A 56,695-nucleotide genomic window follows, 5' to 3' on the forward strand; every position below is an offset into this window, starting at 1 on the left:
CGAGCAGCTCGAAGCGGTGCCCGGGCGGCGCGACCGGGGTGTCGGGCGCCTGTTCGGGCGGGCCGAGCACGATCGTGTCGCCGCAGCGCAGCCCCTGCGCGCCGAGCGGGCGGGCCGGGTCGAGCCGCCGGCCGGTGCGCAGGTTCCACGCCCAGGTGGCCTGCTGGGGCCGGTCGGCGGGGTCGAGGCCGCCGAGGAGGGCGGCGATGAGGTCGGGGACGGTGCCGGTGTGGTCGGCCCGCAGGCGCACGGTGCGGTCCGCGGCGCCGGCCTCGGCCGTCCCGGCGGACGCCGTGGAGTCTCGTCGCGCCACTCGCACGTCGATCAGCAGGTCCATCGACCGGCCCCTTCCTTCCCGCGCAGTGCTGTGGTTCGGCTACCCGTCGGTGTTTCAGTAGGCCTGGTGGCGGGGCGGGCGCACTGCAGGGCTCCGCATCCGACAGTAGGCGCCGCAAGGCCAGGTGGATCGCATCGACGCGCACCAGGATTCCGGCACATACAGGAGTAAAACTGCCTGAATGCCACGTCGGTTACCCTCGTTGCCCATGACGGTACGAGTGGCGATGTGGTCCGGCCCCCGCAACATCTCCACCGCGATGATGCGCAGCTTCGGCGCGCGGGCCGACACGGTCGTCGTCGACGAGCCGCTGTACGCGCACTATCTGGCCGCGACGGGCCTGGAGCACCCGGGGCGGGAGGAGATCCTCGCCTCGCAGCCGGTGCGCTGGCAGGAGGCGACGGAGGCGCTGCTCGCGCCGGTGCCGGCGGCGGTGTTCTACCAGAAGCACATGACGCACCACCTGCTGCCGCAGGTCGGCCGGGAGTGGCTCGGCGCGGTGCGCAACGCGTTCCTGATCCGGGACCCGGCGTACGTGGTCGCCTCGTACGCGAAGGTCCGCGGCGAGCCGACCCTCGCCGACCTCGGCTACCCGCAGCAGGTGGAGATCTTCCGCGCGTACGGCGGGCCGGTCGTCGACGCCGCCGACGTCCTGCGTGACCCGGCGGGCACCCTGGAGCGGCTGTGCGGTGCGCTCGGCATCGGCTGGGACCCGGGGATGCTGGCCTGGCCCGCCGGGCGGCGCGACACCGACGGGGTGTGGGCGCCGCACTGGTACGCCGCCGTCGAGGCCTCGACGGGCTTCGCCGCGTACGACCCGCGCCCCGCCGACGTGCCACCGCGCCTGCGCTGGCTGGTCGAGGCGGCGACACCCCTCTACACGGAGCTGTCGGCCCACAGCCTCTGAGCGTGCTCGCGGGCGTGCCGCTGGTAGACCCGCGCGAGCCGGGCGGTGACCGGGCCGACGGTGCCGCCGCCGATCGGCCGGCCGTCGATCTCGACGACGCCGGCGATCTCGCCCATGGTGCCGGTGCAGAAGACCTCGTCGGCGGTGTACATCTCGACCTGCGACACGTCGCGGACCTCGACCGGCAGGCCCTCGACCGGCGCGAGCCGCAGCACCGTGTCGCGGGTGATGCCCTCCGGGCAGGCGACCGCGCGCGGCGTGACGAGGCCGCCGCCGGCGACGGCGAACAGGTGCGTCGCGTTGGTCTCGGCGACGAACCCGCGGCCGTCGAGCATCATCGCGTCGTCGGCCCCGGCGAGGTTCGCCTCCAGCTTCGCCAGGATCGAGTTGATCAGGTTGTTGTGGTGGATCTTCGGGTCGAGCACGTCCGGGCCGGGGCGGCGCACGCTGGAGGTGACCAGGCGCAGGCCGCTCGTGTCGTACACCGGCGGCTTGTGCTCGGCGAGCACGATCAGCGTGCAGCCGGCCTGGTTGAGCCGCGGGTCCATGCCGCTGGTGACCTTGACGCCGCGGGTCAGGGTGAGCCGGACGTGCACGCCGTCGCGCATGTCGTTGGCCTCCAGGGTGGCCCGGACCGCGGCGACGATGTCGGCGTCGGCCGGCACCCGCTCGAAGCCGAGGGCCCGCGCCGAGCGGCGCAGCCTGGCCAGGTGCTCGTCGAGGCCGTAGACGCCGCCGTCGTAGACCCGCAGCCCCTCCCACACCGCGTCGCCGCCCTGGACCACGGAGTCGAAGGGCGAGATGCCCGGCTCGTCCCGGTGCCGCAGCACCCCGTCGACCCAGTAGCGGATGTCGGCGTTGCGCGGGTCGTAGCGTTGCAGCACGGTCGGTTCAGACTCCCTCTTGGACGGCCTCGTCGCCGAGCTCGATCAGCAGCTGCCGCAGGTCGCCGATCGCGGCGCGCTGCAGGTCCTCCGGCACCGGCGCGAAGAGCCGCGCCTGCGCCCTCGTGACCGCCCGCACGACCCGCTCGGCGACCGTGACGCCGCGCGGCGTCAGCCTTACCCACGCCACCCGGGCGTCGGCGCTGTCGGCCTCCCGCTCGATGACGCCGTCCTGCTGCAGGCGCCGCAGCACGTTGCTGATCCCGCCGGAGGTCAGCAGCAGGCCGCTGGCCAGGTCGGACGGTTTCAGCGCGAACGGCGGCCCGGCCCGGCGCAGCGCCGACAGCACGTCGAACTCCGCGGGCGTCAACCCGACCGCGGCGGTCTCGGCGCGCACGACCTCCTGGAGCCGGCCGGCGAGGCGGTGGATCCGCTTGCCGAGCTCCATCGCGGGCCCGACCGTGTCGGGCAGCTGGGCCCGCCACTCGTCGACGACCTCGTCGACCCGGTCCCTGCGCACCGGGCGTCAGTCCGTGACGGTGGCGAAGACGGTGGCGTCGGGGGCGGCCAGGTGGATCGGGGCGGACGGCGACACGTCCCGGACCGCGGCCCGGCCGAGGGTGTCCAGCGACGACGCCTCCGTCACCACGGCGGCCGCCTCGAGCTTGCCGGCGCCCGACGCGACCGCGCTGGCGACCGCCAGCTGCAGCGCCGTCAGCGACAGCGACGGCAGGGCGATGGACGCGGCGTTGTAGGTGCGGCCGTCGCCGTCGCGGACCGCGGCGCCCTCCACGGCGCCGATGCGGGCCCGGGCGGCGCGGGCCAGGGTCACCAGCTTGGCGTCCTCCGCCGACAGGGGCGCGGGGACCTGGGACTCAGGCATCGGCGTGCTGCCTTTCGCTGTCGTGGCTGGCCTGCTCCTCGTCCTCGGGCTCGGCCCGCCGGACGAGGAGGGTGTCGATACGGTTGCGGCGGCCGGTGGTGCCCTCGGCGAGCAGGACCAGGCCGCCGACGACGGCCGTGGCGCCGGGGATCGGCACCCGGCCGAGCGCCTGCGCGAGCAGGCCGGCGACGGTCTCGACCTCGTCGGCGGGCAGCTCCACGTCGAACAGCTCGCCGAGGTCCTCCACGGGCAGCCGGCTGGTGACGCGGTACGCGCCGTCGGGCAGCTCCTCGATCGGGGGGCGCTCGGCGACGTCGTACTCGTCGGTGATCTCGCCGACGATCTCCTCGAGGATGTCCTCGATGGTGACGAGGCCGGCGGTGCCGCCGTACTCGTCGATGATGATGGCCATGTGGGTGCGGGCCGCCTGCATCTCGCGGAGCAGGTCGTCGACCGGTTTGGACTCCGGCACGAACGTGGCCTCCCGCATGACCTGGGCGACCGGCATGTCACCGGCGGCCGCGTCGCCGCCGGCGGTGCGCCGGACCAGGTCCTTGAGGTAGGCGACGCCGAGGACGTCGTCGACGTTCTCCCCGACGACGGGGATGCGGGAGAAGCCGCTGCGCATGGCGAGCATGAGGGCCTGGCGGACGGTCTTGTGCGTCTCGATCCAGACCATCTCGGTGCGCGGGACCATGACCTCGCGGGCGATCGTCGTGCCGAGCGCGAACACCGAGTGGATCATGTCGCGCTCGCCGTGCTCGACGACGCCGCGCTGCTCGGCGAGGTCGACCAGCTCGCGCAGCTCGATCGTCGTGGCGAAGGGGCCCTCGCGGTAGCCCTTGCCGGGGGTCACCGCGTTACCGATGAGGATCAGCAGGCGGGCCAGCGGGCCGAGCACCGTGCCGAGCCAGCGCACCGGCGGCGCGGCGACCCGGGCCACCGCGTAGGCGTGCTGGCGGCCGATGGTGCGCGGGCCGACGCCGACGACGACGAAGCTGACCACCGTCATCGAGCCGGCGGTGATCAGCGCCGCCAGCCAGTCCCGGTCGCCGCCGACGGCGGCCGCGCTGACCAGGGCGACCAGGGTCGTCGCGGTCAGCTCGCACAGCAGCCGCAGCAGCAGGAGCAGATTGATGTAGCGGGCCGGGTCGGCCGCGATGACCTGCAGGGCGTTGGCGCCCGGCTTGCCCTCACGGGCCAGCTCGTGGGCGCGGGCCGGCGACACCACGTTGAGCGCGGCGTCGGACATCGCGAACAACCCTGCCAGCACGACCAGCCCGGCGGCGGTCGTCAGCAAGGTCACGTCACTCACTTGCGCCAGCTCTCCAGCAGCCGCGCCTGCAGGCCGAACATCTCGGCCTCCTCCTCGGGCTCGGCGTGGTCGTAGCCCAGCAGATGCAGGGTGCCGTGCACGGTGAGCAGCGCCAGCTCGTCGATCGTGGCGTGCCCGGCGGTCGCGGCCTGCTTCGCCGCCACCTCCGGGCACAGCACGATGTCGCCGAGCAGCGCGGGCTCGCCGCCGCCCTCGCCCGGGCCGTGGTCGACGCTGCCCTCGTCCATCGGGAAGGCCAGCACGTCGGTCGGGCCGTCGCCGTCCATCCAGCGGTGGTTGAGCTCGGTCATGTACTCGACGTCGACGAGCAGGATCGACAGCTCGGCGAGCGGGTTGACCCCCATCTCGTCGAGGGCGTGCCGGGCCACCGCGAGAATGGTGTCGGAATTGACGTCGACGCCGGACTCGTTGGCGATCTCGATGGACAACAACTGCTCCTGGTTGAAGGGGGTTACCTGCGGCGTCCGCGGTCGGGGACGGCGCGCACCGGCGGCTTCTGGGCCTGCTGTGCTTCCTGTGCCTCGTCCCACTTCGCGTAGGCGTCGACGATCTCACTCACCAGCCGGTGACGCACGACGTCGGCGCTGCCGAGCTGGGCGAAGTGGACGTCTTCGACCCCGTCGAGGATCTCACGGACGACCCGGAGGCCGCTGCGGGTGCCCCCTGGGAGGTCGATCTGCGTCACGTCGCCGGTGACCACGATGCGCGAGCCGAAGCCGAGCCGGGTCAGGAACATCTTCATCTGCTCGGGCGTGGTGTTCTGCGCCTCGTCCAGGATGATGAAGGCGTCGTTGAGCGTCCGGCCGCGCATGTACGCCAGCGGCGCGACCTCGATCGTCCCGGCGGCCATCAGCTTGGGGATGGACTCCGGGTCGATCATGTCGTGCAGGGCGTCGTAGAGCGGGCGCAGGTACGGGTCGATCTTGTCGTAGAGCGTGCCGGGCAGGAAGCCCAGCCGCTCGCCGGCCTCGACCGCCGGCCGGGTCAGGATGATCCGGTTGACCTGCTTGGCCTGCAGCGCCTGGACCGCCTTCGCCATGGCGAGGTAGGTCTTGCCGGTGCCGGCCGGGCCGATGCCGAACACGATCGTGTGCTGGTCGATCGAGTCGACGTAACGCTTCTGGCCCAGGGTCTTCGGCCGGATGGTGCGGCCGCGGCGGGACAGGATGTTGAGGGTCAGCACCTCGGCGGGGCGCTCGGCGGAGTTCTGCTGGAGCATGCCGACGGTGCGCCGGACATTGTCCGGGGTGAGGGTCTCCCCCTTGCGCACCAGCTCGATGAGCTCGCTGAAGATGCGTTCGGCCAGGGCGTTGTCCGCGGCCGCGCCGGTGATGGTGATCTCGTTGCCCCGCACGTGCACGTCGCTGCTGACGGCCCGCTCGACGAGCTTGAGGATCTCGTCTCCCGCACCGAGCAGCCTGACCATCGTGTGCGGGTCAGGGACCGTGATCTTGGTGATGGCCCGCACGGGCGGCTCCGACGACACTGCCGGTGCGGGGGTTGGGGTCTCGGTCATACGTCGGCCACGTGGGGCCTCAAGCACCTGCTTCCGGGGCTCGCTCCTGCTGGCTTCATGTCTGGGATCGTCTCCAGGCTCTTCATGGTATCGGCTGACCGGCCCTCAGGCCGTTCCCATTTCTTGCCGATGCCCGATTTGTACCTTATGCAGGCAACATCGGCCTCGCCCGGATCAGGGTCGCCCGAACATGCCGTTCGCGCCGAAAGTCCGGACACGCCCGCTGCGGCGGTGGTACTGAGGCAGTGAGACGTCAGCACGACCCAACGGCAGGAGGCCCCCAGGGATGGTCGAGCGCAGCGGATATGTCGACGGCGAGCCGTGCTGGGCCGATCTCGTGGCTCCCGATCTGGCCGCCGCCCAGCGGTTCTACTCGGCGCTGTTCGGCTGGACGTTCCTGGACACCGGCGCCGACTTCGGGCACTACGTCATGTGCCTGAAGGACGGCCGGGTCGTGGCCGGGATGAGCCCGCCCATGCCGGGCGCCGAGCAGGCCCCGGCCGCCTGGAGCCTGTACCTGATGTCGCACGACCTGGAGGACACCGCCCGGCGGGTCGACGCCGGCGGCGGCAAGATCATCGTCGAGCCGATGGACATCCCGGGCAACGGCCGGATGCTGTTCGCCCTCGACCCGTCCGGCGCCGCGTTCGGCGCCTGGGAGCCCGGCCAGCACACCGGCGCGCAGCTGTACGACGAGGACGGCGCGCTGTGCTGGGCCGAGGTCAACACCCGCGACCCCGACGCCGTCGACGCCTTCTACCAGGGCCTGTTCGGATACCGGCAGACCAGGGTCGACGCCGACGAGCAGTTCGACTACACCGCGTGGAGCCTCGGCAACGCCGACCCCGTCGCCGGGCGGCTCACCATGACCGACGCGTGGGAGGGCATCCCGCCGCACTGGATGGTGTACTTCGCCACCGCGGACACCGACCGCGCCGCCGAACGGATCCGTTCGGCGGGCGGCCAGGTCCAGCACGGGCCGTTCGACTCCCCGCACGGCCGCATCGCGGTCGTCGTGGACCCCAACGGCGCCGTGTTCACGATCATCTCGCGCTAGCAGCGGCACCGGTCCCGCTAGAAGCGGTACCGGTCGAAGGTCTCCTGCCCCCTGGTGAAGCGGTACGTGGCCCAGTGCAGCCGCTCGACCGTGCCGTCCGCGTCGCGGGTCAGCCGCAGCAGTTCCCCGGTCTCCCGGCCGGACACGGTGCGGAACACGTCCGGCTGGCCGTCGACCGGGGCGAACACCGCCGGTGGCCGGTTCGCCGGCTGGTCGGCGGCGCGCGCCTGCAGCGTGCCGTTGTGCCAGCTGAAGACGTACTCGAAGCCCTCACCCCACCAGCGACCCAGCACTGAGCGGTACCGCTGCGGCGGGGGCGGCGCGGGCACCCACGGCGTGATGTCGGCCGGGTCGGCCTCCACCGCCGCGGCGAGCAGCTGGTGCGCCAGGTCGATGACCTCACCGGCGGTGCCGGACGAGCCGAGCGCCGCCGCGCCGAACGCGCCCGGCGTGCCGGCCCCGCCGACCCGCCCGTAGGCGCCGGCCAGGAACCCCGGCATCGCGCCGTCGTGCCCCACGTGCACGATCCGCTCGGCGCCCTGCTGCGGCTGCAGGATCAGCCCGAGCCCCAGCCCGCGCGCCCACAGCACGTCCTCGGTGACGGCCCGCGGCGCCCGCATCTCCTCGACCGTCGCCGCGGCCAGCACCGTCTCGGCGGGGTCGACGGCCTTCGGGTCGGCCAGGAACGCCGCCCACTTCGCCAGGTCGGCCGCGGTGCTCCACAGCTGCGCGGCCGGGCCGACCGCACCGAAGTCGTCCGGCGGCTCCGGGTGCGCGTAGTCCGACCACGCGTCCACCTGGTACCCCACGACCGGGCGGCTCGGCGTCACGACCGTGTCGTCCAGGCCCAGCGGGTCGAGGATCCGCTCCCGCAGCACCTCCTCCCAGGTGCCGCCGCGCAGCCCCCCGGCGAGGTGGCCGAGCAGCGCGATCGCCAGGTTCGAGTAGTGGAACCGCTGCCCCGGCGGCAGCACCCGCTCCGCCCGGTCGAGCTGGTCGAGCAGCGTGTCGACGTCCGGCGCCTGCATCGTGTCCCAGACGTCGCCGAACGGCTCGCGCTGCAGCCCCGACAGGTGCGACAGCATCCGCCCGACGGTCAGGTCGCCGTGCGCCTTCACCGGCAGGTGCCGCGAGATCGGGTCGTCGAGCTCCAGCAGCCCGTCGTCGCGGCACTGCATCACCAGCACCGCGGTGAAGGTCTTCGTGACCGAGCCGATCCGCAGCTGGCTGCGCTCGTCGACGTCGGTGCCGACGGTGAACGTCCACAGCGGCCGGTCGGCGCGGTGGATCGCCACGCTCAGCGCCGGCACCCGCGCGTCGGCCTGGACCTGCCGGGCGAGCCGCTCGTACCGCTCGTGCGCCGTCATACCGACAGCATCCGGCCGAGCGGCCGGCCGCCGAGCACGTGCCCGTGGACGTGGAAGACCTCCTGGCCGCCGTGCGCGCCGACGTTGAAGATGAGCCGGTACCCGTCCCCGGTCAGCCCCTCCTGCTCGGCGACCGCGGCGCAGGCGGCCAGCACCGTCCCGGCCAGCGCCGGATCGGCGACGGCGAGCGTCGCGACGTCGCGGTGGTGCGCCTTGGAAATCACCAGCACGTGCACCGGCGCCTTCGGGTCGATGTCACGGAAGGCCAGGGTGTCGTCGGTCTCGTGGACGACCGTCGCCGGGATCTCACCCGCGACGATGCGGCAGAACAGGCAGTCATCAGTCACAGTCGCATCGTAGGCGGCCGGTAGGGTGCTGCCATGGCTGGACGCAAGGTGTTGGTGACCGGGGCATCCCGCGGTATCGGCGAGGCGGTCGCGCGGGCGTTCGCCGCGGCGGGCGACACGGTGGCGGTGCACCACCGCGACTCGGCGGACCTCGCCGGCAAGGTCCGCGACGCGCTGCCCGGCGACGGGCACGTGATCGTCTCCGGCGACCTGACCGACCCGGCGGCGGTGCGGGCCTTCGTCGACGGCGCCGCGCTGTCCCTCGGCGGCCTCGACGTGGTGGTCAACAACGCCGCCGTCGCGGTCGAGCACCCGATCCTGGAGCAGGACTACGCGGCCTGGCAGGCGGCCTGGCGGGGGACCCTCGCGGCCAACCTCACCGGCCCCGCGAACGTCTGCTGGTGCGCGGCCCGGCACCTGGGCGAGGGCGGCAGGATCGTCAACGTCTCCTCGCGCGGCGCGTACCGCGGCGAACCCCGCTACCCGGCGTACGGCGCGGCGAAGGCCGGCCTCAACTCCCTGACCCAGTCCCTCGCCCTGGCCCTTGCCCCGCGCGGGATCGCGGTGACCGCGGTCGCACCCGGGTTCGTCGCCACGGACATGGGCAACGCCATCATGGACGCCGGCGACGGTGCCGCGATCCGCGCGCAGAGCCCGTTCAACCGGGTGGCGCGCCCCGAGGAGGTCGCCGAGGCGGTGCTGTTCCTCGCCGGCTCCGAATGGTCCTCGGGCGCCGTCCTCGACCTCAACGGCGCGTCGTACTTCCGCTGACGGGCGCGATCTCCAGCGCCCGGCCGCCGGTCACCAGCGGCCGAGGCGGACCGACAGGACGGCCAGGGCGGCCGCGCCCGCCGTCGACGTGCGCAGGATCTCGCGGCCCAGCCGGACCGGCACCGCGTCCGGGAACGCGGCCAGCTCCTCCGGCGCGATGCCGCCCTCGGGGCCGACGACCAGCGTGATGTCGCCGGCGAGGGGCACCGTCGACAGCGGCGCCGACGCCTCCTCGTGCAGCAGGAGCACCGTGCCGGTCAGGGCGAGCTGCTTCGTGGTCCGCGCGTCGGTGACCTCGGGCAGCCAGGCCCGGCGGGACTGCTTGACCGCCTCGCGGACCGTGGCCCGCCAGCGCTCGACCGGCTTCGCGTCCTTCCACCGGGCGATGCTGCGGGCCGCCTGCCAGGGCACGATGCGGTCCACGCCCAGCTCGGTCATCAGCTGGACGGCCAGCTCCGCCCGCTCCCCCTTGGCGATGCCCTGCACGACGGTGATCCGCGGGTCGTGCGGCGCGACCCGCTCACGGTCGAGCAGGTCGAGGTCGAGGGCGCCCTTGTGCGCCGCGGCGACCGTCGCGCGCAGCAGCCCACCCCGGCCGTCGGACAGCAGCAGCGCCTCCCCGGCACCGAGGCGCTGCACGTTGGCCGCGTGGTGCCCCTCGGGCCCGTCGAGCCGCCACCGGTCCCCGGCCGGCAGCTCGGGGACCAGGAACAGCGGCAGGCTCACGCGTGGCCGTTGAACGCGTCGCGCACCCGGGAGAAGAACCCGCCCTGCTTCGACAGCTCCGCGACCTCCTCGCCGCGGGTGCGGGCGAACTCGCGCAGCAGCTTCTCCTGCTCCGGCTCCAGCCGGGTCGGGGTCCGCACGTCGAGGTGGACGTGCAGGTCACCGCGGCCGGTGCCGCGCAGGTGCGGCACGCCCTTGCCGCGGATGCGCAGGGTCTGGTTCGGCTGGGTGCCGGCCTTGACGTCGACCGTCTCCTCGCCGTCCAGGGTCTTGATCGTGAGCCGGGTGCCGAGCGCCGCCGCCGTCATCGGGACGGTGACCCGGCAGTGCAGGTCGTCGTCCTTGCGGGAGTACACGTCGTGCGGGCGCTCGTGGATCTCGACATACAGGTCGCCGGGCGGGCCGCCGCCGGGGCCGACCTCGCCCTGCTGGGCGAGGCGGATGCGCATGCCGTCCTCGACCCCGGAGGGGATCTTCACGGTCAGGGTGCGGCGGGTGCGGACCCGGCCGTCGCCGCCGCAGGTCGCGCACGGGTGCGGGATGACGGTGCCGAAGCCCTGGCAGGCCGAGCAGGGCCGGGCCGAGACGACCTGGCCGAGGAACGTGCGCTGCACCGACTGGACCTCGCCGCGGCCGCCGCAGATCTCACACGTCTGCGGGTGGGTGTTGGGCGCGGTGCCGGCACCACTGCAGGTGGAGCAGACGACCGCGGTGTCCACGGTGATCGGCGCCTCGACGCCGAACGCGGTCTCGTGCAGGTCGAGGTCGAGGCGCAGGATCGCGTCGGCGCCCGGCCGGATCCGCGGGCGCGGCCCACGGCTGGCGGTCGTGCCGAAGAACGCGTCCATGATGTCCTGGAACCCGACGAACGCGCCGCCCTGCGGCCCGCCACCGCCGCCACCGGGCGCGAGGGGGTCGCCGCCGAGGTCGACCATCTCCCGCTTGCGCGGGTCGGACAGCACCTCGTAGGCCGCGTTGATCTCCTTGAACTTCTCCTGTGCCACGGGGTCCGGATTGACATCCGGGTGGAACTCGCGCGCCAACCGCCGGTAGGCGCGCTTGATCTCGTCGGCCGTGGAGTCCCGCTTGACACCGAGAATCCCGTAGTAGTCCTTCGCCACTGAGTCCTATGCCCCTGACTCGTCCATGAGGTTCAACTTTGTCCCAGCAGATCGCCGACGTAGCGTGCCACGGCGCGCACCGTCGCGATGTTGCCGGGGTAGTCCATCCGGGTCGGCCCCAGCACACCCATGCCGCCGACGACGATGGAGCCCGGCCCGTAGCCGGTCGCCACGATCGACGCGCTGCGCAGGTCCTCGATCTCGTTCTCGTCGCCGATGCGGACCCTGGTCATGCTCGGCTCGACCTCGCCGAAGAGCTTGAGCAGGATGACCTCCTCCTCGAGCGCCTCCAGGATCGGTCGCAGGGAGCCCTGGAAGTCCAGCAGGCCGCCGCGGGCGAGGTTGGCGGTGCCCGCCAGGGCGATCCGCTCCTCGCTGCGCTCGACCAGGGTCTCCAGCAGCACCGTCGACAGGGCGGTCATCGGCGGTCGCAGGCTCGGTGCGGTCTCCTCGACGAGCGCCTCGACCAGGGGCGGGGTGTCGACGAGGCGCTTGCCGACCAGTTTCTCGTTGATCCTGCGGCGCAGCTCGGTGACGTCGTCGGCGAGGATCGGGCCGGGCAGGTCGACCAGGCGCTGCTCGACCCGGCCGGTCTCGGCGATCATGACGACCATCAGCCGGGTGGTGGAGATCGGCACCAGCTCGAAGTGCCGCACGCTGGCCCGCGACAGGCTCGGATACTGCACGACGGCGACCTGCCGGGTCAGCTGCGCGAGCAGCCGCACTGTGCGGTGCACCACGTCGTCGAGGTCGACCGCGCCGATCAGGAACCGCTCGATCGCCCGCCGCTCGGCGGGGCTGAGCGGCTTGACCCGCGACAGCTTGTCGACGAACAGCCGGTAGCCGGCGTCGGTGGGCACCCGGCCGGCGCTGGTGTGCGGCTGCCGGATGTAGCCCTCCTCCTCGAGGACGGCCATGTCGTTGCGGACCGTCGCCGGGGAGACGCGCAGGTTGTGCCGCTCGACGAGGGCCTTGCTGCCGACGGGCTCCTGGGTGGCGACGTAGTCCTCGACGATGGCACGCAGCACCTCGAGCTTCCGGTCGTCGAGCGCCACACGCACCTCCCCAAGAACTGGCACTCCCACTTTGCGAGTGCCAGTCTACGTCGCGTCCGCCGCCCACGGAATGATCGTCATGTGTGCGAACCGCCGCTATTGGGATGGTCTGCGGGAACTTTGTCCAAAAGAAGTCATGCCGCGTCGCTGGCGATCCTTGATCGGTACCCCTACCGTGGCCCCCATGAGTGAACCACCTCGCCCTGGGGAGTATGGCGTTCCGCAGGACCCCAACACCCCTCCCTCGTATTCGATGCCGGGCGGGGCACAGTATCCGCCGCCGGCACCCGACTACTCCCAGCAGCCGCCGGTCTCCGGTGGCGGGTACCCGCCGCCCACCAGCGGCGCGGGCTACCAGGACCCGAACGCCTACCAGCAGCCGGGCGGCTACCAGCAGCCCGGTGGCTACCAGCAGCCCGGCGGTTACCAGCAGCCGGGCCAGTACGGCTACCAGCAGCCGGGCGGCTACCCCGGCGCCGCTCCGGTCGGTTACGCCAACAGCGACGAGAAGACCTGGGCCCTGATCGCCCACTTCGGTGGCATCTTCTTCGGCTTCATCGCCCCGCTGGTCGCGCTGCTGGTCAAGGGCAACGAGTCGCCCACGGTCAAGGCGCACGCGAACGAGGCGCTGAACTTCCACATCACGTGGGGGATCATCCTGTTCGTCGGTGCCCTGCTGTCGATCTGCACGTTCGGCGTGACCCTCATCGTGCCCTGGATCATCATCATCGTGTTCGCGATCATCGCCGGCATGAAGGCCAACGGCGGCGAGCTGTACCGCTACCCGATGACGTACCGCTTCATCAAGTAGGCATCGACGCGCGAAGGGGCGGCCCGCGGCCGCCCCTTTTCCGTGCTCAGGTCAGGGCGCGCGCGACCCCGTCGGCGAGCAGCCGGCCGCGCAGGGTCAGCACCGCCCGGCCCGCCGCGAACGCCGCCGCGTCCAGCTGCCCGTCGGCGAGGCAGTCCCGGGCCCCGGCCAGGCCGGCCTCGTCGAGCACCGCCAGCGGCAGCCCGTCGGCGAGCCGGATGCGCAGCAGCACGTCCTCCATGTGCCGTTCCTGCGGCGTCAGTACCTCCCGCGCGTGGCCGGGCGACGCGCCGCCGGCCAGCCGGGCCGCGTACGCGTGCGGGTGCTTCACGTTCCACCACCGCACCCCCCGCACGTGGCTGTGCGCGCCGGGCCCGAGCCCCCACCAGTCGCCGCCGCGCCAGTAGAGCTCGTTGTGCCGGCAGGGCGAGTCGCGGGACCAGTTCGACACCTCGTACCACGTCATGCCGGCGGCGGTCAGGGCCTCCTCGGCGGCCAGGTAGCGGTCGGCGGCCACGTCGTCGTCGGGGAAGGGCAGCTCACCGCGGCGCATCCGGGCCGCCAGCCGGGTGCCGTCCTCGACGATCAGCGCGTACGCGCTCACGTGGTCGACCCCGGCGCCGATCACGGTGCGCAGCGAGGCGGCGAAGTCCTCGGGGCGCTCGCCGGGGGTGCCGTAGATGAGGTCGAGGTTGACCCGCTCGAACCCGGCGGCGTGCGCCTCGGCGACGGCGGCCGCGGGCCGGCCGGGCGTGTGCCGCCGGTCGAGCACCGCCAGGACCCCGGGCGCGACGGACTGCATGCCGAGGGAGATCCGGTTGAACCCGGCGCCGCGCAGCCGCCGCAGGCCGGCCGCGTCGACCGACTCCGGGTTGGCCTCCGTGGTCACCTCCGCGTCGCCGGCCAGCCCCCAGGTGCGGTCGATGCCCTCCAGGATGCGGCCCAGCTCCGACGGCGGCAGCAGCGTCGGTGTGCCGCCGCCGAAGAAGATCGTGTCGACCCGGGGCGGCGCGACCACCTTCGCGGCCAGGGCCAGCTCGTCGAGCACCTGCTCGGCGTAGCCGGCGCTGAGCACGCCCTCGTCGGCGGTGTAGGTGTTGAAGTCGCAGTACCCGCAGCGGGTGGCGCAGAACGGGACGTGGACGTAGACCCCGAACCCGGCCTCCCCCGCCGCGTCGGCGACCCCGTCGGGCAGCGCGCCGTCGCGCGGGATCGGCTCGCCTTCTGGCAGTGTTCCGGGCATTTCACTAGTGTGCCCGCATGCCACTCGTACGGTCACAGACGGCACAGGGCGTGGCCACCGTCACGCTCGACAGCCCGACCAACCGCAACGCGCTGTCGACGGCCCTGATCGAGGAGCTGCTCGCGGCCCTGGCGGCCGCCGACGCCGACGTCTCGGTGCGGGTCGTGGTCCTCACCCACACCGGCCCGGTGTTCTGCTCCGGGGCGGACCTGAAGGAGACCGCGGCCGCGTTCGGGTCGGGCCGGCCGCCGATCAACCGGCTCGGCGAGGTGCTGACCGCGATCTGGGAGAGCCCGAAACCGGTCGTCGCGCGGCTGACCGGCCCGGCGCGCGCCGGGGGCCTGGGGCTCGTCGCCGCCGCCGACATCGCGGTCTGCTCCCTCGACGCGACGTTCGCGTTCTCCGAGGTGCGCATCGGCGTGATCCCGGCGGTGATCTCCGCCACCGTGCTGCCGCGGCTGTCCCCGCGGGCCGCCGCCGAGCTGTTCCTGACCGGCGACGTCTTCGACGGTGCCCGGGCCCGCGAGATCGGCCTCGTCACGGCCGCCGTGCCGGCCGACGAGGTCGACGCGGCCGTCGCGTCGTTCGTCGCGTCGCTGGTCCGCGGTGCGCCCGGCGCCCTGCGCGGCACCAAGGAACTGCTCCGCCGACGGAAAGCCGACACGTTCAGTGACGAGCTGGCGGCCATGACGGAGCTGTCGGTGTCGTACTTCGGTTCCGCGGAGGGAATCGAGGGAATCATGTCATTCCGGGACAAAAGACGACCAAACTGGATCCCTGACGGCGTCAGCTGAACGGCCGGACTCGCCTCCACCGCGTGTGGAACACGGGAGGGCAGTGGCGGGCGGGACGTACGCTGGTCGAGTTCTCAGGTCGGGAGGTGACGATGCGTACACGACACGTGCTGGCGGTCCTGGCGACGCTCGTCGTCGTCGCGGCCGTCGGCGTCTACGTGCTCGTCCAGCGGATCGGTGACCACCTGCCGCAGCTGCTGCCGCCGGGCCGGGCCTGCGTCATCAACACCGGCGACGCCCCCGCCAACGTCAACAGCTCCGGCGCCTCCGCCGGCGCCGGCACCGCCGTCCCGCTCGACGCGGAGCAGGTGGCCAACGCCGCCACCATCACCGCCGTCGGCCTGCGCCGGGGCGTGCCGCAGCGCGGCCTGGTCGTCGCCCTCGCCACCGCCTGGCAGGAGTCGAAGCTGGAGAACCTCAGCGGCGGCGACCGCGACTCGATCGGCCTGTTCCAGCAGCGGCCCAGCCAGGGCTGGGGCACGCCGGAGCAGATCGCGGACCCCCGCTTCGCGGCGAACGCCTTCTACACCGCCCTGCTGAAGGTCAAGAACTGGCAGAAGATGCGGGTCACCGACGCCGCGCAGGAGGTCCAGCGCAGCGCCCACCCCGAGGCGTACGAGAAGTGGGTCGACGAGTCGGAGATCATGGCCCGCGCCCTGAGCGGCGAGGCCACCGGGGCGGTCGCCTGCACCGTCACCGAGGCGAGCAGCCACGGTGCCGAGGCCGCGAAGACCCTCGGCGCCAGCGTCAAGCTCGACTGGGGCGACGTGCGCACCGCCGACGTCACCGACCTGGTCGGCGTGGCGCTGAAGGTCCGCGAGCAGAAGACCGGCTGGCAGTATGCGCACTGGATGGTCGCGCACGCCCAGGACCACGGCGTCAAGCGGGTCGTCTTCAACGACATGGAGTGGACCGCGAAGAGCGGCGGCTGGACCCGGGTCACGCAGCGTGGCGGCACCGCCGCTCAGCAGGTCGTCGCCGAGGTGTACTGAGAGCCTGGACGGTGCGCACGACGCGCAGGTTGTCGGCCGTTCGGATGACTTTTGCGCGCTGTCCGGCAGCCAACTCCCGAGTCGGTTCCATGTACACCTCGCGTTACCATCGGTCGTTCCCTGGTTGACGAAAGTAAGGGGAGGACATGACGTCCGCTGCACCCGACTACGGCGGTCTGACCGGCTATGAGCCGATCAGCGAGGCCGACCGCAAGGAGTTCCTGGATCAGGGCTTCCTGCTGGTCCGCAACGTTCTGAAGGAAGACCACCGAGCGCAGCTCGAAGCGGCGATGGACCGGGTCTACGCCGAGGAGCAGGCGGCCGGCTCCAGCAGCATGAAGAAGGACGGCACGCTGCACCTGCTGGGCTTCCTCACCCGCGACGAACTGTTCGGGCACCTGCTGACCCAGCCGACCCTCTTCCCGTACATGTGGGGTCTGGCCGGCTGGAACATCTACACGCACCACAACCACCTCGACGTCACCCCGCCCGCGGCGGCGACGGAGGCCCCCTCGTGGGGCTGGCACCAGGACGGGTACCGGCAGAACTCCGACCCGGAGACCATGGACCCCAACCTGCCGCGGCCGATGTTCTCGCTGAAGATCGCCTACGTGATCTCGGACCTGTCCGAGAAGGGCCGGGGCGCCACCAAGGTCATCCCGGGCAGCCACCTGTGGAACTCGCTGCCCCGCCCGGCCGACACGACGATCGAGAACCCTGACCCCGAGGGCACCGTGGAGATCACGGCCAACCCGGGTGACTGCTTCATCTTCGACCGGCGCCTCTGGCACTCCCGGTCGCCGAACTACTCCGACATCACCCGCAAGATGCTGTTCATCGGCTACACGTACCGGTGGATCCGCAACCTCGACGACATGCCGATCGACTACGACAGCGAGTGGTGGGCCAACCGCACCCCCGTCCAGCGCCAGCTGCTGGGCGAGGCCACGCACACGGCCAACTACTGGGGCATCAACTGGAACGGCTACATCGACGAGGAGATCCCGCTGCGCAAGGAGCTCAAGACGCGCGGCCTGCTCGACCGCTCCATCCCCTGGCTCCGCTAGCTTCCCCCGCACCAGACCGCCGAAGAGGTCGTGCCCCCGCAGCAGGGGTCACGACCTCTTCGCCGTCCGGGCGCCTCCGGGCCCGGCGCCGGACACAGCGAGGCCCCCAGACCGGGGGGCTGGGGGCCTGACGCTGTGTGGTGTTACAGGGTGCTGCGACGACCGCGACCGGCCACGCCGACCACCAGGGCCACGCCGACGGCGGCGAGCAGGACCTGGATCAGCAGCTCGCCCCAGTCGACACCGGGGGTGTCGGTGGAGATGCCGATGGCGTTGGCGATGACGGTGCCGAGCAGGGCGGCGACCACGCCGATCACCATGGTCAGCCAGATCGGGATGTTCTGACGGCCGGGAACGACCAGCCGCCCGAGCGCACCGACGATCAGACCGACGATCAGTGCCGTGATGATTCCGGTGACAGTCACGGTGTCCTCCTTCAGAGCCTCAACCAGGGGGTCTTGCAGTTGCGGTTGCGCTCCTATTGCCCGTGACGTCAGGGGGCCAAACGCCCCGACGATCGACGAACTTCGCGTATCGCCGACTCCATGGTGGCGAACGCGAGGGGTGGCGGATCGGACAGTGGCACCCAGGCCAGCTCGGTGGCCTCCTCGGGATCGAGGGTGATGACGGCGTCGGGGGCGATCGTGGCGAGCCAGAAGCAGTCCAGCACCGGCAGCAGCTCATCCTGGAAGTGGTACGTCCCGATCCACATACCGACGAAGGCGCCGAGCCGGATCTCGACCCCGAGCTCCTCGCGGGCCTCCCGGACGGCGGCGGCCGACGGGTGCTCCCAGCCGTCGCAGAAGCCGCCGGGCAGGTCCCACCAGCCCTCCTGGGGTGGGCGGGCGCGGCGGATGACCAGGAAGCGGTCGCCGTCGAAGATGATCGGGGTGCCGGTGGGGCGCGGGTTGACGTAGGCGGCATAACCGCAGGCAGGGCACTCCACCGGCGGGGCGTCCGTGGACGCCCCGCAGCGGGGGCAGTGCCTCACTTCTTCGGCTTGTCCGCGGTGGGGGCGTCCGACGTCGACAGCGCGGCGATGAACGCCTCCTGCGGCACCTCGACGCGGCCGACCATCTTCATCCGCTTCTTGCCTTCCTTCTGCTTCTCCAGCAGCTTCCGCTTGCGGCTGATGTCACCGCCGTAGCACTTGGCCAGGACGTCCTTGCGGATGGCGCGGATCGTCTCGCGGGCGATGATGCGGCTGCCGATGGCGGCCTGGATCGGCACCTCGAACTGCTGGCGCGGGATGAGCTTCTGCAGCTTGGATGCGATCGTGACGCCGTAGTTGTACGCCTTGTCCTTGTGCACGATGGAGCTGAAGGCGTCAACGGGCTCGCCGTGCAGCAGGATGTCGACCTTGACCAGGTCGGCCTGCTGCTCGCCGCTGGGCTCGTAGTCCAGGCTCGCGTAGCCCTTGGTGCGGCTCTTCAGCTGGTCGAAGAAGTCGTAGATGATCTCACCCAGGGGCAGCGTGTAACGCAGCTCGACGCGGTCGGCGGACAGGTAGTCCATGCCCTGCAGGGAGCCGCGGCGGCCCTGGCACAGCTCCATGACGGCGCCGACGAAGTCGTTGGGGGTCAGCACGGTGGCCCGGACCGTCGGCTCGAAGATGTTGCTGCTCTTGCCGTCGGGGAACTCGCTGGGGTTGGTGACCGCGTGCTCCTTGCCGTCCTCCATGATCACCCGGTAGACCACGTTGGGCGCGGTGGAGATCAGGTCGAGGTTGAACTCGCGCTCCAGGCGCTCCTGGATGATCTCCAGGTGCAGCAGGCCGAGGAAGCCGCAGCGGAAGCCGAAGCCGAGCGCGGCGCTGGTCTCCGGCTCGTACACCAGGGCGGCGTCGTTGAGCTTGAGCTTGTCCAGGGCGTCGCGCAGCAGCGGGTAGTCCGAGCCGTCGATCGGGTACAGGCCCGAGTAGACCATCGGCTTCGGGTCCTTGTAGCCGCCGAGCGGCTCGGTCGCCGGTTTGGCGTTGATGGTGACCGTGTCACCGACCCGGGACTGGCGCACGTCCTTCACGCCGGTGATGAGGTAGCCGACCTCACCGGCGCCCAGGCCGTCGCTCTTGATCGGCTCGGGCGAGATGACGCCGATCTCCAGCAGCTCGTGCACGGCGCCGGTGGACATCATCCTGATCCGGTCGCGGGCGCCGAGGCGGCCGTCGACGACGCGGACGTAGGTGACGACGCCGCGGTACACGTCATAGACCGAGTCGAAGATCATCGCGCGGGCCGTGCCGTCGCCGCTGCCGGCGCCCGGGGTGGGCAGCTGGCGCACGATCTCGTCGAGCAGGTGCGCCACGCCGACGCCGGTCTTGCCCGACACGCGCAGGCAGTCGTCGGGGTCACAGCCGATGAGGTGGGCGAGCTCCTCGGCGTACTTCTCGGGCTGCGCGGCCGGCAGGTCGATCTTGTTGAGCACCGGGATGATCGTCATGTCGTTCTCGAGCGCGAGGTACAGGTTCGCGAGGGTCTGCGCCTCGATGCCCTGCGCCGCGTCGACGAGCAGCACGGCGCCCTCGCAGGCGGCCAGGCTGCGGGAGACCTCATAGGTGAAGTCCACGTGGCCCGGGGTGTCGATCATGTTGAGCACGAACTGCTCGCCGGCCAGGTCGCCCTCGCGGACGGACCACGGCATGCGCACGGCCTGGCTCTTGATCGTGATGCCGCGCTCGCGCTCGATGTCCATGCGGTCGAGATACTGCGCCCGCATCTGCCGCGCGTCGACCACCTCGGTGAGCTGCAACATCCTGTCGGCCAGCGTCGACTTGCCGTGGTCGATGTGCGCGATGATGCAGAAGTTGCGGATCCGGTCCGGCACGGTGGCACCGGGACGGTTCGCGCCGGGGTCGTTCGTCGGTGGCACAGGCGTCCGTTCTCCATGATGGCGGGGATCAGAGCTCTATCGTCCCATGCCCGCCGATCACCTCGAAGCGCCGCCGGTACGGTGCCCCGCCGTTGCCGGACTTGTCCGGATAAGGCGGGGCATACAGTCCGTCAGAGCAGCGCGCCCTCGTCGTGCAGCCAGTCGACGAAGCCCATCGCGACAACGGCCGCGCAGTCGACGAGCTCGGCGATGAGCTCGGGGTGGGCGCCGGACAGCAGCGGCACCTGCATCTCGGCGTAGATCGGCAGCTGGCCGCGGTCGGTGGGGTCACCGACATAGGCCTTGTAGAAGCGGCGAGTGTGGTTCCACTCGTTGACCACCCGGTAGGAGCGGTCGGCCCAGTCCGGCGGCACGGTGGCGTGCGGCCGGGCGCGGACGACGAGGATCTCGTCCGACGGTCCTTCGAGGGCGAACAGCACAGCGTGGCGCTCCCACAGCGCGAGAAGGCTGCCATCCCCATCGGTCAGGTATCGAATCTCGAGCTGCTCGAGGGCTTCCGCGACCCGCTGCAGCGTCACCGGTGCGATCACACCCGCGCCCACGTCCGGGCTCACGTCGCGCACCGCGTCGGTCACCGGAATCGGCTCCTCCCGTGCCAGCTGCGCGACGGTCGTCTCGGTCTGCGACCCGTCCGTCTGCCCGGCACGCCATGGCCACTTTGGCATGTTCCCGCGCTCCCTAGCTCCCCCGTGGCCTCCACCCGCAATTGCGGTCCGTCGCCGAACGATTTCGCTCGGCGGTGGACCCGAAAGAGGACGGTACCCGTTCGGACGAGTTTCAGCAGCCCCCAATTTCACCCTCGCCCCACCCGTTCGGGTGAGGGTCTTACCACCGTCTATCCGATGAGGAGAGTCTTGGCAGCACGATGCCAGGCAGAGCCATATGCGCAGGCCAGAGCCGTCCATGGACCCGATTTCCGAACATCGACAAAGTCTCGTGCACCTGCACGTTCGCTTATCAGGAACCCCATTCGCACGACCGCCTGCACGAGCCGTTGCGCAATCTCCACGCGATCTCCGGCGGCGGTCGTCACGATGATCGGCACGTGGTCCAGCAACGCGTCGCGGAGCACTCTCGAACCGACCGCGCGACCCCCGACACCCTCCGCCGCGGCGGTGCGCAAGGTGTCCGCGGCGGCGGCCCCGACGCGCCGGATGTCGGCCGCCGGGATCCGCTCCACGACGGTCCCCGGGTCACCCGGGATGGACCACCGCCACTGGTCGTCCCGCAGGGTGGGAAGATCGCCATCGAGGGACGTCAGCAGCTCCCGGGCCAGGACGGTGTGATCGCCGTCGACGCGGCCGGGGACGCCGCGGCTCACCAGGACCCCCCACGGCAGGCGCGACCAGAGCGTGACCCGGTCGTCACCGGCGGGCCGCAGCCGGACCACCGCACCCTCGTCCAGGCGCACCGCCCGGGCCAGGAAGGCCCGGGCGTCCTCGACACCGGCCCCGTTCAGCCAAGCCACGGGGACAGGAACTCCCGCTCGACGTCCTTCACCCGGCGCGGCCGGCCGGCGGCCAGGTCGAAGGGCACGCAGACGGTCCGCGCGCGGGAGGCGACCACGTCGCCGTCGAAGAGCTCGTAGGCGACGGTCAATCGACTCGCCTTGATCTCCTCCAGCCACAGCTCGATGCGCACGGGGTCGCCGTAGTCCACCGGCCGCAGATAGTCGATCTCGTGCCGTGAGATGACGATCCCGTCCTCGAACGTGCTGAGCCCGGCGTTCCTCGCCGCGGTGAACATCAATGCCACGCGCGCCTCCTCGTACAGAGTGAGGAAGCGCGCGTTGTTGACGTGCCCATAGGCGTCCAGGTCGGACCAGCGCAGGGCGCAGTGGTAGACGAAGCGGGCCACCTCAGTCGCGCGTGAGCTTGCGGTAGGTGACGCTGTGCGGCCGCGCCGCCTCCTGGCCCAGGCGGTCGACCTTGTTCTTCTCGTAGGACTCGAAGTTGCCCTCGAACCAGAACCACTTCGCCGGGTCCTTCTCGTCGCCCTCCCAGGCGAGGATGTGGGTGGCGACCCGGTCCAGGAACATGCGGTCGTGGGAGATGACCACGGCGCAGCCCGGGAACTCCAGCAGCGCGTTCTCCAGCGAGGACAGCGTCTCGACGTCGAGGTCGTTGGTCGGCTCGTCGAGCAGCAGCACGTTGCCGCCGATCTTCAGCGTGAGCGCCAGGTTGAGCCGGTTGCGCTCGCCGCCCGACAGCACCTTCGTCGGCTTCTGCTGGTCGGGGCCCTTGAAGCCGAACGCCGCGACATACGCCCGGGACGGCATCTCGACCTTGCCGACCATGAGGTGGTCCAGGCCGTCGGAGACGACCTCCCAGACCGTCTTGTCGCCGTCCAGGCCGGAGCGGCTCTGGTCCACGTAGGACAGCTTGACCGTCTCGCCGACGCGGACCGTGCCGGCGTCGGGCTGCTCCAGGCCGACGATGGTCTTGAACAGCGTGGTCTTGCCGACGCCGTTGGGGCCGATGATGCCGACGATGCCGTTGCGCGGCAGCGAGAACGACAGCCCGTCGATCAGCACGCCGCGCTCGTCGAAGCCCTTCACCAGGTCCTTGGCCTCGATGACCATGTTGCCCAGGCGCGGGCCCGGCGGGATCTGGATCTCCTCGAAGTCCAGCTTGCGGGTCTTCTCCGCCTCGTTGGCCATCTCCTCGTAGCGCTCGAGGCGGGCCTTGGACTTGGTCTGGCGGGCCTTGGCGTTGGAGCGGACCCACTCCAGCTCCTCGGTGAGGCGCTTCTGCAGCTTCTGGTCCTTGCGGCCGGCGACCGCGAGCCGCTGCGCCTTCTTCTCCAGGTAGGTGGAGTAGTTGCCCTGGTAGCCGTGGACCTGGCCGCGGTCGACCTCGGCGATCCACTCGGCGACGTGGTCGAGGAAGTAGCGGTCGTGGGTGACGGCGAGCACGGCCCCCGCGTACTTCTGCAGGTGCTGCTCCAGCCAGTTGACGCTCTCCGCGTCGAGGTGGTTGGTGGGCTCGTCCAGCAGCAGCAGGTCGGGCGCCTCGAGCAGCAGCTTGCACAGCGCGACGCGGCGGCGCTCGCCGCCGGAGAGGGTGGTCACGTCGGCGTCCGGCGGCGGGCAGCGCAGCGCGTCCATGGCCAGGGCGAGGGCGGAGTCGATGTCCCACGCGTCGGCGTGGTCGAGCTCCTCCTGCAGCCGGCCCATCTCCTCCATGAGCTCGTCGGTGTACTCGGTCGCCATGAGCTCGGCGACCTCGTTGAACCGGGCGAGCTTCGCCTTGGTCTCGGCGACCGCCTCCTCGATGTTGCCCAGGACGGTCTTGCTCTCGTTGAGCGGCGGCTCCTGCAGCAGCATGCCGACGGTGTAGCCGGGCATGAGCCGGGCCTCACCGTTGCTCGGCTTGTCGAGCCCGGCCATGATCTTGAGCAGGCTCGACTTGCCGGCGCCGTTGGGGCCGACCACACCGATCTTCGCGCCGGGCAGGAACGACAGCGTGACATTGTCGAGCACGACCTTGTCGCCGTGCGCCTTGCGCGCCTTCTCGAGCACGTAGATGTACTGAGCCACGGTGCGCCCCTACCTCCGGTAAGCCTGTGTTCGCGTCGGGCCAATCTTTCCAGGCCCCGGGCCCGTCCCCAAATCGGGCGTCACTTCCTGGGCAGGGACTCCCGCACGTCGTCGGAGTAGTTCTGGTTGCCGCTGACCGTGAGCTTGTCCCGGGCGACGGTATAGGTGGTGCCCTTGTTGGTCGCGGTGTACTTGTCCGTGCCCGAGCTGCCGGAGAAGGTCACGCTGTCCAGCAGCAGCCCGTTGTCGCCCTCGACCGGCGTCTCGCCGGACCCGGCGACACCGGAGAAGCTCTTGCGCTTCTCGTGCCCCTGGTACCAGAGCTTGCCACCGTCGGCCTCCCGGCAGATCCAGACCTCACGCCGGTCGGTGCGGATGTAGAGCTGCAGGGACAGCGGCAGGGCGGCCTTGCCGTCGCGGGCCTTGACGGCGGCCTGGATGAAGTCCGCGCACGGCTCGCCGGCCGGCTTGGAGGCACCCTGGCTCGTCACGGAACTGACGGGTCGTGGAGACTGTCCGTTACCCGCTTTCGACTTAGGGTCATCGATGTCCCGGCGGCCCAGCACGAACCCGAACAAAGCACCGATGACGGTCAGGATCAGTAACGCGAGCAGGACGACGGTGAGCGTCCGGCCCCGCTCGGGCTCGGCGTAGGCATCGTGCGAGGACATGCCCAGCAGGATCGCACCTGTGAGCCAGCACGCTGCATGCTGCCGGGCACCTACGGGGATCAGTAGGCTGAAAGTACGAGGGTGGATCACCCAGGGGGAGGACACGACACGTGGCTGGAGACAGTGCATTCGTGGTGGTCGCCAACCGGCTGCCGGTCGACAAGGTTGTCGGGCCGGACGGCGAGGTCAGCTTCCGCAGGAGTCCAGGAGGCCTGGTCACCGCGCTCGAGCCGGTGCTCCAGCAGCGCAACGGCACCTGGGTCGGCTGGTCGGGCGGCGTCGGCGACTCACAGCTTCCGGAGGAGACGTTCGAGGCCGGCGGGGTGAAGCTGCACCCGGTGGCGCTCAGCGCGGGTGAGGTCGAGCGGTATTACGAGGGCTTCTCCAACTCCAGCCTGTGGCCGCTCTACCACGACGCCGTGGAGACGCCCATCTTCAAGCGACGATGGTGGGAGTCGTACCGGCTGGTCAACGAGCGGTTCACCAAGGCGGTCGCCGATGACGCCGCACCCGGCGCGACCGTGTGGATCCAGGACTACCAGCTGCAACTCGTGCCGGCCCTGTTGCGCGAGACCCGACCCGATCTCAAGATCGGGTTTTTTCTGCATATTCCATTTCCCCCGGTCGAACTGTTCATGCAACTACCCCGCCGGGCGGAACTTCTCAAGGGTCTGCTCGGTGCCGATCTGGTTGGTTTCCAACGGCCACTCGGCGCGCAGAACTTCGTCCAACTGTCCCGACATCTGCTGGGCACCCGCGTGCGGCGCGGCGTCGTGGAGTGGGAGGGCCGCACGGTGCGGGCCGAGGCCTTCCCGATCTCGATCGACGTCGAGGAGATGGAGCGGCTCGCCGCCTCACCGGAAGTGCAGGCCAGGGCCAAGGCGATCAGGACCGAGCTGGGTGAGCCGAAGACCATCATCCTCGGCGTGGACCGGCTCGACTACACCAAGGGGATCGAGCGCAGACTCAAGGCATTCCGCGAATTGTTGTCGGATGGACGACTCACGGCGCCGGAGACGGTGATGGTACAAGTGGCTACGCCGAGTCGGGAGCGGGTGGAGCACTACCAGACACTGCGGGTGAACGTTGAACGTGAGGTCGGGCGGATCAATGGGGAGTACGGACGAGTTGGCCAACCGGCCGTGCACTACCTCCATCAGTCGTACAGTCGGGCTGAGTTGGCCGCGTTGTACGTCGCGGCCGACGTCATGATGGTGACTCCGCTGAGGGACGGCATGAATCTGGTGGCCAAGGAGTACGTCGGCGCCCGCGCCGACAACGGTGGCGCCCTCGTGCTGTCGGAGTTCGCCGGCGCGGCGGCCGAGCTGCGTCAGGCGTTCCTGTGCAATCCGCACGACCTCGACGGGGTGAAGGACGCGCTCATGCGCGCGATCCACGTCGACCCGGTCGAAGGGCGCAAACGGATGCATGCTATGCATTCCCACCTGCGCTCACACGATGTCCGCGCCTGGGCGGACGCGTTTCTCGACGCTCTCGGCGCAGCATCGTGACCGACATCTTGGCCGACACACGCCCGCCCTTGCACCGCCGTGTGCACGTCAACCGCTCAAACGACCTCCATCGCTCCCACGAACAGGCCGGACATGAACCAACACTCGGCGACAGGCAGCGTCCTCTCGCTCGACCCGGACCTCCGCGCGGCGGTGCTGCGCGTCGCCCGCGTGCCGAACCTCCTGGTGGCATGTGACTACGACGGCACCCTCGCGCCGATCGTCGCCGATCCCACCAAGGCGACCCCTAGCCCAGAATCCGTGGCAGCCGTCCGCGCGTTGTCCTCGTTGCCGCAGACGACCGTCGGGGTGATCTCGGGTCGCGCGCTGCGCGACCTGGCCGCCCTGTCGCGCCTCCCCGCCGAGGTGCGGCTCGTCGGCAGCCACGGCTCCGAGTTCGACGTCGGGTACGTCGACGAGCTGCCGCCGGAGCGCCAGCAGCGGCGCGCCGAGCTGCACGCGGCGCTCACCGCGATCTGCCGCGACCAGCCGGGGGTGCGCCTGGAGGCGAAACCCGGCAGCGTCGCGGTGCACACCCGCGCGGCCCCCCGCGACGTCGCGGCCCGGGTCTTCGACGCGGTCCGCAGCGGTGCGGCGCTGTGGCCCGACATCGAGGTGACCACCGGCAAGGAGGTCATCGAGCTGTCGGTCGTGCCGACCGACAAGGGCCTGGCCGTCGACGCCCTGCGAATGCAGGTGTCGGCCAGCGCCATCGTCTACCTCGGCGACGACGCGACCGACGAGAAGGCCTTCGCCCACCTGCACGGGCCCGACCTGGGCATCAAGGTCGGCGCCGGCGAGACGCAGGCCCGCTTCAGCATCGCCGACGCCGAGGTCGCCGTCGGCGTGCTGGAGCTGCTGCTGCACACCCGGCGGCGCTGGCTCTTCGGTGAGCAGGCGGTGCCGATCGAGCGGCACTCGATGCTGTCCAACACGCACACCGTGGCGCTGCTCACGCCCGCCGCCCGGGTCACCTGGCTGTGCCACCCGAAGCCGGACTCCGGCGCGGTCTTCGCCGACCTGCTCGGCGACACCGCGGCGGGCCACTTCACGGTCCAGCCGGAGCGCGGCGGCATCCCGCTCGGGCAGCGGTACCGGCCGGGCACGATGACCGTGGAGACCCGCTGGTCGGGGCTGACGGTCACGGACTGGCTCGACCACCACCCCAGCGGCAACTCGCTGATCCGGGTGCTGTCGGGCAGCTCCCGGGCCCGGATCGACTTCGTGCCGCGGCCAGACTTCGGCCAGGTGCACATCCGCCTGCAGCCGCTCGGTGACGAGGGCCTGCTGGTGCTCGGCTCCAACGAGCCGATGGTGCTCTACTCCCCCGGCATCAGCTGGGAGATCACCTCCGACGGCCACAGCGACCTGGCGCGCGCGACGGTCGACCTCAACGCCACCGGCGGCACCGCGATGCTGGAGCTGCGGCTGGGCACCGACTCGATCGACCCGCCGGTGGACGACGTCGAGCAGCGGCAGGTCGCCGCGGAGGCCGCCTGGCGGGACTGGTCCGACGCGCTGAAGCTGCCCTCCGTCGCCCGCGACCTGGTCCGGCGCAGCGCGCTCACGCTGCGTGGCCTGTGGCACAAGCCGACCGGGGCGATCCTGGCCGCGGCGACGTCGTCGCTGCCGGAGGAGATCGGCGGCTCCCGCAACTGGGACTACCGGTACTGCTGGCTGCGCGACGCGTCGCTGACCGCCAAGGCCCTGGTCGACCTCGGATCCACCGAGGAGGCCGAGTCGCTGCTGCGCTGGACGCTGAAGGTCGCCGACAACACCGACGGCCACCCGGAGCGGCTGCACCCGCTGTACACGCTGGACGGCACCGAGCTGGGCCCGGAGGCGGTCATCGAGGCGCTGCCCGGCTACGCGGGCTCCCGCCCGGTGCGGGTCGGCAACGCGGCCAACGGCCAGGTGCAGCTCGACGTGTTCGGCCCGGTCGCCGACCTGGTGACCACCCTGGCCGAGCTGCGCCCGCCGGCGGACGGCGACTTCGCCCTCATGGAGGCGATGGTCGAGGCCGTCGAGCGGCGCTGGCACGAGCCCGACCACGGCATCTGGGAGGCCCGCCGGCGGCCCCGGCACTACGTCTACTCGAAGGTCATGTGCTGGATGACCGTCGACCGGGGCATCCAGCTCTTCGAGCGGGCCGGCCGGCCGGTGCCGGAGACGTGGCGGCCGCTGCGCGACACGATCGCGGAGAACGTGCTGGACAAGGGCTGGGACGAGAAGCTCGGCGCGTACACGGTCGCCTACGGCTACGACGAGATGGACGCGTCGGTGCTGTGGATCGGCCTGTCCGGGCTGCTCGCCGACGACGACCCGCGGTTCCTCGCCACGGTCCTGGCCGTCGAGGCCGACCTGCGCGAAGGCCCCACGGTGTACCGGTACCGCTGGGACGACGGCCTGGCCGGCGTCGAGGGCGGCTTCCACCTGTGCACGACCTGGATGATCGAGGCGTACCTGCGCACCGGTCGCCGGGCCGACGCCGAGGAGCTGTTCGCCCAGTTCATCGAGTGCGCCGGCCCGACGGGCCTGCTGCCGGAGGAGTACGACCCGCTGACCGAGCGCGCCCTGGGCAACCACCCGCAGGCGTACTCGCACCTCGGGCTGATCCGCTGCGCGCTGGAGCTCGACCGGTCCTGAGCCGGACGAAAGGGGCGCCCTCCTGGGGAGGGCGCCCCTTTCGCGTGTCGTGCGTCCTACGGCGCTGTCAGGGCGCCTGGAGGGCGTCGACGACCGGGCCGACCACGATGACGGCCGGCGGGCGCAGCGCCGCCTCCTTCACCGCGTCGGCGACCGTGGACAGCTGCGCGCGCACGACCCGCTGGTCGCGGGTGGTGCCCTCCTGGATGACGGCGACGGGGGTGTCCGGCGCCCGGCCGTGCTCCTGCAGGACCGCGGCGATCGCCGGGAGGTTCTTCAGCCCCATCAGGATGCTCAGGGTGCCCCGCAGCCGGGCCAGGGCCGCCCAGTCGACCAGCGACTCGGGGTGCGACGGGGACAGGTGCCCGGACACGACGGTGAACTCGTGGGCCAGGCCACGGTGCGTGATCGGCACGCCGGCCGCGGCGGGGACCGCGATCGAGCTGCTGATGCCGGGCACGACCGTCACGGGTACCCCGGCCGCCGCGCAGGCCAGGAGCTCCTCGCCGCCCCGGCCGAAGACGTACGGGTCGCCGCCCTTGAGGCGGACCACGAACTTGCCCTGCCGGGCCCGGTCGACCAGCACCCGGTTGATCTCCTCCTGGGCGGCCGACGGGCCGTAGGGGATCTTCGAGGCGTCGAACAGCTCGACCTCGGGGCGCAGCTCGTCCAGCAGCAGCCCGGCGGCGAGCCGGTCGATGACGACCACGTCGGCGGCGGCGAGCAGCCGGCGGCCACGGACGGTGAGCAGCTCCGGGTCACCGGGGCCGGAGCCGACCAGCGCCACCCGGCCCACCCCGTCCACTGGGGCGGCCTCGGGCGGGGTCGCGGCCACGATCGCGCCGGCTGCGAGCCGATCGCCGATCGCGTCGCGGACGGCGACGGCGCGGGCCGGGTCGCCGCCGCCGAGCACGGCGACGGTCACCGGGCCCTGCCGGGTCACCGCCGGGGTCCAGGCGGTGGCGGCGTGGCGGTCGTCGGCGCGGACGCAGAAGACCCGGCGGGCCGCGGCGAGCTCGCTGATCGCGGCGGCCGCGGTGGGGTCGCTGACCGCCACGTGGACCAGCCACGCGTCCTCGATGTCGGCCGGTTCGAAGCGCCGGGCGTGCCAGGTGATCCGGCCGGCGTCGACGTGGGCCCGCAGGGCGGGGGTGATGTGGGGGGACACGAGCACGACGTCCGCGGCGGCGTCGAGCAGCGCCGGAACGCGCCTGGTGGCCACGGCACCGCCGCCGACCACCAGGACACGCAAACCGTTGAGCACCAGACCGAGGGGGTATGGGTTCACTTGTGGGCAACTCCAGCTGAGTCGAAAGTGGCAACCTCGTGCAACACGCGGACAGCACTGGCCACGATCGGCAGCGCCAGGACGGCGCCGGTGCCCTCGCCCAGGCGCAGGCCCAGGTCGACGAGCGGCTCCAGCTCAAGATAGCCGAGCGCCACGCTCGCGCCGGGCTCGGCCGACCGGTGCCCGGCCACCATGGCGGCGGTGCAGGCGGGCGCGAGCGCGGCCGCGGCGAGCGCGGCGGACGCGGCGATGACCCCGTCGATGAGCACGGGGACGCGCAGCGCCGCGGCCCGCAGGATGTAGCCGACGAGCGCGGCGTGCTCCAGCCCGCCGACCGCGGCGAGCACGTCGACCGGGTCCTCGGCGTGCAGCCCGACGACCGCTGATGTGACGACCGCCACCTTCCGGGCGTGGGTCTCGCTGTCGATGCCGGTGCCGAGTCCGGTCACCGACGCCGGGTCAGCGTGCGTGAACGCCGCGATCAACGCCGCCGACGGCGTCGTGTTGGCGATGCCCATGTCGCCGGTGAGCAGGATCTTCGCGCCGCCGTCGACGAGCTGCTGGGCGATGTCGATACCGACCTCGATGGCCTGCAGCGCCTCCTCACGGGTCATCGCCGGCTCGACGCTGAGGTCGCGGGTGCCGGCGCGGACCTTGCGCAGCTCGAGGCCCTCGGCGGGGTCGAGCGGGCTCTTCACGCCGACGTCGACGACGGTCACACCGGCGCCGCACTGCCGGGCGAACGCGTTGACGACCGCCCCGCCGGCCAGGAAGTTGGCCACCATCTGCGCGGTGACCTCCTGCGGCCAGGGGGTCACGCCCTGCGCGTGCACGCCGTGGTCACCGGCGAAGATCGCCAGCGCGGCGGGCTCCGGGACGGGTGGCGGGCACGTGCCGGCCAGGCCCGCGAGCCGTACCGCGAGAATCTCCAGCACGCCGAGGGAGCCCGGCGGCTTCGTCAGCCTGGCCTGCAGGGCCCTGGCCGCCGCGATCGCCTCGTCGTCGAGCGGCCGGATCGCCGCGAGTGTCCCTGCAAGTGTCCTGTCGAGCATCGTCATCCTCCCAGTACGTCCGACAACACCGCGACGAACGCGTCACTCGTGGCAGTGTCCCGCACCGCAATACGTAACCAGTCCGGGCCCAGTCCCGGGAACGTTTCGCCACGTCGCACCGCGAAACCGCGGGCCCGCAGCGCTTCCCGGACCCGGGTGCCGCCGGCGACCCTGATCAGCAGGAACGAGCTGCGCGGCCGGCCGGCGACCTCGACGCCCGCCGCCCGCAGCGCCGCGACGAGGTGCTCCCGGTCGGCGGTGAGCCCCTCGGCGATGGTCCGCTCCGTCTGTACGGCCAGCGGCGACGCGCACGCCGTCGCGGCGGCGAGCGCCGGGGTGGAGACGCTCCACAGGGGCGCGTGCCGCCGCAGCTCGGCGATCAGGCCGGCCGGGCCGAGCACGTAGCCGATGCGCAGCCCGGCGAGGCCCCAGGTCTTGGTCAGGCTGCGGATGACGACGACGTCGCGGTTGCCGGTCAGCGTCTCCGGCTCGCCGGGGACCGTGTCGGCGAACGCCTCGTCGACGACGACCGTCCGCCCGGGCCGCACCCAGGACGCGATCCGCGCCGCCGGGTGCAGGCACGAGGTCGGGTTGGTCGGGTTGCCGACCACGACGAGGTCCGCCGCGTCCGGCGGGTCCCGCAGCGTGAAGCCGTCGGCGGCGTCCAGCAGCAGCCGGTCCACCGCGTGCCCCGCGGTGAGCAGCGCGCTCTCCGGCTCGGTGAACTGCGGGTGCACCACCACCGCGTGCCGGGGCCGCAGCGCCTGGGCCAGCAGCGTGAACGCCTGCGCGGCGCCCGCGGTCAGCAGTACCTCCTCGGCGGGCCGGCCGTGCCGGGCGGCGATCGCCGCGGTCGCCGCCGCCGGATCCGGGTACCGCGCGAGGTCCGCCAGGGAGGCCGCGATCGGGTCGGTGAGCCACGACGGCGGCCGCTCCTGTCGGACGTTGACCGCCAGGTCGACCAGACCCGGCGCGACCTCGGCATCGCCGTGGAACCGCAGCATCCAGCGATCGTCGCGTACGAGGAGGCGAATTGTCCTAGCTTGGAGATGTGATCGCGCGCACCATGCGAGTGGCCGGTGGGCTGCTGACCCTCGCCCGGACCGGGCTCGTCGTCGGGCTCGCGGTCGCCGCGCTGATCTACCCGATGGTGGCCCTCACCGGCGTGGGTGTGAAACGCGGCACCGACGCGCTGTCGATGCCGGTCGGCGCGCTGCGCTCGTCGCTGCCGGCGCAGACCAGCCACGTGTACGCCGCCGACGGCACGACCCTGCTCGCGCAGTTCTACGAGGAGTACCGCACGTACACGACCCTCGACACGATCTCGCCCAACATGCAGCGGGCCATCGTGGCCGCCGAGGACGCCCGCTTCTGGGAGCACCACGGCGTGGACTTCAAGGGCGTCGCCCGGGCGTTCGTGGCGAACCAGAAGGCCGGCACCGTCTCGCAGGGCGCGTCGACGCTCACCATGCAGTACGTGCGCAACGTGCTGCGCGACAGCGCCGACACCCCGGCCGAGGTGTCCGAGGCGACGGAGCAGACCGGGGCCCGGAAGCTGCGGGAGATGAAGCTCGCCATCGAGCTCGAGAAGCACATGGGCAAGCCCGAGATCCTGGAGCGGTACCTCAACGTCGCCTACTTCGGTCACCGCGCCTACGGCATCCTCGCCGCGGCGGAGGTGTACTTCTCCAAGCGCCCCGCCGACCTCACCGTCCCGGAGGCCGCGCTGCTCGCCGGGCTGGTCCAGGCGCCGTCGTCGTACGACCCGGCCGGCAGCGACGCCGCGCCGGCCGTCCAGCGGCGCGACTACGTCATCGACCGGATGGCCGACCTCGGCTACCTCGACACCGCCGCGGCGGCCGCCGCCCGGGCCACCCCGATCGCGTTGCGGCTCAGCGAGCCGCCGAACGACTGCCTGCCCGCCCGGCCCGGCTGGGGCTTCTTCTGCGGCATGTTCCGCTCCTGGTGGAGCGACCAGCCGGGGCTCGGCGACAGCCCAAACGAGCGGCTCGACCGGCTGCGCCGCGGCGGGTACACCGTGATCACGTCGCTCGACCTACGGGTCCAGGAGATCGCCCAGGCGCAGGTGCTGAAGCGGGAGCGGACGCGCAGCCCGTACGCGCTGGGGCAGGTCGCGATCGAGCCGGGGACCGGCCTCATCCGCGCCATGGCCGTGAACCGGACCTACTCCCTCGACCGGGCCAGCAACGGCCCGCACTCCGACCCGCGCCAGCGCAAGCGGCTGCGCGGCAACTACCCGAACACGGTCAACCCGCTGCTCGGCGGCGGCGACATGGCCGGCTACCAGGCCGGGTCGACGTTCAAGATGTTCACGCTGCTCGCCGCCCTGGAGCAGGGCCTGCCGCTGTCCACCGCGATCCACTCGCCGCGGACGTTCGTGTCGAAGTACAAGACCGGCCGCGACAGCCCGGCCCGCTGCGGCGCGGACAGCTGGTGCCCCTCGAACGCCTCCGGCTCGATGACCGGCCGGCAGACCATGTGGTCGGGCTTCGGCAAGTCCGTGAACACGTTCTTCGTCCAGCTCGAGCAGCGCGTCGGCGCCGAGTCGGCGGTCCGCATGGCCGAGCGGCTCGGGCTGCACTGGCGCACCGGCATCGACAAGCTGCAGGCCTCCCCGGCGAAGGCGAGAACGTGGGGCGCCTTCACGCTCGGCGTCGCCGACACCACGCCTCTGGAGATGGCGGGCGCCTTCGCCACCGTCGCCGCCGACGGCCGGCACTGCGAGCCGATCCCCGTCATGTCCATCCGGCAGGCCGACGGCGCGGAGGCCGTCGACGCGAAGGGGGTGGCCGTCGCCGCGCCGCGCTGCGAGCAGGTGCTGTCGCCGGACGTGGCCCGGGGCGCGGTCGACGCGGCCCGCTGCGTCACCGGGTTCAAGGCGGCCACCGGCGACTGCGGCGGCGGCGGCACCGCGTCGCGGGTGTACCCGACCGTGCGCCGCCCCGTCGCCGGCAAGTCCGGCACGACCGACGACAACCGGGCCGCGTGGTTCGTCGGGATGACCCCCGGGCTGACGGTCGCCGGGTTCATCGCCGACCCCGACAACCCGCTGCACCGGGTCGGCCCGGCGAACGCGGGCAAGCCCCGGGAGGCGGTCGCCGAGACGCTCCGCGACGCCCTGGCCGGCACCGCCGTGCGGCAGTTCACACCGCCGAGCATGACCGTCGCCTACGGCGCGAACGCCAAGCCGCGCGCCTTCAAGCAGCGCCGCTGAGGTCCGGTCCCTGCCGCGTCCGCCGCGTCAGCGGATGTCGGCGGGCACCAGGGACCAGCTCTCCAGGTCGACCCGCCCGCTGTGCAGCGACCCGGCGTTGCGCAGCAGTCCCTCGTACGTGAACCCGGCCTTCTCCGCGACCCGCCGCGACGCCACGTTGCCGGGCGCGACCCGCAGCTCGATGCGCTGGAACCGGTGCTCCAGCAGCAGTGACAGCGCCAGCACGTCGACCGCCTCGGGCGCGACACCGTAGCCGCGGGCGTCGGCGGCCACCGCGTACGCGATCTCCGTCGACCGGGTCAGCCAGTCGGTGTTCTTCGTCCAGAGGCAGCCGACGAGCCGCTCGTCCTCCCGCCGCACGATGCCGTAGTGGTCGCCGGCGCCGCTGTCGCGGCGTTCGACGGCCAGCTCCGTGCACCACGCGTAGCCGTCGAACTCGCTGTTGTCGTCCTGCGCGATCGGCAGCCACCGCCGCACCAGCCGGTCGGCGAAGATCTCACCGACCCGCTTGTCGTCGTCCGCGCACAGCGGCCGCACCGACAGGCGAGGGGTCTGCACCGACAGCGACGGGAAGCGGCGCAACGCCACCGACCAGGTCGACACTAGGCGGCCTCCGTCGCGCCGCCGGCGGGCGGGCCGGAGGTCGGCGGCCCGTCGTCCTGGGACGCGCGCTGGCTGTGCTCCTGCGCCGCGGGGCCGGTGGCGCCGGGCGCGGGGTGGTGCGCCGGGGTGTCGCCGGCCGGATCCGGGGCGGGCGGGGCGGACACCGGGCTCTGGTCACCGACCCCGATCGGGTCCCGGCCCTGGGCCGGCAGCTGCAGGTACGCCGTGGGTGCCTCGTCGGGCGCGACCAGGTCCGAGCCGGCGGCGATCACCGTCATCCCGGCCGGCGCGGCCGACACCGGCGCCGCGACGGTCGGCAACGGCGCCGGCGAGACCGGCACCACGGCCGAGGTCGCGGGCGCGCCCGGCCACTGCTGCCCGGGCGCCGTCGACACCGGGGGCATCCCGGCCTCCTCGGCGGGCCGCGACCCGGCGGCACCGGCCCCGGAGACCGGCGCGCCGGCGGGCGGCGGCACCTCGGACGGCTGGGCGGGCGCGGGCGGGGCGGAGACGATCGTCGGCACAACCCCAGACGATGGCATCTCGGCGGCCGGCGCGGGCGCGTTCGGGGTGGAAGGCACCCCAACGCTCGCCCCAACCGTCGCGCTGGACGGCGCAGCCCCGGCCGCCTCGTCCGCGTCGTCGGACCCGGCATGCGGGTCGCCGTCCTGCGTGGCGGCCTGGCTGCCCGGTCCGGAGGTCTGCGCGGCGGAGACCAGCGCGGCGCCGGCCCGGCTCGTCGGCCCGAACGGGCTCGAAGCGATCCCGTCGGCCTCCCCGCCCTGGGCGGGCACGGCGGCGGGCACCGAGGTGGGCGCGGCGGCGGGACCGGAGGCGGGGACGGCGGGTGACGACACCGGCGCGGGTGACGTGGTGGACGGGGCCGACACCGGGGCCACCGCGCCGGGGCCCACGACCGGGGCGGGCGGCGAGTACGTGTCCGGCGCCGCGAACTCCCGCGGGGCCGAGACGAACCCGGCCGGGGCCGCGGTGAACCCGCCCGGCGCCGAGACCGGCCCGGGGACCGACACGGGACTGGCGGCCGGCGCGGCGGGCCTGGTCGGGCCGGTCGCCGCGGCAGGCTCGGTCAGGCCGGTCGCCGCGGCAGGCTCGGTCGGGCCGGTCGCCGCGGCGGGCTCAGCCGGGCCGGTCGCCGCGGCGGGCTTGGTCAGGCTGGTCGCCGCGGGCTGGGCGCCCGCCGGGAACCGCAGGGTGGTGCCACCGGCCGGGGGCTGCGGCGTGACGACGGACGGCCGGTTGTACGGGTACGTGCTGGGCGTCGTCCACTGCCCCTGCACCGGCGTGGCCGTGGCACCCGTGGCGGCCACGAAGCGGGCCGCGATCGACGGCGTGCCGGCCCAGTGCAGGCCCAGGTAGGAAGCGTGCACCCCGCGGTGGACGAAGCCCTCGGCGGGGCCGCCGGCCCAGGTCCAGGCCGCCTGCAGGCCGGCCCGCGGGTTGATCGTGGTGCGGTGCATCTTGTGCCCGACGACCTGGGCGCCGACGGGCAGCAGGACCGACGAGCTGCGGGCGGTGGCCTCGCGGTAGCCGAGCACGACGAGGTCGGTCTCGCGGGCGGAGGCGTCCACCACGCCGCACATGGGGCGGCCGTTGAAGTCGCGGCAGAGCCACACCAGGCCGGTGCCCTCGGCGGCGATCGGCTTGCCGGCGGCGGCGTGCGCGGCGACGGCGGCGCGGAGGCGGCCGTTGAAGCCGAGCTCCTCGGCGTACGACTCCGGCAGGGCACCGCCGACGACCAGCCCGTCGACACCGTCGGGCAGGAACTCGTCACGCAGCGGGTCGAACGGCACGACCTCGGCACCGGCGGCGGTGAGCAGCTCGGCGGTCTCCGGGTAGGAGAACGCGACACCGATGATCGGGCGGCGGCCGATACGGGTCACCGCGGGCTCCGGCCCACGGGCGGCGGCCACCTCCTCCGCGGCGCTCCACGGCTCGGACGTGAGCCTGGGCGCCGAGCGGGCCAGCGCCATCGCCCGGTCGATGTCGACGGCGCCGGCGATGACCTCGCCGAGGCGGCGCACGGCCCGGACCGCGTCGAGGTTGTGGTGCACGACGGGCGCGACCCCGTGGTGCCGCGACGGCAGCGGCGCGCCGGCGTCGCCGATGTCGGTGAGCGCGTGGCGGCGCAGGGCGCCCAGGACGGGCACGCCGATGTCGTCGAGAGCCTCCCGCAGCAGCTGCTCGTGCCGGGAGGAGGCGACCCGGTTGAGGATGACGCCGCCGAGCCAGAGCAGCTCGTCGTACGCCCGGAAGCCGTGCACGAGCGCGGCCACCGACTGCCCCATGGCGCCGACGTCGACGACCAGGACCACGGGCGCGCGCAGCAGCCCGGAGATCTGCGCGGTCGACTCGCTGTCGGTGCGGCCGGCGAGCCCGTCGAACAGGCCCATCGTGCCCTCGACCACGGCGATGTCGAGCGAGCCGGCACTGTGCGCGAACAGCGGACCGATCCGCTTCGCGCCGACCATGCGCGGGTCGAGGTTCCGCCCCGGCCGGCCCGCCGCCAGCCCGAGATACGCGGCGTCGACGTGGTCAGGGCCGATCTTGAACCCGGCGGCCCGGTATCCCCGCGCCGACAGCGCGGCCAGCAGGCCGACGGAGATCGCGGTCTTGCCGTGACCGGAGGACGGCGCGCTGATCACCAGCCTCGGGATCGTGCTCATGATGCTCCTCTGGCGCGGGGGCAAACGTGTGTCCCGGACGATACCGGGTGGGCGCCACAGCAACTGTCCGGAACGCACCGGATACCGTGCTTGGTTGTGTACCGGTTTCTCGCGTCGCCCCGGTGGCTCGGCTACGCCGCGCTGACCGTCGCCGCGGCGACCGTCATGGTGCTGCTGGGCTTCTGGCAGCTCGACCGCTATCACCAGCGGGCCTCCATCAACGCCCGGATCACCGCGGGCACGTCGGCCACGCCGGTCCCCCTCACCGAGGTGGTGCCCCGCCCGGCCGGCACCCCCGGCACGGTGGGCGCCGCGCCGGGCGGTCACACCGAGTGGCTGCGCGTCCAGGTCACCGGCCGGTTCGACGCGTCCCGGGAGATCCTGGTGCGGGGCCGCACCGTGGAGGGCCGGGTCGGCTTCGAGGTGCTGACCCCGCTGGTCCTCGCCGACGGCACGGCGGTCCTGGTCGACCGCGGCTGGGTGGCCCCCGCCGAGGGCGGCGCCCTGGCGATGCCGTCGGTGCCGGCCGCCCCGGACGGCGAGCAGACCGTGCTCGGCCGGCTGCGCCCGTCCGAGAGCCGCGGCGGCCCCCCGAAGGAGGTCGGCGGCCGCCTCGAGGTCCGCCGGATCACCCCGTCGGCGATCGCCCCGGCGATGCCCTACGCCGTCTACGACGCCTACGTCAGCACCGACCAGCCGGCCCCGGGCCTGACCGCCGTCGCGCCGGAGAAGCAGAACGCCCTGCAGAACGCCGGCTACGTCCTGCAGTGGTGGCTGCTGGCCGCGCTGACCCTGTACGGCTTCGTCTACCTGGCCCGCCGGGAGGCCCGCGGCCCGGAGCCCGAGGACCTCCTCGACGAGTTCCACGACACACCCGCCTGACGCGGATCAGCCGGATCGCCGACGGCCAGGCGTCCTGCTCGCCCTGACGACGGCGAACGCGCACGCCCGCACGCGGCGGCCCACACCCGACAGTTCCCGCCGCGACAGCTCGGACCCCGGCAGCGCAAATCCCCGGCAGCGCAAATCCCCGGCAGCCCCCGCACCCGACGACCCGCACCCCGACCAGCACGCCGACCAGCACGCCGACCAGCTGGGTTGCAGTCGGCCATCACACAGACGCGAACCCGAACCCCCGGCGCCTCCCACAGCAGCGACCCTCCGAAGCGCGAGTCTTCACCAGCCCCATGGCCACCACGCAGGCGCCCCGGACACGCACGGCGCGAACACATCAAGCCTGGTTGCCGGCAGCCGTCACCCAGACACGAACCCGAGCCCCGCGCCTCCGCCCCAGCAACGGGCCCCGCGAAACGCGAGTCTCCGCCAGCCCGCACCGTCAGCCGCATCGTCAGCCGCACCGCCAGCCGCACCGCCAGGCCCGCGTCACCAGCCGGCCCGCACCGCCAGCCGGCCCGCACCGCCAGCCGGCCCGCACCGCCAGCCGGCCCGCACCGCCAGCCAGCCCGCACCGCCAGCCAGCCCGCACCGCCAGCCAGCCCGCACCGCCAGCCAGCCCGCACCGCCAGCCAGCCCGGCACCGTCAGCCCGGCACCGTCAGCCCGGCACCGTCAGCCCGGCACCGTCAGCCCGGCACCGTCAGCCCGGCACCGTCAGCCCTCGTGTCGGCCTCGTCGGCGCGCTTGTCCTCGCGATACCGCAGGACGCGGGCGAAGCGCAGGGCCACGCCGCCGGGATAGCGGGGCGAGGTCTGCACGCCGTCGAACGCGATCTCGACGACCAGCTCCGGCCGGACCTTGACGACCCAGTCGGACTCCTCGACGGCGAGCGCCTTCAGCCGCTCCGTCTGCCAGCGCAGCATCTCGTCGGTCATGCCCTTGAAGGTCTTGCCGAGCATCACGAAGCCACCGGTCTCCGGGTCGCGGGCGCCGAGGTGCAGGTTGGACAGCAGGCCCTTGCGCCGGCCGTGGCCCCACTCGACGGCGAGGACGACCAGGTCCAGGGTGTGCCGGGGCTTGACCTTCACCCAGGCGGAGCCGCGCCGGCCGACGTCGTAGGGCGCGGCGGCGGACTTCACGACCAGGCCCTCGTGGCCGGCGGCGACCGCGGCCGCGAACACCCGCTCGGCCTCCTCCGGCGTGTCGAGCATGGTGCGCTCGACCCGCAGCGGCGCCGGCACGGCCCGCTCCAGCGCCGCCCAGCGCACCGACGCCGGCTCGTCGAGCAGGTCGACGCCGTCGAGGTGCAGGATGTCGAAGAAGAACGGCTGGAGCACGGCGGTGCCGTCGCGGCGGGCGGCCCGGCTCGACGTCTCCTGGAACGGCACGGCCCGCCCGGTGTCGTCGACGCCGACGGCCTCGCCGTCGAGCACGACCGAGGACACGTCGAGGCCGCGGACGGCCTCCACGACCACCGGCACCCGGGCGGTGAGGTCGTCGAGGCTGCGGCTGAACACGGAGATCCGGTCGCCGTCGCGGTGCACCTGGATGCGCACGCCGTCGATCTTGATGTCGGCGGCGGCGGGGGTGCCGGTGTCGGCGAGCGCGTCGGTGGCGGTGGCGGCGCTCTGCGCGAGCATCGGGGCCAGTGGCCGCCCGACGGTGAGCCGGTAGGCCTCCAGGGCCTCGGCGCCGGCGGTGAGCGCGTCGACCGCGACGGTCTTCAGGTCGCCGGCGAGCAGCAGGGCCCGGCGGATCTGGGCGATCGGGACGCCGGAGGCGCGGGCCACGGCGTCGACGAGCAGGCCGGCCTGCGCGCCCTGGCGCAGCTCGCCGCTGAGCAGGCCGATCAGGAAGTGCCGCTCGGCCTCGGTGGCGGCGCCGAAGAGGGTGGCGACGAGCTCCCGCCGGGCGGCCTGCGAGCCCTTGCCGGCCAGCCGCGCCATCGCCGCGAACGCCTCGTCGACGTCGGTGATCGACAGCGACGGGGACTCCGCGGGCGGCGGCAGCTCCCGCAGGCTGGCATAGCCGACGCCGGTCTGGCGCTGGCGCAGCTCGCCGGACAGGTAGGAGGCGCCGGGCGAGAGCTCCTCGGGCGCCAGCCGCCGCAGCGCGTCGGCGAGCAGGTCGATCTTGGCGTTGCGCCCTGAGGTCCGCGCGACGGCGGCGGAGACGGAGGCCAGCTCGACGAATCTCATACCCGGATTCTCACCCAGGGGTACGACAGAATCACCTCAAGCGGAGTACGCCCGCCGCACCGCGCCCAGGACCCAGCCCATCCGGTTGACGGCGGTGTCGGGGTGCTCGCCAAACTCGTGGGCGACCAGCGCGGCGCACCCGCGCGGCCCGTGCCGCCGGACGCTGCGCATGACGGCGGTGCGGATGCGCTCAGGGCTGATCGGATCGGAGGACTGCACGTCGGAGACGAACAGCGCTTCGGCCCGGACGTGCTCCAGAAGCTGCGGTGTCATCTTGTACCCCCTTCGGCTGCCTCCCATCACACGCTCCCGCAGGTGTACCGGCGTGTCCGCCAGGTTGCGGACAGGGTGAGAACGTCAAAACGACAGTGCCCCCGCCGGCACGGGGCGGGAGTACAGGTAGCCCTGCCCGTAGTGGCAGCCGAGGGCCTTGAGCGCGGCGGCCTGCGCGTCCGTCTCGACCCCCTCGGCCACGGTCTGCAGCGACAGCCCCTCGGCGAGCTGCAGGATCACCTTCATGAGGGTGGAGTCGACGCCCGAAGCCGTGAACGTCCGGTCGATCTTGAGGATGTCGACCGGGAGGTGCACCAGGTACGCCAGCGACGAGTACCCGGTGCCGAAGTCGTCCACGGCGATCCGCACGCCCCGCTCCCGCAGCCGCCCGAGCCGCGCGGTGCGCTCGGCGTCGTCGACGAGGACGGACTCGGTGAGCTCGAGCACCAGCGCGGCGGCCGGCAGGCCGGTCTCGTCGAGCACGGCGAGGACCCGCTCGACGAAGTCGTGCTCGCGCAGCTGGCGCCCGGAGACGTTGACGGTGACGGCGACGCCGTCGCGCTCGAACCACTCGCGGGCGTCGGCGCAGGCCTGCCGCAGCACCCACCAGCCCAGCGGCACGATCAGGCCGGTGGCCTCGGCGACCGGGATGAAGGTCAGCGGCGGCACCCCGCCCGCCGGCCAGCGCAGCAGAGCCTCGACCGCGGTGACCCGGCCGTCGGCGAGGCGCACGACGGGCTGGTAGTGCAGGGTGAACTCGCCGCCGGCGAGGGCCCGGCGCAGCCCGGTGGCGAGCTGCTGCTGGCGGGCGGCGGCGGTGCGCAGCCCGGGGTCGAAGCGGACGACGCGGTCCTTGCCGGCGCCCTTCGCCGCGTCGAGGGCGAGGTCGGCGTCGCGCAGCACGTCGGCGGAGCCGCGCTGGTCGCCGACGGCGACGAGTCCGGCACTGGCGGTCAGGTGCACCTGCCGGCCGGCGACCGGGAACGAGGGCCGCAGCTGCGCGAACGCCTGGTCCAGGGCCTGGCCGGGGCCGCGCCAGACGACCGCGAACTCGTCGTCGCCGAGGCGGGCCAGCAGGTCGGCGCCGGGCAGCGCGGCCCGCAGCCGCTGCGACACCTGCACCAGCAGCTCGTCGCCGGCGGCATGGCCGAGGGTGTCGTTGACGTCCTTGAAGCCGTCGAGGTCCAGCAGGGCGACGGTGACGCCGGGCGTGGCGCCGGCGAGCACCCGGTCGAGCCGTTCGGTGAGCTGCCGGCGGTTCGCCAGGCCGGTGACCGGGTCAAGGGTGGCGCGCTGCCGCAGCTCCCGCTCCAGGCCCTTGCTGCGCGCCGAGGACCTGGCCAGGCTGTGCCTGAGCCGGTGGGCCCGCTGCCGGACCAGCAGCACGGCCGCCCCGGCGGCACCGAGCGCGACGAGCATCGCGACGCCTGACAGCGCCTGCCGCAGCATCCCCGGTACCGCCGCCGAGAATGCGATCAGGAAGACGCCCGCGACGGCGAGCAACGTGGACGGCCGGCCCGCCATCGGGTCAGGGCGGGGGTGGGGGCTCGGCTTGCGTCGCACGCCCCGATGCTATCTAGCACATATCCGATTTTTCGCCAGCTAACGGACAACACGCGCGCAAAGGGCGGGCCCCCACCGGAGGGGGCCCGCCCAGGTGCGCGTGGTGGTCAGCCGCGCCAGTCGAAGCCCGCCTCGACCACGATCTTGTCGGCGGTGGCCGCGATCCGGTCGGCGAACTTGTTGGTGTGGTGCCCACAGAAGGCCAGGTCGCCCGCGGCGCCGAAGGTCACACGAGCCTTGGCGGCGGCACCGCAGCTGTCGCAGCGCTCCCCCGTCAGCTCGGGGACGACGTGAACGGCCGGGCGCGAGATCAGCATCGGGGTCATCTCAGTCTCCTCGAGTCGAAGCGGTCAGCTGCTGTTTGAAATGCGGCTTTTCTGGGTGTTGCGCCTTACCTAACTAACAGTACGTTCGCCGGTTTTGAGCGCCTAGTTCGTAAGCGTTGGCATTTGGTCACTGCCTGGTTGCCGACTCTGGCCGTTCGTCTGATGCAGCACGCGTGAACGTCACTTACCCGCCCGGCAACTTCCCGACACCAGCCGCCCCGCCAGGCGGCCGTCCGCCTGCCCGGCACCGGGACCGCGCGCGTCCCGTCCACTGTGGACAGTACGGGTCGCGGTGCGGACACCCGAACGGCAACGCACGGCGAACCAGGGGTGTAACCCGGGGTGCCGAATCTTGTGGAGGTCCGGATGACAACGCCGGACGGCACCACCGCTCCACAGGATTCGCAATCCCACGGAAGGGCCCACATAGATGATCCGCCGCCACGCCCGCACATTGATGCCGCTCGCCGCCCTCGCCGTTGGTGCCGCCGCCGGCACTGTCGCCCTCGCCGGCACCGCGGGCGCAGAGACCACCGACATCGTCCGCACCGGTGCGGGTGAGGACGGCTACAGCTCCAGCAGCCGCCCGACGTACAACTTCGGCGCCTCCGACACCCTCGTCGCGGGCCGCGCCGGCGGCGACACGATGGTCACCTACCTGAAGTTCACCGTCGCCTCCCCCGGCGCCGGCGTGACCGTCAAGAACGCGCGGGTGACCCTGACCCGGGAGAGCCGGACCCTGCCGAGCGCGCTGACGCTCAGCAAGGTCGCCAGCACCACGTGGACGGAGAAGACGCTGTCGGCGAAGAACGACCCGGCGCTCGGCGCGGCCGTCAGCACCGTCAAGCCGAAGAGCGACGCGGCCACCGTCACCTTCGACGTCAGCGCGGTGGTGAAGAGCGCGGGCACGTACACGTTCGCGGTGACCTCGAAGGTCGCCAACACCCCCGCCCGGTTCCGCTCCTCCGAGGCCGCCGCGGGCCGGCCCAGCCTGAACCTGACCGTGGTCCGCCCGGCCGCCACGCCGCCGGCCACCAAGCCGCCGGCGACCACCCCGTCGAAGCCCCCGGCGACGACCCCGCCGACCACCCCGCCGACGAAGCCCGTCGAGGCGACGCCGACCACGCCCGCCAACTGCGTCGTGGACGCGAAGCTCGTGCCGTCCTGCGGCGTGCTGTGGGGCGCGGCCGCCGGCGGCTTCTCCGACGTGCCGCGCGACGAGGCGCTGAAGACGTTCGAGCAGAAGACCGGCCGGACCTCGACGGTGTACCACACGTACCACAAGGGCGACGAGCTCTTCCCGACCAAGGACGAGATCGCGATGACCAGCGACCCGGCCAACCCCCGCACCCTGATGCTCAACTGGAAGGTCGGCTACGGCACCAAGTGGGCCAACGTCGCCAAGGGCGACCAGGACGCCCGCATCGACCGCCTCTCGACCTTCATCAAGACCAACTACGGCACCCGGAAGTTCTTCATGGTCCTGCACCACGAGCCGGAGAACGACGTCGTCGCCACCGCCGGGTCGGGCATGACCGCCAAGGACTACGCCGCGATGTTCCGCCACACCGTGCTGCGCATGAAGGCCAACGGGGTCACCAACGCCGTCTTCGTCGTCGCCTACATGAACTACGAGAAGTGGAACAACAGCCCGTGGTGGGGCGACCTCTACCCCGGTGACGACGTCGTCGACTGGGTCGGGGTGGACACCTACAACAACGCGCAGCCCGGCGGCTTCCACACCGGCGACTTCAACTACATGATGAACCGCACCACCGACAAGGCGAAGTTCCCCGGCTGGTACACCTGGGCCACCACCAACCACCCCGCCAAGCCGATCATGGTCGCCGAGTGGGGCGTGTACGACTCCTCGCCGACCGTCGTCGGCAAGAACAAGGCCGACGTGTACGCCACGGTGCTGCCGCAGCTGGCGAAGATGCCGCAGATCAAGGGCCTGGTCTACTTCGAGACCGCCAAGGACCAGAACGGCCACGACATCCGCATGGACGACACCCCCGAGGCCCTCGCCGGCTTCCGGAAGATCGCCGCCGACCCACGCTTCAACGTCAAGCTCTGACCCCCGACCAGCAGGGCCCGCCCGGACACCCGTCCAGGCGGGCCCTGCTGCCGTTCACGGACCCTCGCGCGCGCCTGTCACCCGGTGGTCGGCGGCATCCCGGCCGGTAGGACGTCGCGGGCGGCGGCGCCGGGACGCACGCAACTTCGCTGCTCCCGTCACGGTCCCGGGCCCGCCACCGGAGCGCCCGAACCTTGTTTCTGCAAGGCAATGACAGCAAAACCTGAAAGCAAGGGATGTAGACATATGTTGAACCGCCGCGTTCTTACCGTTCTGGCCATGACCGCCGCCGCTGCCGGCTCCTTCTCCTTCGCCTCCGCCGCCGCTGCCGCCCCCGCCATGGGCAGCGTCCTCGGCGCCGGCGAGGAGGGCGCGCTGAAGGACCGCTACATCGTGGTCCTCAAGGACGGCTCGACGACGACGTCCGACGCCCTCGCGGGCAAGGTCGGCGGCTCGGTGAGCACCCGGTTCAGCAGCACGGTCAAGGGCTTCTCCGGCACGATGAGCGCCACCGCCGCGCGCCGCCTGGCCGCCGACCCGGCCGTCAAGTACGTCGAGCAGGACCGCATCGTCAAGGTCGAGGCGACCACGCAGACCGGCGCCACGTGGGGGCTGGACCGCATCGACCAGCGGGCCCTGCCGCTGAACGGCAGCTACACGTACGGCCCGGCGAGCAACGTCACGGCGTACATCATCGACACCGGCCTGCGGACCACCCACAGCGAGTTCGGCGGGCGGGCCCGGTCCGGCTACGACTTCGTCGACAAGGACGCGGACGCCACGGACTGCCAGGGCCACGGCACGCACGTCGCCGGCACCGTCGGCGGCGCCACCTACGGCGTGGCCAAGGACGTCAAGCTCGTCGGCGTCCGGGTGCTGGACTGCCAGGGCAGCGGCTCCTACTCGCAGATCATCGCCGGCGTCGACTGGGTGACGAAGAACGCCGTCAAGCCCGCCGTGGCGAACATGAGCCTGGGCGGCTCGGCCGGCAGCACCCTCGACGACGCGGTCAAGAAGTCGATCGCGTCGGGCGTCACCTACGCGGTCGCCGGCGGCAACGACTCCGCCAACGCCTGCACCAAGTCCCCGGCCCGGCTGCCCGAGGCGATCACCGTCGGCGCCACCGACAGCAAGGACGCCCGCGCCAGCTTCTCCAACTTCGGCTCCTGCCTGGACCTCTTCGCCCCGGGCGTGAGCATCCTGTCCAGCGCCAACAGCAGCAACACCGGCACGACCAAGATGAGCGGCACCTCGATGGCCACCCCGCACGTCGCCGGCGCGGCCGCGCTGTACCTGGCCGGCCACCCGACCGCCACCCCGGCGCAGGTCCGCGACGCGCTGGTCAACGGCGCCGTCAGCGGCGTCGTCACCGGCGCCGGCAGCGGCTCGCCGAACAAGCTGCTCAACACCACCGCCCTGATCTCGGCGCCGGCCACCGACCCGACCACCCCCACCACCACGCCGACCACGCCGACGACCACCCCGACCACCCCGACCACCCCGGCCGCGTGCGCCGCGGTCTCCAACGGCACCGACGTGTACATCGCCGACCGGGCCGCCGTCACCAGCAAGGTCACCATCGCCAACTGCGCCGGCACCGCCGCCAAGGCCTCGACCGTCAAGGTCTCCGTGCGCCACGCCGACCGCGGTGACCTGCGCGTCGACCTGATCGCCCCGGACGGCACCTCGTACAAGCTGAAGAGCTCCATCTCCGGTGACAACGTCGCCAACCTCAACGCCACCTACACGGTCGACCTGTCGGGCGAGACCCGCAACGGCGTGTGGACCCTGAAGGTCTCCGACATCTTCGCCGGCGACACCGGCACGCTGGACACCTGGACCCTGACCGTCTGAACCCACCTCCCCCGGTGACCGGTGGCCCCCCGCGACCTCGCGGGGGGCCATCGGCGTTCCCGGGGCGGCACCGGAAGCGGCGCGGCCTTGCCGGGACCGCAGCGGCGTTGCAGAAACCGCGAATCGGTCTCAACTAGGGCGTACCCGTCGGTACCGTGTTGGGCATCCGAGAGCAAGGGGGGCCACCATGAGTACCGCACGTGAGTCCATCGAGGTGGCCGTCCCGGCCGGGGTCGCGTACGAGCAGCTCACCCACTTCGAGAACTACCCGCAGTTCATGTCCGGGGTGATGAGCATGGCCCCGATCGACGCCTCCACCGCGCACATGGTGATCGACCTCGGCGGCAACCGGGCGGAGTTCGACGCCAGGATCACCGAGAGCCGCCCCGGCGAGTTCCTGTGCTGGGAGGCGATGGACGGCCCGCAGGTCAGCGAGGCGCTGCGGCTGGAGCCGATGGCCGACGGCATGACGAGGGTGATCGCGGAGCTGCAGATCGACGCCCGTGAGCTGATGCCGGCCGAGCAGCACGCCGTCGAGGTGCTCAACCGGCGGCTGAAGGCGGACCTGAAGGGGTTCAAGCGCTTCTGCGAGGAGGCCGCGACGAGGACGGCCGCCAACCGGCCGGTGACGGCGACCCCCGCCACGATCGCCCGCGGCATCGCCTCGGCGTCCGGCACGATCCACGCCAGCAACGAGCGCCCGCCGCAGGGTCCGCCGGCCGCCGGCAACCTCGGGCCGCTGCAGCACACGCTGGACCGGGGCGCGGCACGGGGCAAGCAGACCCGCTTCTGAGACCCCCGCGCCTCCTGGACGCCGGCCGGTCGGCCGGCGTCCTGTTGGATCGGGCGATATCACCATCAAATGCCGCATATCATGAAGTCTGAAGGTCAACAGAAGCCAGGACCCGTGACCGGTCCGGAGCGCAGCGGAGGGCCGGCATGACCGCGATCCTGGTCGCCGACGACGACATGGACATCAGGGACCTCGTCGCCTTCAAGCTCGAACAGGCCGGCTACGACGTCGTCGCCGTGGACAACGGCCTGGCCGCGCTCACCGAGGCGACCAAGAACCCGCCGGACCTCGTGGTGCTCGACGTCATGATGCCCGGCATGTCCGGCATCGACGTGTGCCGCCAGCTGCGCCTGGACGCCGGCACCAAGGCGCTGCCGATCATCCTGCTCACCGCGCGCGCCCAGGAGGGTGACGTCGAGGTCGGCTTCGGCGCGGGCGCCGACGACTACATCGTCAAACCCTTCAGCCCCCGGGAGCTGGTGAGCCGCGTCGAGGCCGTGCTGGCGCGGATGCGCACGTGACGCTCGCCGGCGCCGCCGTCGTGGCGCTGGCGGTCCTGCTCGTCGCCGCCGTGGTCCTCGGCGGCCTCATCGTCGGCGGGCGGGCGGTGCGCCGCGCGCGCGAGACCCGCCGCGCGAAGCTCGCCCAGCCCGCCCGCCGGCTGCTCCTCGCGATCGCCGCCGGCGACGACGACCCCGAGCAGGTCGAGGCCCTCGTCCGGCTGCCCGACGAGGTCTGGCAGGCGGTGGAGCCCAACGCGATCGCCCTGCTGGGCAAGGTCCGCGGCGAGGCGCACACCACGCTCGTCGACGTGTTCGAGCGTCGCGGCGCCGCCTGGCGGGCCCGCAGCCAGCTGCGCCGCCGCGACCCGGTGGCCCGCGCGCAGGCCGCCGAGGTGCTCGGCAGCCTCGGCCGCAAGGACGCCCTGCTGCCGCTGTGCGACCTGCTGGCCGACCCCGACCCCGACGTCCGGGTCGTCGCCGCCCGCTCGCTCGGCCGGATCGGCGACGCCGGCGCCACCCAGCCGCTGCTGGCCACCCTCGCCAGCCGCCGCATGGTGCCCCAGCAGGTCGTCGCGACCGCGCTGACCCGGCTCGGCACCGCCGCGCAGGGCGCCCTGCTGGCCAGCCTCGACGATCCGCGGGTGCCGATCCGGGCGACCGCCGCCGAGGTCCTGGGTCTGATCGGTGCGGCGGGTGCCACGGTACGGGTGGAGAGCGCGCTGCGCGCGGACCCGTCGATCGACGTGCGCATCAGCGCCGCCCGCACGCTGGGCCGGCTCGGCACGCGGACCGCCCTGGCACCGCTGCTCGACGCGCTCGGGCCGGACCGGCCCGTGGTGCTGCGCGCGGAGGCCGCGAAGGCGCTCGGCGAGCTCGGCGCCGTCACCGCCGCGCCGGCGCTGACCGTGCTGCTGTCCGACGTCGAGTACGTGGTGGCCCACAACGCGGCCCGCTCGCTGCTGCGCCTCGGCGGGGCCGGCCGGGCCGCCCTCGCCGCGGCCGAGCACCGGGCCGAGGCGGCGCCCGACGACCCGCACGTCCTGCTCGCCGCGGCGCACGCCCGGGAGGCCCTGGCCGCGGCCGAGCTCGACGACCACCGCCGGCAACTCGTGCCATGATCGCCGACTGGGTCCGGCAGGTGCTGACCGTCACGGACGTGTGCATCCTGACCTACTTCCTGCTGATCAACTCCAGCTACCTGGTGCTGATCGTGCTGGCCTCGGCCGAGTTCGTGCACCACATGCGGCGGGTGCCGTTCGCCGGGCACGAGGAGACGTACCGCAGCCCGCTGACCCAGCCCGTGTCGGTGCTGGTCCCGGCGTACAACGAGGCGGCCGGGATCGTGCAGTCGGTGCAGGCGATGCTGGCGCTGCGGTACCCGGTGTTCGAGGTCATCGTCATCGACGACGGCTCCACCGACGACACGTTCGAGCGGCTGCGGGAGGAGTTCGGGCTGGTCGAGGTGCCGCGGGTGGTGCCGGACGCGACACCGACCCGCGGGCGCATCCAGTCGGTGCACGTGCCGCGGGAGCGCCCCGACCCGCTGGTCGTGGTGCGCAAGCAGAACGGCGGCAAGACCGACGCGGTCAACACGGGCATCAACGTCGCCCAGTACCCGCTGGTCTGCATGGTCGACGCGGACTCGGTGCTGGACCCGCAGGCGCTGCTGTCGGTGGCGAAGCCCTTCACCGACGACCCGCTGCGCACCGTCGCGTCCGGCGGGGTCATCCGGGTCGCGAACGGCTGCACCGTCGTGGCCGGCCGCATCGTCGACGTCCGGATGCCCCGCGGCTGGCTGCCGAGGGTGCAGGTGGTGGAGTACCTGCGGGCGTTCCTGCTCGGCCGCACCGGCTGGTCGCGCATCGGCGGGCTGCTCATCATCTCCGGCGCGTTCGGCATCTTCCGCCGGGACCTGCTGGTGGAGGTCGGCGGCCTGGACCACGACTGCATCGGCGAGGACGCCGAGCTGGTCGTGCGCCTGCACCGGCACCTGCGCCGGCAGCGGCGCGACTACCGCATCGTGTTCGTCGCCGAGCCCGTGTCCTGGAGCGAGGCGCCCAGCTCGCTGAAGGTGCTGAGCAAGCAGCGCCGCCGCTGGCACCGGGGCATCACCGAGATCCTCGGCAAGCACCGCTCGATGATCCTGAATCCGCGGTACGGCCGGATCGGGCTCGTCGCGATGCCCTACTACGTGCTGTTCGAGCTGCTCGCGCCGGTCGTCGAGCTGGCCGGGATCGTCCTGGTCCCGCTCGGGCTGTACGTGGGCGCGATCGACGCCGCGTTCGCCGTCGTGTTCGTCGGCGTCGCGTACGGCTACGCGCTGCTGCTCAACCTCATCGCGCTGACCGTGGAGGAGTACTCGTTCCACCGGTACCACCGCTGGACGGACCTGCTCGCCTCGGTGCTCGCCTCGCTGCTGGAGAACGTCGGCTACCGGCAGCTGACCGCGCTGTGGCGCACGATGGGCATGTGGGCCGCGATCCGCGGCGGCCGGCACGAATGGGGTCAGATGACCCGGACCGGTTTCCAGACCGTGCTGACCCCGGCGGCGCCACCGGCCGCACCCGGCCCGGCGCCGGACCACGCGCGGGGCCCGGCGCCGGTCACAGCCACAGAGGACGCTCGCGTGGAATCCTGACCGTGAACGTGGTGCCGGCACCGACGACGCTGTCCACGGCGACCTCGCCGCCGTGGCCCTCCACGATCGTCTTGGTGATCGCCAGCCCGAGGCCCGCACCCTGCACGGCCTCGCGGACCGCGAACGTGCCGCGGAAGAACCGGGTGAACAGCTGCCCCTGCTCGGCCGGGTCGATGCCCACGCCGGTGTCCCTGACCTTGATGACCACGTCGGCGCCGTCGAGCTTCGCGGTCAGCTCGATCAGCCCGCCGTCCGGGGTGAAGTTGACCGCGTTGACGAGCAGGTTGACCAGGGCGCGCCGCAGCTGCTCCGGGTCGGCGTCGATGGTGCCGAGCCGCGGTGCGATGGCGAGCTCCAGGCGGTGGTCGCGGCGGCTGGCCCGCGCCTCGACGGCGGCGTGCGCGGCCACCAGCACCTCGGTCAGGTCGGTGGTGACCAGCTCCAGGTCGAAGACGCCCGCCTCGACCTTGGAGATGGTGAGCAGGTCCTCGATGAGCGCCCGCAGCCGGTCGGAGTTGCGGCCGATGACCTGCAGCATCCGGGTCTGCGCCGGGTTGAGCTCGCCGGCGTCGCCGGAGGCGAGGACCTCGAGGTGGCCGATGACGTTGGTCAGCGGGGTGCGGAACTCGTGCGACACGGTGGCCACGAAGTCGCTCTTGGCCACGTCGAGCTCGCGCAGCCGGGACACCGCCTCGCGTTCGTGCTCGTAGGCGGCGCGCAGCGCGTCCTCGGTGCGTTTGCGGTCGGTGATGTCGTGCACGAAGGCGTTGAAGCTCCACCCCTGCATCGGGTCCGGCACCGCCCACACGGCGAGCTCGACGGGGAACTCGTAGCCGTTGGCGTGCCAGGCGGAGATCTCGATCCGGTTGTCCAGCACGCGTTTCTCGCCCGTGGTCAGGAAGCGCCCGATGCCGAGATGGTGGGCCTCGCGGAAGCGCGGCGGCACGATCGTGTCGGCCAGCCGGCGCCCGATGGCCTCCTCCTTCGACAGCCCGAACACCTTCTCCGCGGCGGCGTTCCAGCCGGTGATCATGCCGCCCTCGTCCATCGCGACGAACGCCTCGACGCAGCTGTCGAGGATGCGCTCCATCCGCTCGGCGCCGAAGCGCACCGCCTGCGTCGCGGCCATCCGGTCGGCGACCCGGCCGAGCTGGATGCCGACGTCGGCCATGATCTCCAACAGCCGCGCGTCCGGCGCGGCCGGCTCGCGCGTGAAGAACTCCAGCACCGCGGCGGTGACGCCGCGGGCGATGACCGGGAAGGCGATGGCGGCGCCGACCCCTTCGAGGGCGCCGGCGAGCCGGGCCCTGACGAAGTTGCGGTCCTCGGCGACGGCCGGGATCCACACGGGCCGGCCGGTCGTGGCCGCCTGCCCCACGACGCCGCCGCCGTAGGTGAACCGGAACCCGGTGCTGGCCGCCCGGAGGCCGGCGAAGGAGCCGGGCTCGACCTCGTACCAGATGTCGGTGGAGACGAAGACCCGGCGGTCGCGCGGGTCCGGCAGGCACAGGTGGCCGGCGTCCCAGCCGGTGGCGGCGCAGACCGCCTTGATCACGGGCAGCCCGGCGTCGGTGATGTCGTCGGCCTCGTTCGCGATCCGGGTCGCCTCCTGCAGCAGGGAGACCAGGACGAGTTCGCGATCCTTCGGCACATCTTCGATCGTAAAGTCGTCACCCGCCGCGATCAGCCCGTTTCGTGGGGATCGCGGCGGGTTTCGTGAGGTCGGCGCGGGTCGGGCCCGGTCAGGCCGTGGCGGGTGAGCGGTGCAGCGCCGCGGCGATCTCCCGCACGTACCGGTAGACGCCGACCTCGCCGGCGCGGACGCCGTCGCTGACCGCGACCAGCCGCACGCCGCCCTCGACGCACGCCTGGGCGAAGCGCAGCCCGGGCAGGCGGTGCCGCTCGCTGACCTCGACGACGGTGCCGTTGAGCCGGCAGGCCCCGACCAGCTCGGCGATCGCCGAGTCCGGCACCGCGGCCTCGTCGATGCCGGCCCGGGCGAGGAAGTCCAGGGGGCGGGCGAGGCGGGTCGGCGCGTACCGGGAGACCCGCTCCACGGCCAGCCCGGTCACGGTGACGACCTGGTCGATGACGTCCAGGGCGCGCATGGTGCCGTTGTCGATGAGGCCGCGCACGGCGTCGGGGCTGAGCAGGCCGGCGGGCAGCGGCAGGCGGTTCAGGCCGACCGAGATGACCTCCAGGCCGTTGAGGTCGGCCGGGAACGCCAGCCAGCCGTCGATGCCGATCGCCTCGACCTCGACGCCGCGGCGCAGCACGATGTCGGTGCGCTGCTGGGCGCGCTGGATGGACGACAGGTACGGCGACAGCCAGCTCGTGTCGGGTCCGACCCGGTCGGCGAACGTCACCTCGGTCAGCCCCGCCTGCTCGGCGCTGGCCACGAGGACGCTGACGCTGTCCCGGCCCGACGAGAACGCGGTGTGGACGTGGCCGTCGGCGGCAAGGTCGATCATGTGGGCTCTCTTCCCTGGGGCTGGCTGCTCTTTCCACTCATCAGGTTGCCGGGCCCGCGTCCCCTGCCCGGTCCCGCGCAGTTGCGCTTGGGTTGACGCCCGCGCCCGGTCCGGCGCCCGCTTCACTCACCGGCGCGGTCGAGCACCGGGCGGCGGTAGCGGTACCCGAACCCGCGCACCGACTCGATCGGCGAGGCGTCGGGGTCGGTCCAGCCGAGCTTGCGACGCAGCCGCAGCACCGCGAACTTGACCCGCTCCGGCCCGATGCCGGTCGGGTCGTCCCACGCCTGCGCCAGCAGCTGGTTGGGCGACAGCACCGCGCCGGCGTGCCGGACGAGCACGTTGAGCAGCCGGAACTCCGTCGGCGTCAGGCGCACCTCCTCGCCGGCGACGAACGTGCGCCGGGCGGCCGGGTCGATGCGCAGGACGCCGTCGTCGTACACCTCGTCGGCCCACGACGCCGGCCCGGCGCTGCGCCGCAGCAGCGCCTCCACCCTCGCCACCAGCTCGGCGTTGGTGAACGGCTTGGTGAGGTAGTCGTCGGCGCCGCCGCGCAGCCCGCGCACCTTGTCGGACTCCTGCCCGTGCGCGGTCAGCAGCAGCACCGGCACGTCACTGACGTCCCGCAGCCGCTCCAACACCTGCCAGCCGTCCATGCCGGGCAGGCCGATGTCGAGGATCACCAGCTCCGGACGCTCCGTGTAGGCGTCCCTGAGCCCCGTCCTGCCGTCCTTGGCGTGTGCGACCTGGTGCCCGGCCCGCGTCAGCAGCAGCCGCAGTGCCATGGCGATATCTGGATCGTCCTCGACGACGAGAAGCCGGCTCACGATCATCCCCCGTTTCGTGCTGGTCGCGAAGGCAACGACAGCGTGACCGTCGTGCCGACCCCTTCGGTGCTGGCGACGCTGATGCCGCCGCCGTGCAGTTCGACGATGGCCCGGCTCACCACGAGCCCGAGCCCGGTGCCGGGCATGACCTGCCGCCCGACCGCCGCGGCGACGTTGGAGCCGCGGAAGAATGCGCTGAAGAGCCTGGGCAGGTCCGCCGCCGGGATGCCGACCCCGGAGTCCGCCACGGCGACCGTCCAGCCGTCGCCGGCGGGCCCGGCCCGCACGGTGACCTGCCCGCCGCTCGGCGTGAACTTGACCGCGTTGCTGATCAGGTTGTCCACCACCTGGTGCAGCCGGGTGTCGTCGCAGACCAGCTCCGGCCCGTCGGTGCACTCGAGCACCAGCTCCAGCCCGGCCGCGAGCGCCGCCGGGGTCCGCTCCGCGACGGCGACCGCGAGCAGGTCGGGCAGGCGGGTCGGCATCGGCTTGAGCTGCAGGGTGCGGGCCTCCAGCCGGGACAGCAGCAGCAGGTCCTCGATGAGGCGCAGCAGCCGGTTGGCGTTGCGGTCGATCACGTCGAGATACGTGCGCTGGTCCTCGGACAGCTCGCCGGTGGTGGCGTCGCCGAGCAGGTGCGCGAACGCGACGACCGAGGACAGCGGGCCGCGCAGCTCGTGCGAGACGGTGGCGACGAACTCGTTGTTGAGCGCGGTCGCCTCGATCAGCGCCTGGTTGCGCTCCTCCAGGCCGCGGCTGCGCTCCTCCAGGCCGCGGCGGACCGCGACCCTGGCGGTGACGTCGCGGATGTGCACGAGCGTGCCGGAGTCCGACTCGCCGGGGCCGGCCACCGGCACCAGGTCGACCTCCAGGACCCGGCCGTCGGCGAACGGGAACTCCTCGCCGACGATCGCGGTGCGCAGGCCGAACGCCTCACGCAGCCGCTCCACCCGCGGCGAGCCGGGGCCGAGCCGGTCGATCACCCGGCCGATCACCGCGGCCCAGTCCAGGGGGTCGTCCTCGTGCTCGCCGGCGGGGCCGGCCATCCCGGTGTCCAGCAGCCGGTGCGCGGCGAGGTTGGCCAGCACGACCCGGCCGGCCTCGTCGAGCAGCAGCAGCCCGTCGCCCATCGTCTCCACGAGCCGGGCGAGGCGCTGCTGCTCCACGCGCGCGGTCCGCTCGGTCTCGCGCTGGCGGGTCACGTCGATGCCGAAGAAGGCGACCGCGCCGACGTCGGGGTCGTCGACAAAGCTGCGGGCGGCGACCTCGATGGTGCGCCACCGCCCGGTGGCGGTGCACAGCCGCAGGTCGACCGTGCCGGCCGGGTGCCGGCCGGCGCAGCAGGTGAGGAACATGGCGACGGCCGCGGGCCGGTCGTCGGGGTGGATCAGGTCGACGATGCGGTAGTCGCCGGGTCTGTGCCGGTCGTAGCCGAGGACCGCGGTGAACGAGTCGGACAGCGCGCTCCACCCGCGGGACGGGTCGACGGTCACGATCATCGCCCGGGCGCCGGTGGTGATCGCCCACGCGAGGGGAGAGCCGAGCATCGGCGGCGGCGGCACCGCCCGGCACGGCTGGGCCAGGGCGCGGTCGGCGGCGGCGGCGATCTCCGCGGCGGCGGCGAGCAGCTCGCTGCGCGCCGGCGCGGCGCTGAACTCGACGCGCAGCTCCTGTCCCCACTGCGCCGGCCCGACCGGCAGCCGCTCCAGCAGGTCCAGCTCGCCGACGACCGGGGTCAGCGCGGGGACGATCTCGGCGGAGCGCACCCCGGAGAAGCCCCGCAGCCGCGCGACGAGACGCTGCGCGTCCACCACGGTGGTCGCGTTCGCGGCACGGACCACCAGGTCGACCACGGCGCCCTCGATAAGGCCCGTGTCAACCAGACGGTCGGTCTCTCCACGCAAAGCTCTCCTCGGCCGGCAGGCGTCGCGACATCCGTCGCTTACCGTCGGTACACACATATACTACGCAATGTAATGACATGTCCTGTAACGTTTCCGCCAGGACCGAGGGGGTGCTCATCGCCGACGACACCGCCACAGCGACCACCGCACCGGCCGGCGCGCCGGCCGGGCGGGGCATGCACGAGCTGCGCACCGAGTTCATCCGGGTGGCCGCGCACGAGCTGCGCACCCCGCTGACGTCGATCATCACGTTCGCGAACATGCTCGACGCCGCCGACGACGTCCTCACGCTCGACCCGGGCGACCGGCACTCGGCCCTCACCGCGATCCGGCGCAACGCCGAGCGCATGCAGCTCACCGTCGCAGACCTGATGCTGCTGGCCGAGCTGGAGGCCGCCGAGGTGCCCCTCGACGCGGTCCGGGTCGACCTGCAGCCGCTGCTCGCCGAGGTCACCGGCGGGCTCGCGGTGGCGCTGCACGTACCGTCGGCGGCCCATCTCTTCGGCGACGAACCGCTGCTGCGCCAGTTGCTGCGCACCGCGGTCGACGTCGCGGGCGTGGTCAACGACGCCGACCGGCCGATCACCGTCGCCGCGTCCCGGAGCGCGGGGACCTGGACCGTCCAGGTCACCGCGACGGTCACCGGCCCGCTCAGCGCCGAGCGACTGCTGTCGATGCGCATCCCGCACCCCGAGCATCCGGGCGAGCACCGCACCGGCGCGCTGGCGCTCATGCTGGGCCGGGAGATCGCCGCCCGGCACGGCGGCGGCATGGTCACCGCGGTGCAGGAGCACCGGGTCACGGTGACCATCACGCTGCCGCACTCCACCCCGCATTCCTGACACAGGCTGTCAGGCGCCCGCGGCAGACTGCCGTACATGGGAAACAGGGCCGTCGCGCCGTTCGACATCGACAGCTGGGCCGAGGACGTGTACGACGAGCGCCCCGGCGCCCGCCTGTCGCGCACCAGGATCACCAAGACGTTCACCGGCGACTTCACCGGCACCAGCGAGGCCGAGACGCTGATGTGCCGCGCCGAGG

Annotated in this window: 53 protein-coding genes (2 of these 53 cut by a window edge); 19 read left to right on the forward strand and 34 right to left on the reverse strand. The window is 72.6% G+C overall.

The annotated features are described in order from the left end of the window. Positions 1-337: the start of a type VII secretion EssC family protein gene (locus OP18_RS38450; protein ID WP_033364068.1), read on the reverse strand. 3,005 nt of this gene lie to the left of the window's left edge; the window shows 337 of its 3,342 coding nt (coding positions 1-337); its start codon is at positions 335-337; its stop codon lies beyond the left edge, outside the window. 208 nt (positions 338-545) lie between these two features. Here OP18_RS38450 and OP18_RS38455 point away from each other — a divergent pair, with 208 nt between their 5' ends. Further along, complete coding sequence (locus OP18_RS38455) at positions 546-1,244, forward strand: sulfotransferase-like domain-containing protein (RefSeq protein WP_033364069.1); 699 nt, start codon at positions 546-548, stop codon at positions 1,242-1,244. Here OP18_RS38455 and OP18_RS38460 read toward each other — a convergent pair. The 6 genes from OP18_RS38460 to OP18_RS38485 are packed head-to-tail and all read right to left on the reverse strand — an operon-like array spanning position 1,214 to position 5,863. Continuing rightward, positions 1,214-2,128, reverse strand: coding sequence for an aminotransferase class IV (locus OP18_RS38460; RefSeq protein WP_033364070.1), 915 nt, complete (start codon positions 2,126-2,128; stop codon positions 1,214-1,216). The genes OP18_RS38455 and OP18_RS38460 overlap by 31 nt on opposite strands. Positions 2,129-2,135: 7 nt before the next feature. After that, positions 2,136-2,648, reverse strand: coding sequence for a MarR family winged helix-turn-helix transcriptional regulator (locus tag OP18_RS38465; protein WP_033364071.1), 513 nt, complete (start codon positions 2,646-2,648; stop codon positions 2,136-2,138). 6 nt (positions 2,649-2,654) lie between these two features. Next, positions 2,655-3,011, reverse strand: a complete 357-nt coding sequence (locus OP18_RS38470; protein ID WP_033364072.1) for a hypothetical protein — start codon at positions 3,009-3,011, stop codon at positions 2,655-2,657. Beyond that, entirely contained in the window at positions 3,004-4,335 is a 1,332-nt protein-coding gene (locus OP18_RS38475) for a hemolysin family protein (RefSeq protein WP_033364166.1), read from the reverse strand. Before OP18_RS38475 ends, OP18_RS38470 begins: the two co-directional genes overlap by 8 nt. Further along, positions 4,323-4,775: an rRNA maturation RNase YbeY gene (gene ybeY / locus OP18_RS38480; protein WP_033364073.1), complete on the reverse strand. Its 453-nt coding sequence runs from the start codon at positions 4,773-4,775 to the stop codon at positions 4,323-4,325. Before ybeY ends, OP18_RS38475 begins: the two co-directional genes overlap by 13 nt. Before the next feature lie 23 nt (positions 4,776-4,798). Further along, entirely contained in the window at positions 4,799-5,863 is a 1,065-nt protein-coding gene (locus tag OP18_RS38485; RefSeq protein ID WP_033364074.1) for a PhoH family protein, read from the reverse strand. A 286-nt stretch (positions 5,864-6,149) separates the two neighbouring features. On the opposite strand from OP18_RS38485, the gene OP18_RS38490 reads away from it, so the two are divergent. Then, positions 6,150-6,920 (forward strand): VOC family protein, encoded by a 771-nt coding sequence (locus tag OP18_RS38490; protein WP_033364075.1) that lies wholly within the window; start codon positions 6,150-6,152, stop codon positions 6,918-6,920. Between the two features lie 17 nt (positions 6,921-6,937). Here the strand turns inward: OP18_RS38490 and OP18_RS38495 are convergent, their stop codons facing one another. Together OP18_RS38495 and OP18_RS38500 are read right to left on the reverse strand one after the other, a co-directional pair. Beyond that, entirely contained in the window at positions 6,938-8,287 is a 1,350-nt protein-coding gene (locus OP18_RS38495; RefSeq protein WP_033364076.1) for a serine hydrolase domain-containing protein, read from the reverse strand. Further along, a complete protein-coding gene (locus tag OP18_RS38500; RefSeq protein WP_033364077.1) occupies positions 8,284-8,634 on the reverse strand; it encodes a histidine triad nucleotide-binding protein in 351 nt (116 codons plus the stop codon). Before OP18_RS38500 ends, OP18_RS38495 begins: the two co-directional genes overlap by 4 nt. 33 nt (positions 8,635-8,667) lie before the next feature. Between OP18_RS38500 and OP18_RS38505 the strand changes: the two genes are divergently transcribed. Next, complete coding sequence (locus OP18_RS38505; RefSeq protein WP_033364078.1) at positions 8,668-9,405, forward strand: SDR family NAD(P)-dependent oxidoreductase; 738 nt, start codon at positions 8,668-8,670, stop codon at positions 9,403-9,405. 30 nt (positions 9,406-9,435) lie between these two features. On the opposite strand, the gene OP18_RS38510 is transcribed toward OP18_RS38505, so the two are convergent. From OP18_RS38510 to hrcA, 3 genes are read right to left on the reverse strand one after another with little or no spacing between them, the layout of a single operon-like run. Next, entirely contained in the window at positions 9,436-10,131 is a 696-nt protein-coding gene (locus OP18_RS38510; RefSeq protein WP_033364079.1) for a 16S rRNA (uracil(1498)-N(3))-methyltransferase, read from the reverse strand. Further along, positions 10,128-11,252, reverse strand: a complete 1,125-nt coding sequence (gene dnaJ, locus OP18_RS38515) for a molecular chaperone DnaJ (RefSeq protein ID WP_033364080.1) — start codon at positions 11,250-11,252, stop codon at positions 10,128-10,130. Before dnaJ ends, OP18_RS38510 begins: the two co-directional genes overlap by 4 nt. A 32-nt stretch (positions 11,253-11,284) precedes the next feature. Further along, on the reverse strand, positions 11,285-12,307 hold the full coding sequence (gene hrcA, locus OP18_RS38520) for a heat-inducible transcriptional repressor HrcA (protein WP_033364081.1): 1,023 nt from the start codon (positions 12,305-12,307) through the stop codon (positions 11,285-11,287). A gap of 253 nt (positions 12,308-12,560) precedes the next feature. Here hrcA and OP18_RS38525 point away from each other — a divergent pair, with 253 nt between their 5' ends. Then, positions 12,561-13,118: a DUF4870 domain-containing protein gene (locus OP18_RS38525; protein ID WP_052387959.1), complete on the forward strand. Its 558-nt coding sequence runs from the start codon at positions 12,561-12,563 to the stop codon at positions 13,116-13,118. A gap of 46 nt (positions 13,119-13,164) precedes the next feature. Here the strand turns inward: OP18_RS38525 and hemW are convergent, their stop codons facing one another. Next, positions 13,165-14,361: a radical SAM family heme chaperone HemW gene (gene hemW, locus OP18_RS38530; protein WP_033364083.1), complete on the reverse strand. Its 1,197-nt coding sequence runs from the start codon at positions 14,359-14,361 to the stop codon at positions 13,165-13,167. A gap of 17 nt (positions 14,362-14,378) precedes the next feature. Between hemW and OP18_RS38535 the strand changes: the two genes are divergently transcribed. From OP18_RS38535 to OP18_RS38545, 3 genes are all read left to right on the forward strand, one after another. After that, complete coding sequence (locus OP18_RS38535) at positions 14,379-15,155, forward strand: enoyl-CoA hydratase-related protein (protein WP_033364084.1); 777 nt, start codon at positions 14,379-14,381, stop codon at positions 15,153-15,155. 92 nt (positions 15,156-15,247) lie between these two features. Then, positions 15,248-16,147, forward strand: a complete 900-nt coding sequence (locus OP18_RS38540) for a VldE C-terminal domain-containing protein (RefSeq protein ID WP_033364167.1) — start codon at positions 15,248-15,250, stop codon at positions 16,145-16,147. 146 nt (positions 16,148-16,293) lie between these two features. Next, the gene (locus OP18_RS38545) at positions 16,294-17,214 is read left to right on the forward strand and encodes a phytanoyl-CoA dioxygenase family protein (protein WP_033364085.1); all 921 of its coding nucleotides are present in this window, start codon (positions 16,294-16,296) and stop codon (positions 17,212-17,214) included. Positions 17,215-17,357: 143 nt separating this feature from the next. On the opposite strand, the gene OP18_RS38550 is transcribed toward OP18_RS38545, so the two are convergent. The 8 genes from OP18_RS38550 to OP18_RS38585 all read right to left on the reverse strand — a co-directional run bounded on the left by OP18_RS38550 (position 17,358) and on the right by OP18_RS38585 (position 24,312). Beyond that, positions 17,358-17,639, reverse strand: a complete 282-nt coding sequence (locus OP18_RS38550; RefSeq protein ID WP_033364086.1) for a GlsB/YeaQ/YmgE family stress response membrane protein — start codon at positions 17,637-17,639, stop codon at positions 17,358-17,360. A 68-nt stretch (positions 17,640-17,707) separates the two neighbouring features. Then, positions 17,708-18,160 carry an NUDIX domain-containing protein gene (locus tag OP18_RS38555; RefSeq protein WP_052387960.1) on the reverse strand — a complete coding sequence of 151 codons (453 nt, stop codon included), beginning with the start codon at positions 18,158-18,160 and terminating at the stop codon, positions 17,708-17,710. Positions 18,161-18,201: 41 nt separating this feature from the next. Then, entirely contained in the window at positions 18,202-20,082 is a 1,881-nt protein-coding gene (lepA, locus tag OP18_RS38560) for a translation elongation factor 4 (RefSeq protein ID WP_033364087.1), read from the reverse strand. A 131-nt stretch (positions 20,083-20,213) separates the two neighbouring features. Next, positions 20,214-20,768, reverse strand: a complete 555-nt coding sequence (locus OP18_RS38565) for a type III secretion system chaperone family protein (RefSeq protein ID WP_033364088.1) — start codon at positions 20,766-20,768, stop codon at positions 20,214-20,216. Between the two features lie 170 nt (positions 20,769-20,938). Beyond that, positions 20,939-21,571 carry a DUF8185 domain-containing protein gene (locus OP18_RS38570; protein ID WP_033364089.1) on the reverse strand — a complete coding sequence of 211 codons (633 nt, stop codon included), beginning with the start codon at positions 21,569-21,571 and terminating at the stop codon, positions 20,939-20,941. Next, positions 21,559-21,960, reverse strand: a complete 402-nt coding sequence (locus OP18_RS38575; RefSeq protein WP_033364090.1) for an acyl-CoA thioesterase — start codon at positions 21,958-21,960, stop codon at positions 21,559-21,561. The genes OP18_RS38570 and OP18_RS38575 overlap by 13 nt, the downstream gene beginning before the upstream one ends. Before the next feature lies 1 nt (position 21,961). Continuing rightward, a complete protein-coding gene (gene ettA / locus OP18_RS38580; RefSeq protein WP_033364091.1) occupies positions 21,962-23,641 on the reverse strand; it encodes an energy-dependent translational throttle protein EttA in 1,680 nt (559 codons plus the stop codon). 80 nt (positions 23,642-23,721) lie between these two features. Next, positions 23,722-24,312, reverse strand: a complete 591-nt coding sequence (locus OP18_RS38585; RefSeq protein ID WP_156090086.1) for a hypothetical protein — start codon at positions 24,310-24,312, stop codon at positions 23,722-23,724. Positions 24,313-24,422: 110 nt separating this feature from the next. Between OP18_RS38585 and OP18_RS38590 the strand changes: the two genes are divergently transcribed. Together OP18_RS38590 and otsB are read left to right on the forward strand one after the other, a co-directional pair. Beyond that, positions 24,423-25,823, forward strand: a complete 1,401-nt coding sequence (locus tag OP18_RS38590; RefSeq protein WP_033364093.1) for an alpha,alpha-trehalose-phosphate synthase (UDP-forming) — start codon at positions 24,423-24,425, stop codon at positions 25,821-25,823. Between the two features lie 93 nt (positions 25,824-25,916). Next, the gene (otsB, locus tag OP18_RS38595) at positions 25,917-28,469 is read left to right on the forward strand and encodes a trehalose-phosphatase (RefSeq protein WP_033364094.1); all 2,553 of its coding nucleotides are present in this window, start codon (positions 25,917-25,919) and stop codon (positions 28,467-28,469) included. A gap of 67 nt (positions 28,470-28,536) precedes the next feature. Here the strand turns inward: otsB and cobA are convergent, their stop codons facing one another. Genes cobA through cobC form a run of 3 tightly spaced genes read right to left on the reverse strand, consistent with a single transcriptional unit; the run spans position 28,537 to position 31,813 of the window. Further along, complete coding sequence (cobA, locus tag OP18_RS38600; RefSeq protein WP_033364095.1) at positions 28,537-29,757, reverse strand: uroporphyrinogen-III C-methyltransferase; 1,221 nt, start codon at positions 29,755-29,757, stop codon at positions 28,537-28,539. Next, positions 29,754-30,809, reverse strand: coding sequence for a nicotinate-nucleotide--dimethylbenzimidazole phosphoribosyltransferase (gene cobT / locus OP18_RS38605; RefSeq protein WP_033364096.1), 1,056 nt, complete (start codon positions 30,807-30,809; stop codon positions 29,754-29,756). The genes cobA and cobT overlap by 4 nt, the downstream gene beginning before the upstream one ends. Positions 30,810-30,811: 2 nt before the next feature. Beyond that, positions 30,812-31,813 (reverse strand): Rv2231c family histidinol phosphate aminotransferase CobC, encoded by a 1,002-nt coding sequence (cobC, locus tag OP18_RS38610; RefSeq protein ID WP_033364097.1) that lies wholly within the window; start codon positions 31,811-31,813, stop codon positions 30,812-30,814. A 47-nt stretch (positions 31,814-31,860) separates the two neighbouring features. On the opposite strand from cobC, the gene OP18_RS38615 reads away from it, so the two are divergent. Further along, on the forward strand, positions 31,861-34,044 hold the full coding sequence (locus OP18_RS38615) for a transglycosylase domain-containing protein (protein WP_425388687.1): 2,184 nt from the start codon (positions 31,861-31,863) through the stop codon (positions 34,042-34,044). 27 nt (positions 34,045-34,071) lie between these two features. Here OP18_RS38615 and OP18_RS38620 read toward each other — a convergent pair whose 3' ends face one another. Then, positions 34,072-34,647, reverse strand: a complete 576-nt coding sequence (locus OP18_RS38620; protein WP_033364098.1) for a GNAT family N-acetyltransferase — start codon at positions 34,645-34,647, stop codon at positions 34,072-34,074. Beyond that, positions 34,647-37,331, reverse strand: a complete 2,685-nt coding sequence (locus OP18_RS61205; protein WP_063745705.1) for a cobyrinic acid a,c-diamide synthase CobB — start codon at positions 37,329-37,331, stop codon at positions 34,647-34,649. The genes OP18_RS38620 and OP18_RS61205 overlap by 1 nt, the downstream gene beginning before the upstream one ends. Before the next feature lie 96 nt (positions 37,332-37,427). On the opposite strand from OP18_RS61205, the gene OP18_RS38630 reads away from it, so the two are divergent. Next, positions 37,428-38,213 carry an SURF1 family cytochrome oxidase biogenesis protein gene (locus OP18_RS38630; protein ID WP_156090087.1) on the forward strand — a complete coding sequence of 262 codons (786 nt, stop codon included), beginning with the start codon at positions 37,428-37,430 and terminating at the stop codon, positions 38,211-38,213. A 700-nt stretch (positions 38,214-38,913) separates the two neighbouring features. On the opposite strand, the gene OP18_RS38635 is transcribed toward OP18_RS38630, so the two are convergent. The 4 genes from OP18_RS38635 to OP18_RS38650 form a co-directional block, all read right to left on the reverse strand. Beyond that, positions 38,914-40,425 carry an ATP-dependent DNA ligase gene (locus OP18_RS38635; RefSeq protein WP_033364100.1) on the reverse strand — a complete coding sequence of 504 codons (1,512 nt, stop codon included), beginning with the start codon at positions 40,423-40,425 and terminating at the stop codon, positions 38,914-38,916. A 36-nt stretch (positions 40,426-40,461) separates the two neighbouring features. Beyond that, positions 40,462-40,698: a hypothetical protein gene (locus OP18_RS38640; protein ID WP_033364101.1), complete on the reverse strand. Its 237-nt coding sequence runs from the start codon at positions 40,696-40,698 to the stop codon at positions 40,462-40,464. A gap of 84 nt (positions 40,699-40,782) precedes the next feature. Beyond that, on the reverse strand, positions 40,783-42,261 hold the full coding sequence (locus OP18_RS38645; protein ID WP_156090088.1) for a putative bifunctional diguanylate cyclase/phosphodiesterase: 1,479 nt from the start codon (positions 42,259-42,261) through the stop codon (positions 40,783-40,785). Positions 42,262-42,368: 107 nt separating this feature from the next. Further along, positions 42,369-42,587 carry a DUF7455 domain-containing protein gene (locus OP18_RS38650; RefSeq protein ID WP_033364102.1) on the reverse strand — a complete coding sequence of 73 codons (219 nt, stop codon included), beginning with the start codon at positions 42,585-42,587 and terminating at the stop codon, positions 42,369-42,371. A gap of 430 nt (positions 42,588-43,017) precedes the next feature. Between OP18_RS38650 and OP18_RS38655 the strand changes: the two genes are divergently transcribed. The 6 genes from OP18_RS38655 (at position 43,018) to OP18_RS38680 (ending at position 50,452) form a co-directional block, all read left to right on the forward strand. Continuing rightward, positions 43,018-44,664 (forward strand): CBM96 family carbohydrate-binding protein, encoded by a 1,647-nt coding sequence (locus tag OP18_RS38655; protein WP_033364103.1) that lies wholly within the window; start codon positions 43,018-43,020, stop codon positions 44,662-44,664. Between the two features lie 279 nt (positions 44,665-44,943). After that, positions 44,944-46,518: a S8 family serine peptidase gene (locus OP18_RS38660; RefSeq protein WP_081971464.1), complete on the forward strand. Its 1,575-nt coding sequence runs from the start codon at positions 44,944-44,946 to the stop codon at positions 46,516-46,518. A gap of 187 nt (positions 46,519-46,705) precedes the next feature. Continuing rightward, entirely contained in the window at positions 46,706-47,311 is a 606-nt protein-coding gene (locus OP18_RS38665) for an SRPBCC family protein (protein WP_081971465.1), read from the forward strand. 146 nt (positions 47,312-47,457) lie between these two features. Further along, the gene (locus tag OP18_RS38670) at positions 47,458-47,832 is read left to right on the forward strand and encodes a response regulator transcription factor (protein ID WP_033364105.1); all 375 of its coding nucleotides are present in this window, start codon (positions 47,458-47,460) and stop codon (positions 47,830-47,832) included. Then, positions 47,829-48,932 carry a HEAT repeat domain-containing protein gene (locus OP18_RS53655; protein WP_052387964.1) on the forward strand — a complete coding sequence of 368 codons (1,104 nt, stop codon included), beginning with the start codon at positions 47,829-47,831 and terminating at the stop codon, positions 48,930-48,932. The genes OP18_RS38670 and OP18_RS53655 overlap by 4 nt, the downstream gene beginning before the upstream one ends. Next, positions 48,929-50,452, forward strand: a complete 1,524-nt coding sequence (locus OP18_RS38680; RefSeq protein ID WP_063745706.1) for a glycosyltransferase family 2 protein — start codon at positions 48,929-48,931, stop codon at positions 50,450-50,452. Before OP18_RS53655 ends, OP18_RS38680 begins: the two co-directional genes overlap by 4 nt. Here the strand turns inward: OP18_RS38680 and OP18_RS38685 are convergent. The 4 genes from OP18_RS38685 to OP18_RS53660 form a co-directional block, all read right to left on the reverse strand. Then, a complete protein-coding gene (locus OP18_RS38685; RefSeq protein WP_033364106.1) occupies positions 50,418-52,103 on the reverse strand; it encodes an ATP-binding protein in 1,686 nt (561 codons plus the stop codon). The two genes, OP18_RS38680 and OP18_RS38685, sit on opposite strands and share 35 nt — an antisense overlap. 91 nt (positions 52,104-52,194) lie before the next feature. Then, positions 52,195-52,923 (reverse strand): hypothetical protein, encoded by a 729-nt coding sequence (locus OP18_RS38690; RefSeq protein WP_052387965.1) that lies wholly within the window; start codon positions 52,921-52,923, stop codon positions 52,195-52,197. Between the two features lie 122 nt (positions 52,924-53,045). Beyond that, the gene (locus OP18_RS38695) at positions 53,046-53,756 is read right to left on the reverse strand and encodes a response regulator transcription factor (RefSeq protein WP_239135998.1); all 711 of its coding nucleotides are present in this window, start codon (positions 53,754-53,756) and stop codon (positions 53,046-53,048) included. After that, on the reverse strand, positions 53,753-55,603 hold the full coding sequence (locus OP18_RS53660) for a PAS domain-containing sensor histidine kinase (protein WP_052387966.1): 1,851 nt from the start codon (positions 55,601-55,603) through the stop codon (positions 53,753-53,755). Before OP18_RS53660 ends, OP18_RS38695 begins: the two co-directional genes overlap by 4 nt. A 128-nt stretch (positions 55,604-55,731) precedes the next feature. Here OP18_RS53660 and OP18_RS38705 point away from each other — a divergent pair, with 128 nt between their 5' ends. Next, on the forward strand, positions 55,732-56,496 hold the full coding sequence (locus tag OP18_RS38705) for a sensor histidine kinase (RefSeq protein WP_081971467.1): 765 nt from the start codon (positions 55,732-55,734) through the stop codon (positions 56,494-56,496). A gap of 36 nt (positions 56,497-56,532) precedes the next feature. Further along, positions 56,533-56,695, forward strand: partial view of a DUF3224 domain-containing protein gene (locus OP18_RS38710; protein WP_052387967.1) — the start only. 236 nt of this gene lie beyond the right edge of the window; 163 of the gene's 399 nt are visible here — the first part of the coding sequence; its start codon is at positions 56,533-56,535; its stop codon lies off the right edge, out of view.

Origin of the sequence: Dactylosporangium aurantiacum (assembly GCF_000716715.1) — a bacterium.
Lineage (GTDB): Bacteria > Actinomycetota > Actinomycetes > Mycobacteriales > Micromonosporaceae > Dactylosporangium > Dactylosporangium aurantiacum.

Excerpts from the sequence above, each read along its gene's own strand:
- OP18_RS38455 (WP_033364069.1), top strand. The coding sequence starts at position 546 with ATGACGGTACGAGTGGCGATGTGGTCCGGCCCCCGCAACATCTCCACC.
- OP18_RS38470 (WP_033364072.1), bottom strand. The coding sequence starts at position 3,011 with ATGCCTGAGTCCCAGGTCCCCGCGCCCCTGTCGGCGGAGGACGCCAAG.
- OP18_RS38485 (WP_033364074.1), bottom strand. The coding sequence starts at position 5,863 with ATGACCGAGACCCCAACCCCCGCACCGGCAGTGTCGTCGGAGCCGCCC.
- OP18_RS38490 (WP_033364075.1), top strand. The coding sequence starts at position 6,150 with ATGGTCGAGCGCAGCGGATATGTCGACGGCGAGCCGTGCTGGGCCGAT.
- OP18_RS38495 (WP_033364076.1), bottom strand. The coding sequence starts at position 8,287 with ATGACGGCGCACGAGCGGTACGAGCGGCTCGCCCGGCAGGTCCAGGCC.
- OP18_RS38505 (WP_033364078.1), top strand. The coding sequence starts at position 8,668 with ATGGCTGGACGCAAGGTGTTGGTGACCGGGGCATCCCGCGGTATCGGC.
- OP18_RS38525 (WP_052387959.1), top strand. The coding sequence starts at position 12,561 with ATGCCGGGCGGGGCACAGTATCCGCCGCCGGCACCCGACTACTCCCAG.
- hemW (WP_033364083.1), bottom strand. The coding sequence starts at position 14,361 with ATGCCCGGAACACTGCCAGAAGGCGAGCCGATCCCGCGCGACGGCGCG.
- OP18_RS38535 (WP_033364084.1), top strand. The coding sequence starts at position 14,379 with ATGCCACTCGTACGGTCACAGACGGCACAGGGCGTGGCCACCGTCACG.
- OP18_RS38540 (WP_033364167.1), top strand. The coding sequence starts at position 15,248 with ATGCGTACACGACACGTGCTGGCGGTCCTGGCGACGCTCGTCGTCGTC.
- OP18_RS38545 (WP_033364085.1), top strand. The coding sequence starts at position 16,294 with ATGACGTCCGCTGCACCCGACTACGGCGGTCTGACCGGCTATGAGCCG.
- OP18_RS38565 (WP_033364088.1), bottom strand. The coding sequence starts at position 20,768 with ATGCCAAAGTGGCCATGGCGTGCCGGGCAGACGGACGGGTCGCAGACC.
- OP18_RS38585 (WP_156090086.1), bottom strand. The coding sequence starts at position 24,312 with ATGTCCTCGCACGATGCCTACGCCGAGCCCGAGCGGGGCCGGACGCTC.
- otsB (WP_033364094.1), top strand. The coding sequence starts at position 25,917 with ATGAACCAACACTCGGCGACAGGCAGCGTCCTCTCGCTCGACCCGGAC.
- cobT (WP_033364096.1), bottom strand. The coding sequence starts at position 30,809 with ATGCTCGACAGGACACTTGCAGGGACACTCGCGGCGATCCGGCCGCTC.
- cobC (WP_033364097.1), bottom strand. The coding sequence starts at position 31,813 with ATGCTGCGGTTCCACGGCGATGCCGAGGTCGCGCCGGGTCTGGTCGAC.
- OP18_RS61205 (WP_063745705.1), bottom strand. The coding sequence starts at position 37,331 with ATGAGCACGATCCCGAGGCTGGTGATCAGCGCGCCGTCCTCCGGTCAC.
- OP18_RS38635 (WP_033364100.1), bottom strand. The coding sequence starts at position 40,425 with ATGAGATTCGTCGAGCTGGCCTCCGTCTCCGCCGCCGTCGCGCGGACC.
- OP18_RS38640 (WP_033364101.1), bottom strand. The coding sequence starts at position 40,698 with ATGACACCGCAGCTTCTGGAGCACGTCCGGGCCGAAGCGCTGTTCGTC.
- OP18_RS38650 (WP_033364102.1), bottom strand. The coding sequence starts at position 42,587 with ATGACCCCGATGCTGATCTCGCGCCCGGCCGTTCACGTCGTCCCCGAG.
- OP18_RS38655 (WP_033364103.1), top strand. The coding sequence starts at position 43,018 with ATGATCCGCCGCCACGCCCGCACATTGATGCCGCTCGCCGCCCTCGCC.
- OP18_RS38660 (WP_081971464.1), top strand. The coding sequence starts at position 44,944 with ATGACCGCCGCCGCTGCCGGCTCCTTCTCCTTCGCCTCCGCCGCCGCT.
- OP18_RS38665 (WP_081971465.1), top strand. The coding sequence starts at position 46,706 with ATGAGTACCGCACGTGAGTCCATCGAGGTGGCCGTCCCGGCCGGGGTC.
- OP18_RS38670 (WP_033364105.1), top strand. The coding sequence starts at position 47,458 with ATGACCGCGATCCTGGTCGCCGACGACGACATGGACATCAGGGACCTC.
- OP18_RS38680 (WP_063745706.1), top strand. The coding sequence starts at position 48,929 with ATGATCGCCGACTGGGTCCGGCAGGTGCTGACCGTCACGGACGTGTGC.
- OP18_RS38690 (WP_052387965.1), bottom strand. The coding sequence starts at position 52,923 with ATGATCGACCTTGCCGCCGACGGCCACGTCCACACCGCGTTCTCGTCG.
- OP18_RS38695 (WP_239135998.1), bottom strand. The coding sequence starts at position 53,756 with ATGATCGTGAGCCGGCTTCTCGTCGTCGAGGACGATCCAGATATCGCC.
- OP18_RS38705 (WP_081971467.1), top strand. The coding sequence starts at position 55,732 with ATGTCCTGTAACGTTTCCGCCAGGACCGAGGGGGTGCTCATCGCCGAC.